The 57,671-nt window shown below is 61.8% G+C and carries 47 protein-coding genes (2 of these 47 running past the window's edge); 29 read left to right on the plus strand and 18 right to left on the minus strand.

What is annotated here, in order from left to right; genetic code table 11:
- Positions 1–484 carry the final stretch of an HDOD domain-containing protein gene (locus CD932_RS18045; protein ID WP_094444159.1) on the plus strand. The gene continues 1,013 nt to the left of window position 1, outside the view, so the window shows 484 of its 1,497 coding nt (coding positions 1,014–1,497); its start codon lies beyond the left edge, outside the window; the stop codon is at positions 482–484.
- A gap of 119 nt (positions 485–603) precedes the next feature.
- On the opposite strand, the gene aroC is transcribed toward CD932_RS18045, so the two are convergent.
- Complete coding sequence (gene aroC, locus CD932_RS18050; RefSeq protein ID WP_094444160.1) at positions 604–1,698, minus strand: chorismate synthase; 1,095 nt, start codon at positions 1,696–1,698, stop codon at positions 604–606.
- Positions 1,699–1,979: 281 nt separating this feature from the next.
- Between aroC and CD932_RS18055 the strand changes: the two genes are divergently transcribed.
- Positions 1,980–4,241, plus strand: coding sequence for a bifunctional diguanylate cyclase/phosphodiesterase (locus CD932_RS18055; protein WP_094444161.1), 2,262 nt, complete (start codon positions 1,980–1,982; stop codon positions 4,239–4,241).
- A 63-nt stretch (positions 4,242–4,304) separates the two neighbouring features.
- On the opposite strand, the gene CD932_RS18060 is transcribed toward CD932_RS18055, so the two are convergent.
- Together CD932_RS18060 and CD932_RS18065 are read right to left on the minus strand one after the other, a co-directional pair.
- Positions 4,305–4,751 (minus strand): CBS domain-containing protein, encoded by a 447-nt coding sequence (locus CD932_RS18060; protein ID WP_065309015.1) that lies wholly within the window; start codon positions 4,749–4,751, stop codon positions 4,305–4,307.
- 133 nt (positions 4,752–4,884) lie between these two features.
- The gene (locus tag CD932_RS18065) at positions 4,885–5,490 is read right to left on the minus strand and encodes a 2OG-Fe(II) oxygenase (RefSeq protein WP_094444162.1); all 606 of its coding nucleotides are present in this window, start codon (positions 5,488–5,490) and stop codon (positions 4,885–4,887) included.
- Between the two features lie 166 nt (positions 5,491–5,656).
- Between CD932_RS18065 and CD932_RS18070 the strand changes: the two genes are divergently transcribed.
- From CD932_RS18070 to CD932_RS18080, 3 genes are read left to right on the plus strand one after another with little or no spacing between them, the layout of a single operon-like run.
- Entirely contained in the window at positions 5,657–6,967 is a 1,311-nt protein-coding gene (locus CD932_RS18070) for an O-acetylhomoserine aminocarboxypropyltransferase (RefSeq protein WP_094444163.1), read from the plus strand.
- 1 nt (position 6,968) lies between these two features.
- A complete protein-coding gene (locus tag CD932_RS18075) occupies positions 6,969–7,799 on the plus strand; it encodes an alpha/beta fold hydrolase (RefSeq protein WP_094444164.1) in 831 nt (276 codons plus the stop codon).
- Entirely contained in the window at positions 7,796–9,781 is a 1,986-nt protein-coding gene (locus CD932_RS18080; RefSeq protein WP_094444165.1) for a WG repeat-containing protein, read from the plus strand. The genes CD932_RS18075 and CD932_RS18080 overlap by 4 nt, the downstream gene beginning before the upstream one ends.
- Positions 9,782–9,796: 15 nt before the next feature.
- Here the strand turns inward: CD932_RS18080 and CD932_RS18085 are convergent, their stop codons facing one another.
- Positions 9,797–11,185, minus strand: a complete 1,389-nt coding sequence (locus CD932_RS18085) for a YihY family inner membrane protein (protein WP_094444166.1) — start codon at positions 11,183–11,185, stop codon at positions 9,797–9,799.
- A 68-nt stretch (positions 11,186–11,253) separates the two neighbouring features.
- On the opposite strand from CD932_RS18085, the gene wrbA reads away from it, so the two are divergent.
- The 11 genes from wrbA (at position 11,254) to CD932_RS18135 (ending at position 25,602) form a co-directional block, all read left to right on the plus strand.
- The gene (wrbA, locus tag CD932_RS18090; protein WP_094444469.1) at positions 11,254–11,862 is read left to right on the plus strand and encodes an NAD(P)H:quinone oxidoreductase; all 609 of its coding nucleotides are present in this window, start codon (positions 11,254–11,256) and stop codon (positions 11,860–11,862) included.
- Positions 11,862–12,272: a DUF2069 domain-containing protein gene (locus tag CD932_RS18095; RefSeq protein ID WP_176461065.1), complete on the plus strand. Its 411-nt coding sequence runs from the start codon at positions 11,862–11,864 to the stop codon at positions 12,270–12,272. The genes wrbA and CD932_RS18095 overlap by 1 nt, the downstream gene beginning before the upstream one ends.
- Complete coding sequence (locus CD932_RS18100) at positions 12,269–13,684, plus strand: FAD-binding oxidoreductase (protein WP_094444168.1); 1,416 nt, start codon at positions 12,269–12,271, stop codon at positions 13,682–13,684. The genes CD932_RS18095 and CD932_RS18100 overlap by 4 nt, the downstream gene beginning before the upstream one ends.
- The gene (locus tag CD932_RS18105; RefSeq protein ID WP_094444169.1) at positions 13,681–14,103 is read left to right on the plus strand and encodes a DUF4124 domain-containing protein; all 423 of its coding nucleotides are present in this window, start codon (positions 13,681–13,683) and stop codon (positions 14,101–14,103) included. Before CD932_RS18100 ends, CD932_RS18105 begins: the two co-directional genes overlap by 4 nt.
- A complete protein-coding gene (locus tag CD932_RS18110) occupies positions 14,091–16,700 on the plus strand; it encodes an FtsX-like permease family protein (protein ID WP_094444170.1) in 2,610 nt (869 codons plus the stop codon). The genes CD932_RS18105 and CD932_RS18110 overlap by 13 nt, the downstream gene beginning before the upstream one ends.
- Complete coding sequence (locus tag CD932_RS18115) at positions 16,700–17,776, plus strand: lipocalin-like domain-containing protein (RefSeq protein WP_094444171.1); 1,077 nt, start codon at positions 16,700–16,702, stop codon at positions 17,774–17,776. The genes CD932_RS18110 and CD932_RS18115 overlap by 1 nt, the downstream gene beginning before the upstream one ends.
- Before the next feature lie 38 nt (positions 17,777–17,814).
- Positions 17,815–19,665: an ABC transporter transmembrane domain-containing protein gene (locus tag CD932_RS18120; RefSeq protein ID WP_094444172.1), complete on the plus strand. Its 1,851-nt coding sequence runs from the start codon at positions 17,815–17,817 to the stop codon at positions 19,663–19,665.
- Between the two features lie 186 nt (positions 19,666–19,851).
- The gene (locus CD932_RS28325) at positions 19,852–21,078 is read left to right on the plus strand and encodes a hypothetical protein (RefSeq protein WP_141213291.1); all 1,227 of its coding nucleotides are present in this window, start codon (positions 19,852–19,854) and stop codon (positions 21,076–21,078) included.
- Complete coding sequence (locus CD932_RS28330) at positions 21,068–23,782, plus strand: hypothetical protein (RefSeq protein WP_141213292.1); 2,715 nt, start codon at positions 21,068–21,070, stop codon at positions 23,780–23,782. Before CD932_RS28325 ends, CD932_RS28330 begins: the two co-directional genes overlap by 11 nt.
- A 53-nt stretch (positions 23,783–23,835) precedes the next feature.
- Positions 23,836–24,507 (plus strand): leucine efflux protein LeuE, encoded by a 672-nt coding sequence (gene leuE / locus CD932_RS18130; protein WP_094444470.1) that lies wholly within the window; start codon positions 23,836–23,838, stop codon positions 24,505–24,507.
- 15 nt (positions 24,508–24,522) lie between these two features.
- Positions 24,523–25,602, plus strand: a complete 1,080-nt coding sequence (locus tag CD932_RS18135) for a low specificity L-threonine aldolase (protein ID WP_094444174.1) — start codon at positions 24,523–24,525, stop codon at positions 25,600–25,602.
- A gap of 67 nt (positions 25,603–25,669) precedes the next feature.
- On the opposite strand, the gene CD932_RS18140 is transcribed toward CD932_RS18135, so the two are convergent.
- A complete protein-coding gene (locus CD932_RS18140) occupies positions 25,670–27,103 on the minus strand; it encodes an OmpP1/FadL family transporter (RefSeq protein ID WP_094444471.1) in 1,434 nt (477 codons plus the stop codon).
- A 125-nt stretch (positions 27,104–27,228) separates the two neighbouring features.
- Complete coding sequence (locus CD932_RS18145) at positions 27,229–30,003, minus strand: EAL domain-containing protein (RefSeq protein WP_254926656.1); 2,775 nt, start codon at positions 30,001–30,003, stop codon at positions 27,229–27,231.
- Between the two features lie 133 nt (positions 30,004–30,136).
- Here CD932_RS18145 and CD932_RS18150 point away from each other — a divergent pair, with 133 nt between their 5' ends.
- Together CD932_RS18150 and CD932_RS28930 are read left to right on the plus strand one after the other, a co-directional pair.
- A complete protein-coding gene (locus CD932_RS18150) occupies positions 30,137–31,108 on the plus strand; it encodes a thymidylate synthase (protein WP_094444175.1) in 972 nt (323 codons plus the stop codon).
- The gene (locus CD932_RS28930; protein ID WP_176461040.1) at positions 31,108–31,254 is read left to right on the plus strand and encodes a hypothetical protein; all 147 of its coding nucleotides are present in this window, start codon (positions 31,108–31,110) and stop codon (positions 31,252–31,254) included. Before CD932_RS18150 ends, CD932_RS28930 begins: the two co-directional genes overlap by 1 nt.
- On the opposite strand, the gene CD932_RS18155 is transcribed toward CD932_RS28930, so the two are convergent.
- A complete protein-coding gene (locus CD932_RS18155) occupies positions 31,251–33,566 on the minus strand; it encodes an outer membrane beta-barrel family protein (RefSeq protein ID WP_094444176.1) in 2,316 nt (771 codons plus the stop codon). The genes CD932_RS28930 and CD932_RS18155 overlap by 4 nt on opposite strands.
- A gap of 306 nt (positions 33,567–33,872) precedes the next feature.
- Here CD932_RS18155 and CD932_RS18160 point away from each other — a divergent pair, with 306 nt between their 5' ends.
- Together CD932_RS18160 and CD932_RS18165 are read left to right on the plus strand one after the other, a co-directional pair.
- Complete coding sequence (locus CD932_RS18160) at positions 33,873–34,553, plus strand: hypothetical protein (RefSeq protein WP_094444177.1); 681 nt, start codon at positions 33,873–33,875, stop codon at positions 34,551–34,553.
- Positions 34,546–35,184, plus strand: a complete 639-nt coding sequence (locus tag CD932_RS18165) for an RES family NAD+ phosphorylase (RefSeq protein WP_094444178.1) — start codon at positions 34,546–34,548, stop codon at positions 35,182–35,184. The genes CD932_RS18160 and CD932_RS18165 overlap by 8 nt, the downstream gene beginning before the upstream one ends.
- Positions 35,185–35,192: 8 nt before the next feature.
- Here CD932_RS18165 and CD932_RS18170 read toward each other — a convergent pair whose 3' ends face one another.
- Together CD932_RS18170 and CD932_RS18175 are read right to left on the minus strand one after the other, a co-directional pair.
- A complete protein-coding gene (locus tag CD932_RS18170) occupies positions 35,193–36,545 on the minus strand; it encodes a VWA domain-containing protein (RefSeq protein WP_094444179.1) in 1,353 nt (450 codons plus the stop codon).
- A gap of 69 nt (positions 36,546–36,614) precedes the next feature.
- Complete coding sequence (locus CD932_RS18175; protein ID WP_094444180.1) at positions 36,615–37,190, minus strand: TerD family protein; 576 nt, start codon at positions 37,188–37,190, stop codon at positions 36,615–36,617.
- A 194-nt stretch (positions 37,191–37,384) separates the two neighbouring features.
- Here CD932_RS18175 and CD932_RS18180 point away from each other — a divergent pair, with 194 nt between their 5' ends.
- From CD932_RS18180 to CD932_RS18195, 4 genes are all read left to right on the plus strand, one after another.
- A complete protein-coding gene (locus CD932_RS18180) occupies positions 37,385–38,119 on the plus strand; it encodes an alpha/beta fold hydrolase (RefSeq protein WP_094444181.1) in 735 nt (244 codons plus the stop codon).
- A gap of 56 nt (positions 38,120–38,175) precedes the next feature.
- A complete protein-coding gene (locus tag CD932_RS18185) occupies positions 38,176–38,661 on the plus strand; it encodes a dihydrofolate reductase (protein ID WP_094444182.1) in 486 nt (161 codons plus the stop codon).
- A gap of 226 nt (positions 38,662–38,887) precedes the next feature.
- On the plus strand, positions 38,888–41,146 hold the full coding sequence (locus CD932_RS18190; protein WP_094444183.1) for an arginine/lysine/ornithine decarboxylase: 2,259 nt from the start codon (positions 38,888–38,890) through the stop codon (positions 41,144–41,146).
- Between the two features lie 153 nt (positions 41,147–41,299).
- Positions 41,300–42,661, plus strand: coding sequence for a sigma 54-interacting transcriptional regulator (locus CD932_RS18195; RefSeq protein WP_094444184.1), 1,362 nt, complete (start codon positions 41,300–41,302; stop codon positions 42,659–42,661).
- Between the two features lie 96 nt (positions 42,662–42,757).
- Here CD932_RS18195 and CD932_RS18200 read toward each other — a convergent pair whose 3' ends face one another.
- The 7 genes from CD932_RS18200 to CD932_RS29170 all read right to left on the minus strand — a co-directional run bounded on the left by CD932_RS18200 (position 42,758) and on the right by CD932_RS29170 (position 50,841).
- A complete protein-coding gene (locus CD932_RS18200; protein ID WP_141213293.1) occupies positions 42,758–43,168 on the minus strand; it encodes a hypothetical protein in 411 nt (136 codons plus the stop codon).
- A gap of 22 nt (positions 43,169–43,190) precedes the next feature.
- Positions 43,191–44,204, minus strand: a complete 1,014-nt coding sequence (locus CD932_RS18205) for a C1 family peptidase (RefSeq protein ID WP_141213294.1) — start codon at positions 44,202–44,204, stop codon at positions 43,191–43,193.
- An 85-nt stretch (positions 44,205–44,289) separates the two neighbouring features.
- The gene (locus tag CD932_RS18210; RefSeq protein ID WP_141213295.1) at positions 44,290–45,009 is read right to left on the minus strand and encodes a GIY-YIG nuclease family protein; all 720 of its coding nucleotides are present in this window, start codon (positions 45,007–45,009) and stop codon (positions 44,290–44,292) included.
- Positions 44,993–46,009 (minus strand): aminotransferase class I/II-fold pyridoxal phosphate-dependent enzyme, encoded by a 1,017-nt coding sequence (locus CD932_RS18215; protein WP_094444187.1) that lies wholly within the window; start codon positions 46,007–46,009, stop codon positions 44,993–44,995. The genes CD932_RS18210 and CD932_RS18215 overlap by 17 nt, the downstream gene beginning before the upstream one ends.
- 15 nt (positions 46,010–46,024) lie before the next feature.
- The gene (locus CD932_RS18220) at positions 46,025–48,169 is read right to left on the minus strand and encodes a hypothetical protein (protein WP_141213296.1); all 2,145 of its coding nucleotides are present in this window, start codon (positions 48,167–48,169) and stop codon (positions 46,025–46,027) included.
- A gap of 10 nt (positions 48,170–48,179) precedes the next feature.
- A complete protein-coding gene (locus CD932_RS18225) occupies positions 48,180–49,553 on the minus strand; it encodes a hypothetical protein (RefSeq protein ID WP_217907310.1) in 1,374 nt (457 codons plus the stop codon).
- Positions 49,554–49,557: 4 nt separating this feature from the next.
- The gene (locus tag CD932_RS29170) at positions 49,558–50,841 is read right to left on the minus strand and encodes a hypothetical protein (RefSeq protein WP_217907311.1); all 1,284 of its coding nucleotides are present in this window, start codon (positions 50,839–50,841) and stop codon (positions 49,558–49,560) included.
- Positions 50,842–51,259: 418 nt separating this feature from the next.
- Between CD932_RS29170 and CD932_RS18235 the strand changes: the two genes are divergently transcribed.
- Positions 51,260–53,059, plus strand: coding sequence for a DUF1800 family protein (locus tag CD932_RS18235; RefSeq protein WP_094444189.1), 1,800 nt, complete (start codon positions 51,260–51,262; stop codon positions 53,057–53,059).
- A 12-nt stretch (positions 53,060–53,071) separates the two neighbouring features.
- On the plus strand, positions 53,072–54,514 hold the full coding sequence (locus tag CD932_RS18240) for a DUF1501 domain-containing protein (protein ID WP_094444190.1): 1,443 nt from the start codon (positions 53,072–53,074) through the stop codon (positions 54,512–54,514).
- A gap of 34 nt (positions 54,515–54,548) precedes the next feature.
- On the opposite strand, the gene CD932_RS28935 is transcribed toward CD932_RS18240, so the two are convergent.
- Entirely contained in the window at positions 54,549–54,713 is a 165-nt protein-coding gene (locus CD932_RS28935) for a hypothetical protein (protein WP_176461041.1), read from the minus strand.
- Positions 54,714–54,942: 229 nt separating this feature from the next.
- Between CD932_RS28935 and CD932_RS18245 the strand changes: the two genes are divergently transcribed.
- A complete protein-coding gene (locus tag CD932_RS18245; RefSeq protein ID WP_094444191.1) occupies positions 54,943–55,632 on the plus strand; it encodes a response regulator transcription factor in 690 nt (229 codons plus the stop codon).
- A gap of 2 nt (positions 55,633–55,634) precedes the next feature.
- Positions 55,635–57,101 (plus strand): ATP-binding protein, encoded by a 1,467-nt coding sequence (locus CD932_RS18250; protein ID WP_094444192.1) that lies wholly within the window; start codon positions 55,635–55,637, stop codon positions 57,099–57,101.
- Positions 57,102–57,111: 10 nt separating this feature from the next.
- Here CD932_RS18250 and CD932_RS18255 read toward each other — a convergent pair whose 3' ends face one another.
- A complete protein-coding gene (locus CD932_RS18255) occupies positions 57,112–57,492 on the minus strand; it encodes a FlxA-like family protein (RefSeq protein WP_094444193.1) in 381 nt (126 codons plus the stop codon).
- A gap of 162 nt (positions 57,493–57,654) precedes the next feature.
- Here CD932_RS18255 and CD932_RS18260 point away from each other — a divergent pair, with 162 nt between their 5' ends.
- Positions 57,655–57,671, plus strand: the 5' end (the start) of a protein-coding gene (locus CD932_RS18260) for a PrpF domain-containing protein (protein ID WP_254926657.1). 1,210 nt of this gene lie beyond the right edge of the window; 17 of the gene's 1,227 nt are visible here — the first part of the coding sequence; it begins with the start codon at positions 57,655–57,657; its stop codon lies off the right edge, out of view.

Consider the following 57,671-nt stretch of genomic DNA (forward strand, 5'->3'; position numbering starts at 1 on the left):
GCCGGGCCAGATGGTGTCGATGGCGCTGGAAACCCTGCACCGGGGCTTCGACTTTTCGCGCTCGGTGGCCTTTGTGCGCAACCACAAGGACCATCTGTATGCGGCGCGCATCTGCATGGGCGAAGGCGCGGCCGCGCTGCAAAACCTGATGGTGTTTGGCGATGCCTACGAACCGAATGTGTTCCACGCGGCGCTCAATAGCGACCGCGTGATCTTCATCGACAACGCGCGCGACCCGAAATTCGCCGCCAAGCTGCCGCAATGGTGGAAGACCACCCTGTCGGACGCACGCAGCTTCGTGGTGCTGCCGCTGTCGGCCAACGGCCAGCCGACAGGATTTTTATATGGCGACTGGGACGACAGTTTCCCGCCAATCCAGCTGAACCAGACAGAATTTAATCTGATTAACGATATCAGGGCCTTGCTGGTGCAGTCGGTGGAGACGCGGCATCAGCTGGAACTGGTGGCCAATAAAGTGGCTTGATACGTTTGCTTTCACCCAACGGCAAAATCTGGGGTCTGCCCCCCCCTCGCCCGTCAGCAATGAACTCTGCGTTTGCGGCATTGAGGGTCTGACCCCGGCAGTTACGCCGTTGGGTAAAATTACGTCAACTTCGGCGTCGAAACAAGCACATCCCCACACTGTGCCCGATGCATCAGCGCATGGTCGATCAGCACCAGCGCCAGCATGGCTTCGGCGATCGGCGTGGCGCGGATGCCGACGCAGGGATCGTGGCGGCCGAAGGTTTCCACCATCACGGGATTACCCGCCTTATCGATCGAACGGCGCGGCGTGCGGATCGAGGAGGTCGGCTTGATGGCGATCGAGACGCTGATATCCTGCCCCGTGGAAATCCCCCCCAGCACGCCGCCGGCGTTATTGCCGACAAAGCCTTGCGGCGTCAGCTCGTCGCCATGTTCGGAACCCTTTTGCGCCACCGAATCGAAACCGGCGCCGATTTCCACGCCTTTGACGGCATTGATGCCCATCATCGCATAGGCGATGTCGGCGTCGAGCTTGTCGTAGATCGGCTGGCCCAGGCCTACCGGCACATTCTGTGCAATCACGTCGATACGGGCACCGATGGAATCGCCGTCGCGGCGCAGCTGGTCCATCGCCTCTTCCATGCTGGCGATCAGCGCGGCGTCAGCGCTGGCGGCAAAGAAGGGGTTGGTGTGCACATGGTCCCAGGACTGAAACGGCACGGCGATGTCGCCCAGTTGGCTCATGCAGCCCTTGAAGGTGGTGCCGTATTGCTGCAGCAGCCATTTTTTGGCGATCGCTGCCGCGCCCACCACCGGCGCCGTCAACCGCGCCGACGAGCGGCCGCCGCCGCGCGGATCGCGCACGCCATATTTGTGCCAGTAGGTATAGTCGGCGTGGCCGGGGCGGAAACTGTCGGCGATATTGCCGTAGTCCTTGCTGCGCTGGTCTTCATTGCGTATCAGCAAAGCGATCGGCGTACCGGTAGTCACGCCCTGGTAGACGCCCGATAAAATTTCCACGGTGTCCGATTCCTGGCGCTGCGTCACATGGCGCGAGGTGCCCGGCTTGCGGCGGTCCAGTTCGGGCTGGATATCGGCCTGCGACAACACCAGCCCAGGCGGGCAGCCATCGATCACGCAGCCGATGGCCGCACCATGCGATTCGCCGAAAGTGGTAACAGTAAACAGCTTGCCAAAAGAGTTGCCGGACATAGTAGGGAATATGAAAGACTGGAAAACGCCATTCTACCAGCCCACGCCACGCCCCACAGCGCCAGCAGGCCAATGCCACAGACTTTCTGCAGAAAATGTGGAGCAACAGTTACAATCAAGCAAAACTGAAAATATTGCTGCAATGATTAATCCTAAAAAGTACTTTCGGCTTGTTAAATCGCTATATACTTGGATCAAGACACGTGGAGAGATATCCTGTTTGATGTCGTGCCCTACATCCCGATACGCCTGCCTCATTGCGCCCTGGAGAAGTAAACTACATGCCTGAACCGATCACTCCCCTTGATGCAGACAAGGACGATCACGACGACCTGGTATTCCTTGATGAGCAACCTGCCGCGCCGGCCAGCACCAGCGCGCGCAGTGTGTGGCGAGTGATGATCATCGACGATGACGAAGATGTCCATTCCACCACCACCTTTGCCCTCGGCAACCTGGAGATGCAGCACCGTCCGCTCGAGTTCGTGCACGCCTATTCGGCTGGCCAGGCGCGCGAGCTGCTCAAGCATGAACGCGATATCGCCGTCATCCTGCTCGACGTGGTGATGGAGCAGGACGACGCCGGCCTGCACCTGGTGCGCCATATCCGCGAAACGCTGAAAATGAGCGACGTGCGCATCATCCTGCGCACCGGCCAGCCCGGCTATGCGCCGGAAATCGACGCCATCCGCGATTTTGACATCAACGACTATAAAACCAAGTCCGAGCTGACCCGCATCAAGCTGTTTACCACCGTGACGGCGGCGATCCGCTCCTACGAACAGATTCGCTCGATCAGCAACAGCCGGCTCGGCCTGGACCGCATCGTGCACGCCAGCACCCAGCTGATGGCCTTGCACGGCGTGCAGAACTTTTCGGCCGGCGTGCTGGCGCAAGTAGCCGACCTGCTGCATCTGCGCGCCGACGGTGTGCTATGCACCCAGGAAATCAATGACCAGGGCAAGCGCAGCCTGCTCGTCTGCGCCCATGCGGGCTGCTTTTCCGGCGTGGCGCACGGCACCCTGTGCGGCATCGAGAACCCGCAGATCGTCGGCGCCATCGAACACGCGCTGGCGCAGCGGCGCAATGTCTACGCGCACGATCACGCCACCCTGTATTTCGCCGGCAAGTCCAGCCGCGACTCGGCCGCCTACCTGCTGCTGCCGCGCCCCTTGACAGCCATCGAGGAAAGCCTGCTCGAAGTGTTTTGCAGCAATGTCGCCGTTGGCCTCGACAATGTGGAACTGGTCAGCCACCTGCATAACGCGGCGTTTTATGACCAACTGTCAAAGTTGCCGAACCGCACGCGCCTGGTGGAAATCCTCGATGCAGCCCTGGCCGGTCCGGCCCGCGACGACGCCACGCTGTGCCTGGTCGACCTCGACCATTTTGCCGAAACCAATGATGCGCTGGGCCACAAGTTCGGCGACCTGCTGCTGGTCGCCGTGGCCGAGCGGCTGCAAACCCGGCTGGGCCCGCAACTGACGGTAGCGCGCCTGGGCGGCGATATCTTCTGCGTGCTCGGCGACGCCAGCGAGGTCAATCCGGCGCAGGTCCTGGCGCTGTTCCAGACCCCGTTCAGCATCGACGGCCAGGACGTGCAATTGTCGGCCACCCTGGGTCTGGTGCGCCTGGGCGAACATGCGGGCACCGGCGCCGATGCGCTGAAGGATGCCGATATCGCCCTGAAACGCGCCAAGACCCAGCAGCGCACCGGCCACTTCTATTTTTCGCGCAGCATGGGCATCGAGATCCGCGAGCGCGTGCGCATGATGCACGCGCTGCGCACCGGTTTTGCGCAGGGCCAGCTGTTTGTCGTCTACCAGCCGCAGATCGACCTGTCGACGCGCCGCCCGGTGGGCGCCGAAGCGCTGCTGCGCTGGCAGACGCCGGACGGCAAGTTCATCTCGCCCGACCGCTTCATTCCGATCGCCGAGTATTCAGGCATTATCATCGACCTCGGCGAATGGGTGCTGCGCACGGCCTGCCGCGAACTGGTGCGGCTGCGCGAACAGGGCAACCGCCATTTCGTCATGTCGGTCAATGTGTCACAGGTGCAGTTCCGCCATCCGCTGTTCCTCGACATGCTGCGCACGGCGCTGGAAGACACGCAGGCGCCGCCAGAATTCGTCGAACTGGAAATCACCGAATCGATGGCGATGGAAGAGCCTGACCTGCTGATCAAGATGCTGTGGCAGATCAAGCAGACGGGCGTGAGCATCGCCATCGACGACTTCGGCACCGGCTTTTCCTCGCTGTCCTATTTGCAGCGGCTGCAGGTGGACAGGCTGAAGATCGACCGCGCGTTCGTCACCGAAATCACCAACTCGGCGCGCGGCAGCAGCATCGCCGAAATGGTCATCCAGCTCGGCCGCAACCTGGGCCTGGCCGTGATCGCCGAAGGCGTGGAAGACGAGCGCCAGGCGCAGATTTTGCAGTCGCTGGGCTGCCCGATCGCCCAGGGATTTTTGTTCGCCCGGCCGATGACGGCCGATGCGCTGGTCAGTTGGCTCAGCAACGCGGCGCTGGAGGGTGTGGCCTGAAACCAGGACTTCCAAAGACAACGCCGGCGATGCCGGCGTTTTTCATACCGCGTTCAAGCGTGTTCAGTCCGGCGTTTCAGCCGGCCAGTCGCGGATATAGGCTTTGAGCATCTGGTTTTCAAAGCTTTGCGCTTCGAGCACGGCGCGCGCCACGTCATAGAAGGAAATGACGCCAAGCAAGGTCTTGGCGTTCATCACGGGCAGGTAGCGCGCGTGCTTTTCCAGCATGATGCGGCGCACTTCGTTCACTTCCGTATCGGGAGTCACGGTGATCGGGTGGTCGTCCATATGCTTGCGCACGGTGCCGCCGCCGATCTGGCCCGCGTTTTCGTGCAGGGCATTGAGCACCTCACGGAAAGTCAGCATGCCGACCAGGTCGCCAAATTCCATGACCACCAGCGAACCGATGTCTTTTTCCGCCATGGTGTTGGCCGCATCAAGCAAAGGCTGATCAGGCGTTACCGTATAGAGGATGTTGCCCTTGACTTGAAGAATTTCAGATACTTTCATAATGGCCGTCCTGTCCGCGTGAGTGGTATTGTAGTTGTTCTGAGCCCTGATTGGGACTGTAGCCTATGCCTGCCAAAAAATCCAGTCTTGCGGTCAATCAAATCCCACAGGAAAGCCTGGAACACCCACTTGCTTAGCCACGCCGGCGGAACCAGCCGGCCAGCGACAGGCGCTCGCGGGCGGTGGGCAGCACCTCGTGCAACATTTCGGCCGACAGGAACATCACCATGCGGCCCGCTTCGGGCAAGATATCGATGGGGCTTTCCCCCTCGGGATGCAGGCGCAGCGCGCCGCCCTGGCCAGGCAGCCAGCCGTCATTAAGGTACATCACCACCGACACCGTGCGCTGGTCGTCGTCGCGAAAACGGTCGAGGTGGGTGCAGTAAAAGGCGCCCGGCGCATACAGCGCGAAGTGGCTTTCGTACTCGTCCAGCCCCAGGAACAGTTCACGGTTCAGCCGTTGGCGCAACCCTTCCATCAAGCCAAGATACTGGTCGCAAGCCTCGGACTGCCCTTCTTCCAGCCAGGCGATGCTGTCGCTGCGGATGCTGCTGTGCACGCCGGGAGTGCGGCCGCTGCCGGTGCCGGCCGCCTTCATGCGCCCGTCGTGGCGCGCCTGCACGCATTGCGCCGCCAGCTGGCCGGCGAGTGCCGACGAAAGAAAGCCATCGTGCCGCGACCAGCCATGGCGGTGCAAATCATCGAACGACAGGTCGCATGCAGTGGGCGAAGTTAGCATGGGGGGGGCAACTCTTTTCTGGTGGAATGGTTGCAAGGGGCGGTGAAACCGCAGTCACAGATCGCGCACGTGGACATCCTACCATCCATGCACCCTGCACGGCCACTCTTCTATTGCCTGGCTAATCGGGTTACGATCTGGGCACGAAAATAATGACGGAGATATCATGAGCGGTCCGAAGTACCTCGGTTTCGATACGCTTTCCCTGCATGCGGGCGCCGCGCCCGATCCGGCCACCGGCGCGCGCGCCACGCCGATTCATTTCACGTCCTCGTTCGCCTTCAAGAGCTCGGACCACGCCGCCTCGCTGTTCAATATGGAGCGCGCCGGCCATGTCTATACACGCATATCGAATCCCACCAACGCCGTGCTCGAAGAGCGCATTGCCGCCCTCGAAGGCGGCGTGGCCGGCATCGCCACGGCCAGCGGCCAGGCTGCCATGCACCTGGGCCTGTGCACGATTGCCGGCGCCGGCTCGCACGTGGTCGCTTCGCGCGCCCTGTACGGCGGCTCGCACAACCTGCTCGCCTACACCCTGAAACGCTTCGGCATCGCCACCACCTTTGTCGATCCGCGCGATATCGACGCCTGGCGCGCCGCGATCCGGCCTGAAACGAAAGTGCTGTTCGCCGAAACGCTGGGCAACCCCGGCCTCGATGTGCTCAACATTCCACAAGTGGCAAGCCTGGCGCACGAACACCATCTGCCGCTGATGCTGGACTCGACCTTTACCACGCCCTACCTGCTCAAGCCTTTTGACCATGGCGCCGACCTGGTGTTCCACTCGGCCACCAAGTTTTTATGCGGTCACGGCACGGCCATCGGTGGCCTGCTGGTCGACGGCGGCACGTTTGACTGGCAAGCCGCCTACGACAAGACCGGCCGCTTTGCCGAGCTGTGCGAGCCGTATGACGGTTTTCACGGCATGGTGTTTGCCGAAGAATCGACCGTCGCGCCGTTCTCCCTGCGTGCGCGGCGCGAGGGCTTGCGCGATTTTGGCGCCGTGATGAGTCCGCATAATGCGTTTGCCGTGCTGCAAGGTATCGAAACCCTGGGCCTGCGCATGGACCGCCATGTGGCCAACACGCGCAAGGTCATCGATTTTCTATTGTCCAACCCGGCGGTGGAATCGGTGTCCTACCCCGAGCTGACCAGCCACCCCGACTACGAACTGGCCAAGACCCTGCTGCCCAAGGGCGCGGGCGCCGTGTTCACCTTCAACCTGCGCGGCGACCGCGCGGCCGGCCAGCGCTTCGTCGACAGCCTGAGCATTTTTTCTCACCTGGCCAATGTGGGCGACGCCAAGTCGCTGGTGATCCACCCCGCGTCCACCACCCACTTCCGCGTGCCCAACGAGCAGCTCGAGCAGGCCGGCATCAAGCAAGGCACCATGCGATTGTCGGTGGGGCTGGAAGACGCGGACGATCTGGTCGCGGACCTGGCGCGCGGCCTGAAACTGTCGCAGAAAGGCGCCTGAGATGATGTATAACGTCGACAACCACGCCGCCTGGTGCTACACGGGCGGCAAGGCCTTCAATCCCGGCCAGCCCACGGCCGTGTTTATCCACGGCGCGCAGAACGACCATTCGGTGTGGGCGCTGCAGACGCGCTACTTTGCCCACCACGGCTGGAACGTGCTGGCGGTCGACCTGCCCGGCCATGGCCGCAGCGGCGGCGATGCCAAAACCGGCGTGGAACAACTGGCGCGCTGGGTCCTGGCCGTGCTCGACGCGGCAGGCGTGGCGCAAGCGATGCTGGTCGGCCACAGCATGGGTTCATTGATCGCGCTGGAGGCGGCGTATCTGGCGCCCGAGCGCGTCAGCCAGCTGGCCATGCTGGGCGCCACTTACCCGATGACCGTCTCGCCGGCGCTGCTGGCAACGTCGAAAAACGACGAGCAGGCGGCAATCGACATGGTCAATATCTGGTCGCACTCGTCGATCGCGCAAAAGCCGTCGTTTCCCGGCCCCGGCTTTTACGCCATGGGCGGCGCGCGCCGGCTCAAGCAACGCATCGCGGCCATCAACCCGGACCACGTGTTCCATACCGATTTTTACGCCTGCAATGCCTACGCCAACGGCGAAGTCGCAGCCGCCGCCATTGCCTGCCCGACCCTGTTCCTGTTCGGCGCGCGCGACATGATGACGCCGCCGAAATCCACAAAATTGCTGACCTCCACCATCGCCCACGGCAAGGTGGTGCTGGTCGACTCCGGCCACGAACTGATGGCCGAGCAGCCCGACGCCGTGCTCGACACCCTGTACGCCTTTGCCGCCACCAAACCCGCTTTTTTAACGAAGACTTCATGATTTCCACCGCCGTCCTGTTCAGCACGCCCCATCTTCCCGATCACCCGGCTTTCGACATCGACGCCATCACCGGCCTGGCCGAATGGCGGCAAACCACGCCGATGCTGTTCAAGCTGCTGCTGGGCGACGCCGCACAGGCGTTCACCTGGCCGCTCTACGGCGATGGCGAAGAACGCGCGTGCGTGCTGGCCGCACCGATGGCGCAGGCGCGCGCCAGCTGGCAAGCCTTGTCGGCGCTGATGGCGCCGCCGCGCGACGCGCAAGCGATGGTCGCGCGCAGCGCCATCGCCAGCTTGCTGGCCGATGGCGAACAGTGGCTGGTGTTTGATTGCGTGCAGCTGATAGCCCACGATATTGGCACAGCCGAATTTGCAAACGAGCTGCAGGCGCTGGCCGACGAAGCGGCCAGCTTGCGGGCGGCCTTGCTGCGTGGCGACCAGGCCGCCCTGGGGACGCTGCTTGCCGCCAGCGCTGACGCTATCGGCTACTGGTGCTCTTCCGCTAGCGCCCACCTGGGCAATATAGAGGAGCGCGACATCGCCGAACTGCCCTTCCTGCATCGACTGCAGGTGCATGCCTGGGTCGAGCAAGCGCAGTGCTACGACGTGAGCGCGATCGACGACCCGGCGGTGCATGGGCTGGTCACGCCCTACGGCCGCTGGATCGTGCCGCTGGCCATGCAGGCGACCGAGCTGGGCACGCACGATGCTGAAAACGGCTGGCTGACCTACGAGGCGGCGTCGCCAGCGCTCTGGCAAGGCCTGCTGGACCTGAACGGCATGGTGGTGATGCCGCCGGCCCCCGGCAAGCTGTACCTCATCAGCCCGCATCTGGTGCTGCGGCTGCGGGAGCACGGCGCCAGCAGCATGCTGCACCTGCCCGATGGCGCGCTGGTGATGGAAGGCGTCGACAATACCTGCGAGCGCAACGATGGCTTGCTGGACTTTGAACGGCCCGGCAATGATGGCGGCGATCACAATGTGCACGGCGTGATGGATGAACATGGCGCCGTGGTGGTGCCACCGGTCTACAGCTCGGTACAGGACTTCGGCACCAGGAAGAAAATCGCCATCGTCAGCCAGCGCATCGCCGGCCGCTTCCTGTTCGGCCTGGTCAATATCCAGGGCGCGCCGCTGGCGCCCTGCCAGTACAGCTATATCGACAGCGCCACGACGTCCTCGCCGCCGAAGCTGCGCCAGCACCTGGTCTACGCCATCGACGCGCAGGGCCTGGCATGCATGCTGACCCTGGACGGCAAGCAGGCGTTTGCGCCAAAGTATGCCCCGGCCCACCATCTGCACGGCATCAGCGCGCAAAACGACTGCCTGTTCGTCGTCAAGGACGCGATGGTGTGGCGCATGGATTTTGCGGGTGAACTGCTGGTGCAGGTCGATACTGTGGACGGCTTCAAGGCCGACATCTCGGCGCAGCTGAACGCCGCCCTGGGTCTGGCGGCAGCACCGCAGGTAGAGCGCAACAGCTATACGCCCGGCCAGATCATCAAGCAGGCCGACCACGACCAGTTGCGCGCCATCGCCACCCTGCTGCTGCGGGGTGACGATCGATTGGCGCGGCGCTGCGTGGACCTCACGTTGGAAGAGCTGGAGCAAGACGACCCGGAAGAAGAATACGAAGGCGACACGCCGGAAGCGGCCTGTCTGTTCCTGCTATGGTCCACCGCTGCCGACGCGCTGGGCCATGGCACCACGCTGGACTGGAAATCGGTCGATGAAATCGCCGTCATCGGCCGGCATATCGCCGTGCCGGCCCTGCGGGACTTTACGTGGAACGGTGACGAAGATGGCGCCAGCATCAACGATGGTTTTGAGGCCATCGCGCACCATCTGGCGCCGCACGGATTAAAACTGGTCAATATGCACGACGGCGCTGACACGTATTGGCTGGCCGTGCTGCGCCAGCAGGACATGGCAGCGTTCCATGCCATCGCACGGCAGTCGGCAGTCAATCCGCTGGTCTACTGAACCATTTCCATTGATTCACTTGCAGCGCACTTCGCCAAAGTGCTTCGCCAGGCTCATGCCCAGGCCCTCTTCCACCGCGCCTTCGACCTGGGCCGCCAGGCGCGCCGCCTCTTCGGCCGCCTGCATGTCGCGCTCATCGGTGGAGCCGGCCGGGTAGCCGGAATTGACGCGCATGCCGCCAAACACGAACAGGCGGTAGACGTCGGCCAGGGTAATGCGGTTGACATTGCCCAGCAAGACCCAGTGGTCGGAACTGTCGGCGACGCGCTTGCCCCACTGCACCCGCACGGCCGCGTCCACGTTGACCCGCCCCACCCAGCCCTGCTCGACCATCTTGTCGAGCAATTTTTCCATTTCATCGAAGCCCAGGCGCGTGCGGCTGCGGATCTCGGCCGCGCCCACCAGCGCCGTATCGGCGCAGTGGCAGGCCTGGTGCAGCACTTTCAGGATCGCCACGGCGTCGACGAATTCGCTGCCGGGCGCCGCCTCGTACCACCAGCGCTCGTATTTCACGACCGGCAAGGCGGCCACCAGCAAGGCGCCCACCAGGGTGATCATCCAGCTCAGGTAAATCCAGACGAGGAACAGCGGCAGCGCGGCCAGCGCGCCGTAGATGCGCGAATAGGTGGGGAAATCCTGGATGAATTCGCCGAAGCCGCGCTTGGCCACCTCGAACGCCAGCGCGGCCAGCAAGCCGCCCCAGGCCGCGTCGCGCCAGTCGACGTCGCGGTTCGGCACTGTCATGTAAAGCAAGGTGAAGGCCAGCATGGTCAGGCCGATCGACACCAGCGTATAGAACACGGCGCCGAGGAAAAACACGTCGCCGACCAGGCCGCTGGTGGCCACGCTGGTGGCCATGAAGACGCGCGAGGTGACCGTCAGCGACACGCCGACCAGCAGCGGGCCCAGGGTGACGATGGCCCAGTACACCAGCAAGCGCCTGGTCCAGCGCCGTTCCTGGCGCACCCGCCAGATGCGGTTGAACACGCGCTCGATCAGATTCATCATCGCCACCGACGTAAAAATCAGCGCGCCGGCGCCAATCGCCGACAGGCGCGTCGCCTTCGAGGCAAACGTGGTCAGGTAGCCGAGGATGGTGTTCGAGATCGCCTTGGGCATCACGCTCTGGATAAAATAATCTTCCAGCGCATGGCGAAAAGTATTGAAGAGCGGAAAAGTCGTAAAAATGGCCAGCGCCAGCGTCAACAGTGGCACCAGCGCGAAGACGGTGGCGAAGGTCAGGCTGCCCGCCACTTGCGGCAGGCTTTCCTCGCGCACGCGGCGCCCGGCAAACTGCAGCAGGTCGCGCACTTCGGGCCACTTCACGCCGCGCATGACGGCGACGCCAAAGCGCAGCGTGCGCGACAGGTAGAGGAAGAAGGACTGTATATAGTTTGAAAACATGTAATCGAAATCAGAACGGCGCCATGATGGCTTCGTATCGGGCTGCAAAGCGCCCTATAATACCAATGATGAAGCCACCCAATCTGATTATTCTCGTCCTGTTCTACTCCCGCCATGGCGCCACGCGCCAATTGGCCGAACTGATCGCGCAAGGCGTGGAAAGCGTACCGGGCTGCGATGCCCGCTTGCGCACCGTGCCGGCCGTCTCCACCGTGGCCGAAGCGACCGCGCCCGAGGTGCCCGCGCATGGCGCGCCTTACGTCGAACTGGAAGACCTGCAGCAATGCGCGGGCCTGGCGCTCGGTTCGCCCACGCGCTTTGGCAATATGGCCGCCGCCATGAAGTATTTCTGGGACGGCACGGCCAGCGACTGGCTGGCCGGCAGCCTGGCCGGCAAGCCCGCCTGCGTGTTTACCTCCACCGGCAGCCTGCACGGCGGCCAGGAAGCGACCCTGCTGTCGATGATGATCCCGCTGTTTCACCATGGCATGCTGGTGATGGGCCTGCCCTACACCCACCCCGAACTGATGACCACCACCACCGGCGGCTCGCCCTACGGCGCCACGCACTGGTCCGGCATCGACGGCGACAAGGCCATCAGCGAGGATGAAAAGCGCCTGGCGCTGGCGCTGGGCCGCCGCCTGGCCGGCAACGCCGTCAAGCTTGCGGAGTCATGATGACGGGCGCGCTGCACAAGTGTTTCCACTGGGGCGCGATCGCCAGCCTGGCCACGCTCATCGTCTGGTGCGTGCTGTGGGAAACCGTGGTCGCGCCCCTGAAGCCGGGCGGCTCGTGGCTGGTCCTGAAAGCGCTGCCGCTGCTGATCCCGCTATATGGCGTGATCAAGCGCGACGTGTACACGCTGCAATGGTCGTCGATGGTGATCCTGCTGTATTTCACCGAAGGCGTGGTGCGCGGCTACAGCGACACCAATACCACGTCCGCCTTCATGGCCTGGGGCGAGGCCATCATCGTCGGCGTGTATTTTTTGTGCGCCGTGCTGTATTTGCGCCCGTACAAAAAAGCCGCCAAGCGCATGGCCAGGGAATTGCTGGAAAAAGTCAATAAGGTCAGTACCCGAAAATGAGCGATCAAACCAAGTTCCTCGACGCCTGCCGCACATTGCTGGGCGACACCTATGTGCTGACCGAGGCGCCTGACATGGCGCCATTCCTGACCGACTGGCGCGACCGCTTTACCGGCAAGGCGCTGGCCGTGCTGCGCCCCGCTACCGTGGAACAGGTCGCCGGGGTGCTGCGCGCCTGCAGCCAGTGGGCAATTCCCGTGGTGCCGCAAGGCGGCAATACGGGCCTGGTGCTGGGCAGCATACCCGACGCTTCAGGCACGGCCGTGGTGCTGTCGCTGGCGCGCCTGAACACGATCCGCCAGGTCGACGCCGTCAACCGCACCATCACGGTCGATGCCGGCTGCATCCTGCAAACCATCCAGGACGCGGCGACCAGGGCCGGTTGTCTGTTCCCGCTGTCGCTGGCGGCCGAAGGCAGTTGCACCATCGGCGGCAACCTGGCCACCAATGCGGGCGGCACCGCCGTGCTGCGCTATGGCAATACGCGTGAGCTGTGCCTGGGCCTGGAAGTGGTCACGCCGCAAGGCGAAATCTGGAGCGGCCTGCGCGGCCTGCGCAAGGACAATACCGGCTATGACTTGCGCGACCTGTATATCGGTGCCGAAGGCACACTGGGCGTGATCACGGGCGCCGTGATGAAACTCTATCCCCAGCCCAAGGCCTGCATCACGGCGCTGGCGGCGATGCCGTCCCCCGCGCACGCGCTGCGGCTATTGAGCCTGATGCAGGACCATTGCGGCGCCAGCCTGACGGCGTTCGAGCTGATGTCGACCTATTGTTTGCAACTGGTAGCCGAACAGTTCCCGCAACTGCCGCGCCCGTTTGCCGAATCGCATGGCCAGTATGTATTGCTGGAATTGTCCAGCAGCCAGTCCGAAGCGCACGCCATCGAATTGCTGGAAGCGAGCATCGCCGCGGCGCTGGAACAAGCATTGATAGACGACGCCGTACTCGCCAGTTCGGTGGCGCAATCGGCAGCCTTGTGGCAGCTGCGCGAACATATTCCGCTGGCCCAGGCGCAGGCCGGCAAGAATATCAAGCACGATATCTCGCTGCCGATTTCCGTCATTGCCGACTTTATCGCCACGACCGACGTGGCTTTGGCAACGGCGTTTCCCGGCTGCCAGCTGGTGTGCTTCGGCCACCTTGGCGACGGCAACCTGCATTACAACGTGGCGCCGCCAGCGGGCATGACGGACACGATTTTTCTCTCCAACCAGGATGCCATCAACCGCATCGTGCATGACCAGGTCCACGCGTTTGGCGGCTCCATTTCGGCCGAGCACGGCATCGGTGCGCTGAAAAAAGCCGATCTGGCCCACTACAAATCGCCGATGGAACTGCAGCTGATGCGCGCCATCAAACAGGCGCTGGATCCGCAGAACATCATGAATCCGGGGAAGATATTGTGAAAGCGATCATTGCCCTCATGCTGTGCGCAGCAGCTGGCGCCGCCAGCGCGCAGACCGTCTACAAATGCGTGCAGAACGGCCAGACCAGCTACAGCGAAACGCCGTGCACGGCTGGCCAGTTGCAGATCATCGACGTGCCACCAGCGCCGCCCGTACTCGACAAGGGCGCCGCCACGCGCCAGCAACGTGTCGCCAGCCAGCTCGAGTCCATGCGCAAGCAGCGCGAAGCGCGCGAGGACCAGGCCCGGGCCCGTGGCGCCCAACAGGGCGCAGCGCATGAAAAACGCTGTGCCCAGCTGCGCCTGGAGCAGCAATGGGCGGCGCAGGACGCCGTCGGCGCCGGTGACAAAAATCGCGATGCGGCGCAGACCAGAGTGCGCCGCGCCGGTGAGAAACTCGCCATCGAATGCCTCCATTGAGCATCCCGGCCAGCGGGCCGGCCAGCGCTTTCGCCGCCCGCCGCCTGCTGTCGCGCTGGCTGCTGCTCGGCGAATGGCGCGCCCACCCGGTGCGCGCGCTGGTCGCCATCCTGGCCATTACCATCGGCGTGTCGCTCGGCTTTGCCATCCACCTGATCAACGCCGCCGCTTTTAACGAATTTTCCAGCGCCGTCAAAAGTCTGTCCGGCCAGGCCGACGTGCAGGTGGCCGGGCGCGAAGCGCTGTTCGATGAAAGCATCTACCCGCAACTGGCGCAGCGCGATGGCGTGGCCGTCGCCTCGCCGGTGCTGGACCTGCAGGTCGGCGTCGTCAATGGCCCCGACAAGAGCGGCGAGCCGCTGCATGTGCTGGCCTTCGACGTGTTTCGCGTCGGCTTTATCTCGCCCGACCTGATCGGCGCGCCAGCCGACAGCCAGCCTTTCGACACCCTGGCCGATGATGCGATCTTCCTGTCGCCGGCGGCGCTGCGCTGGCTCCAGCTCGCCGAAGGCGGCAAGCTGGACCTGCGCGCCGGCACCGGCAGCGTCTCGCTGCGCGTGGCGGGCTCACTGCAAGGGTCGCGCGCCGGCCAGCGCCTGGCCGTGATGGATATCGGCGCCGCCCAGTGGCGCTTCGGCAAGCTGGGGCAGTTATCGCGCATCGACCTGAAACTGCGCAGTGGCGTCAACCGCGACGCCTTCCAGGCGGCGTTGGCGCGCGAGCTGGAAGCGCGGTATCCGGGCCGTTTCCGGGTCAGCCAGCCGAACGACGAAAACCAGAACAGCCGTAACAATAACCTGAGCCGCGCTTACCGGGTCAACCTGACGGTGCTGGCGCTGGTGGCCCTGTTTACCGGCGCCTTTCTGGTGTTTTCCACCCAGGCCTTGTCGGTGATACGCCGCCGCAGCCAGTTTGCGCTGCTGCGCGTGCTGGGCATGGAACGCGCAAGCCTGCTGCGCCAGGTGCTGCTCGAAGGCGCCAGTGTCGGCGTGGTCGGCTCGGCCCTGGGCATCGCCTGCGGTTACGCGCTGGCGGCGGTGGCGCTGCGCTTTTTCGGCGGCGACCTGGGCGCCGGCTATTTCGCGGGCGTGCAACCGGAAGTGCAGTTCGCGCCCGTCGCCGCGTTTGTGTATTTTGCGCTGGGGCTGGGCGTGGCCCTGCTCGGCTGCGCCGCACCCGCGCTCGAAGCGGCGCGCGCGGCGCCCGCCATCGCCCTGAAATCGGGTAGCGAAGAAGCGGTCACCACGCGCCTGGCCAAAACCTGGCCTGCGCTCGCTTGCCTGCTGCTGGCCGGTGTGTTGAGCCAGCTGCCGCCCGTATTCGAGCTGCCTTTGTTCGGTTATCTGTCGATCGCGCTGCTGCTGATCGGCGCCATTGCGCTGATGCCGCAACTGGCGGCGCTGGTGTTTCGTTTTCTCAACCGCACCTGGCTGCGCACGGCCGCAAGCAGCCGTTCACCGGTTATCAGCCTGACCCTGGCGCGGCTGGCCAACGCATCGGGCCAGGCCGGCATCGCTTTGGGGGGCGTGCTGTCGAGCTTTAGCCTGATGGTGGCGATGGCCATCATGGTGTCGAGCTTTCGCGTCTCGGTCGACGACTGGCTGCTGCAGGTGCTGCCGGCCGACCTCTATGCGCGCACGGCCGCCGCTGGCAGCACCGCCGGGATGACTCGGCGCGAGCAGACCCTGATCGCCGCCCTGCCCGGCGTGGCCAGGGTGGATTTCCAGCGCCTGCGCAGCATGTCGCTGGCGCCCGACCGGCCCAATGTGGTGCTGATCGCGCGCCCCATCAACTTGCAGGACCCGGGCAAGAGCCTGGTGCTGGTCGGCGACAGCCTGCCGGTTCCCGCTGGCGCCAAACCCGTGTGGCTGTCCGAGGCGGCCGCCGACCTGTACAACCGCAAGCCGGGCCAGGATATCTCCCTGCCGCTGGCCGGCGGCCTGCACCCCTTCTTTGTCGCCGGCATCTGGCGCGACTATGCGCGTTCCAGTGGTGCTATCCAGATGTCGCTCTACGCCTACCGCGCCATCACGCGCGACATGGATGTCAGCGACGCGGCCATCTGGCTGGCCAAGGATGTTTCGGCCGGCACCTTGAAAGAGACATTGAAAACCCTGCCCTTTGGCGACAGCCTGGAAGTGTGGGAGCCGTCGGCGATCCGGGCGCTCAGCCTGCAGATTTTTGACCGCAGCTTTGCCGTCACCTATCTGCTCGAAGCCATTGCCATCGTGATTGGCCTGTTTGGCGTGGCGGCCACCTTTTCCGCGCAAACGCTGGCGCGCGCGCGCGAGTTCGGCATGCTGCGCCATGTGGGCGTCACGCGCGGGCAGATTCTCGGCATCCTGGCGTGCGAAGGCGGCGCGCTGACCGCACTGGGCATCGCCACCGGTTTTGTGCTTGGGCTGTTGATCAGCTTTGTGCTGGTGTTTGTCGTCAATCCGCAATCGTTCCACTGGACCATGCAGCTGCACCTGCCCTGGCCCTTGATCGCCACCGTCGCCGGCGCGCTGCTGACGGCTGCCGCCGCCACGGCGCTGGTCTCCGGCCGCCAGGCGCTGTCCGGTGGCCCCATCCGCGCCGTCAGGGAGGACTGGTAATGCGCCGTTCAGTTTTATTATTCGTGGCGCTGGCACTGCCTGCCTTGGCCGCGCCGCCGGTCTTCGCCCCCGTCACGCCGCTGCCAAGCGGCCAGTCCTTGCAGTTGCCGCACGACTTCGGCGCCCATCCGGCCTACAAGACCGAATGGTGGTACGCCACCGGCTGGGTCAGGACGGCCGGCGGCGAGCAGCTGGGCTACCAGGTGACCTTCTTTCGCAGCGCCACCAGCGCCGATGCCGACAACCCCAGCGCGTTCGCGCCCAGGCAGCTGATCATCGGCCACGCTGCCTTGTCGGACCCGAAAGTGGGCAAGCTGCTGCACGATGAAAAAAGCGCGCGCGAGGGCTTCGGCCTGGCCTGGGCCAAGGTCGGCGATACCGACGTCAAACTCGACGACTGGCGCATGCGGCGCGAGCCGGACGGCAGCTACCGGGTCAGCCTGGCGGCGCGCGAGTTCAATCTGCAGCTGCGCCTGACGCCCACCCAAAGCGTGCTGCTGCAGGGTGAAAACGGCTTTTCGCGCAAGGGACCGGGCCCAAGCCAGGCCAGCTATTACTACAGCGTGCCGCAGCTCGCCACCAGTGGCACCATTGCCCGCGCGGGCGGCAAGAGCGAGGCGGTGACCGGCGCCACCTGGCTGGACCATGAATGGTCGAGCCAGGTGCTGGACGCGAACGCCAGCGGCTGGAACTGGCTCGGCGCCAACCTCGATGACGGCGGCGCCCTGATGGCCTTCCAGATCCGCAGCAAGACAGGTGCTAAACTGTGGGCCCATGCCAGCTGGCGCGACAAGCAGGGCAAGGTAACGCAGTTCGCGCCAGGCGAGGTCGATTTCACGCCCACGCAACTGTGGCGCTCGCCGCGCACCAGGGCCGAATACCCGGTCGCCATCGAAATCCGCACCGGCAGCACGCGCTGGCAGGTCACGCCGCTGCAGGCGGACCAGGAACTCGATTCGCGCCGCTCCACCGGCGCCGTCTACTGGGAAGGCGCGGTAACGGTGAAGCGCGACGGCCAGCCGGCCGGTCGCGCCTACCTGGAAATGACCGGCTATGTGGCGCCGATGAAGCTGTAAAACTGTAGTACCGGACATGTAAATCAAAGCGAAAACCCATGACAACCAGCACCGAAGCAACGAAAACCATCAGCAATACCGCACCCGCCGATACCGGCAGCAGCCGCGAATTGAAAAAAGGCAGCCTGGCCGCCTTCAAGGGCCTGATGCCCTTCCTCACGCCCTACCGCAAGCAGTTCATGCTGGCCGGCATCGCGCTGGTGGTGGCGGCGGCCTCCACCCTGGCCATACCCGCCGCCTTCAAGCAGATGATCGACCTGGGTTTCGGCGGCGCGGCCGGTTCGACCAGCATCAAGCATGTCGACCTGGTGTTCCTGGCGCTGTTCGGCGTGGCCTCGGTGCTGGCGCTGGCCACGGCCGCGCGCTTTTATACCGTGTCGTGGCTGGGCGAACGGGTCACGGCCGATATCCGCAGCGCCGTGTACCGCCATGTGGTCACGCAAAGCCCGGAATTTTTTGAAACCACGCAGACCGGCGAGGTCCTGTCGCGCATCACCACCGACACCACCCTGATCCAGGCCGTGGTCGGCACCAGCATCTCGATGGCGCTGCGCAATGTGCTGCTGTTCCTCGGCGGCCTGGTGATGCTGTTCGTCACCAGCGCCAAGCTGGCCGGCATCATCATCGGCCTGTTGATCCTGGTGGTGGTGCCGATCATCGTGTTCGGCCGCAAGGTACGCAAGCTCTCGCGCGATTCGCAGGACCGCATCGCCGACGCCTCGGCCATGGCCGGCGAAATCCTCAACGCCATGCCGACCGTGCAGGCCTTTACGCACGAACACATCGAATCGAAGCGCTTTGGCGACTCGGTCGAAGGCGCTTTCATGACGGCCATGCGCCGCATCCGCGCCCGCGCCCTGTTGACCATGATCGCCATTTTGCTGGTGTTCGGCGCCATCGTCTTCGTGCTGTGGCTCGGTGCGCGCGCCGTGCTCGACGGCTCGATGACAGGCGGCGACCTGGGCCAGTTCATCCTGTACGCGTCCATCGTGGCCGGCGCCATCGGTGCCTTGTCAGAAGTGATGGGCGAAGCCCAGCGCGCGGCCGGCGCCACCGAGCGCCTGCTGGAGTTGATGGCCGTCAAATCGGAAATCGAATCGCCCGTCACGCCACTGGCCCTGCCCACGCGCGCCGCCAATGGCGCGGCGCTGAGCCTCGATAACCTGATGTTTTCCTATCCCTCGCGCCCGGACACGGCCGCACTCGACCATGTGAGCCTCGATATCCGCGCCGGCGAAACCGTCGCCGTCGTCGGTCCTTCCGGCGCCGGCAAGACCACCCTGTTCCAGCTGTTCCTGCGTTTTTATGATCCGCAAAGCGGCAGCATTCGCCTCGACGGCGTCGAAATCAAGCAGCTGGACCTGCACACCCTGCGCGACGCGATCGGCATCGTGCCGCAAGATACGGTGATTTTTTCAAACGACGCGATGGAAAACATCCGCTATGGCCGCGCCAACGCCAGCGACGAGGAAGTCATCGCGGCGGCCAAAATGGCGGCCGCCCACGAATTCATCGAGCGCCTGCCGAACGGCTACAAATCGTTCCTGGGCGAGCGCGGCGTGCGCCTGTCCGGCGGCCAGCGCCAGCGCATCGCCATTGCGCGCGCCCTGCTGAAAAACCCGCCGCTGCTGCTGCTCGACGAAGCGACCAGCGCGCTCGACGCCGAATCGGAACGCCTGGTGCAAAAGGCCCTGGAAGCGGCGATGGTCGGGCGCACCACCGTCATTATCGCCCACCGCCTGGCGACCGTGCAGCGTGCCGACCGCATTATCGTCATGGAAGACGGCAAGATCGTCGAGACCGGCACGCATGCTACGCTGGTGGCCCTCGGTGGCATCTACGCCAACCTGGCCGCGCTGCAGTTCCATGCCGGGGTTACCGTTACCTAATATTTCGTCGCCTATGTTTATCTTTATATTCAAAAAACAGATTTTAAAAAATTGACATAAATATGCCAACCACAAATAAAATATTTAATAAATAAAAAATATAAATTTAATTAATTAAATAAATAAAACCATACGAGTTTATAAAACGTGTCAATCCCTTTTGAAATGAATAGCTTGCAATGGCACATGCAACGTGATAGCCGTTCATTACGACTATTTACTGTTGAACCTCACGCTTATGAACCCGAGAAACATAGCGCCATATTATTTAGCATAGTAACCAGGCTAAAAAGCAACACAGAAGAATCTTATGGTACTAAAGTCAATATATTACCAGCCAGTTCATTTGATTTACTCGTTTTTCCTGAGGTTTTTCTTTGCAGTGCAGATTTGATTACTTTAGTAAATTCCTTAAGGTCTGCAGGCCCCACAGGATGCATACATACCGGAATTCGGCCTGATTCTAGCGAACGTTTTCTCTTTGCTCGCGACGAGGTATTGAAACTATCCGAAGATCTCATTAAAGCTGGTGCTCGTCCTGACGACTTATGCAGATTTAGCAACTGGCTTATTAACCAAAAGAAGAATACTCATTTCAACCTAGGTGCGGTAATAGCTGTGGATGTTGATAGCAAAGTAAGAATCACTCTTCATCCGAAAGTCCTTCGCTCAAAATTTGAGCTAAGTGCTTTTCCCGATTCCAATATGACTGAAGCGAAATTTCTGACACTCATTACACTTATACCTTCCGAGCCATCACTATTACCTATTACTCTCCAGCCATTACTTTGTTCCGATGCATTAATTCATGATACGGATTACCCAGGAACTCGCCCTATTGATGCAATAAGCCGTTATGGAAATAGTTTTAACAATACCATTCCGGATCACATTGATATTATCTCCTTAGCTACATGCTCGCCTCATACTCCTTCCAAAGATTTTCCACTATGGCATATTGATTTCCGTGAAGGATTTTTGCGAATGGCGAAACACGATAACAATTTAAGACATCGACATGCCATAATCGTAATGGCTAACTTTTTGCAAATTCCTGATAATCCAAGATTTGGTGGATTATCAGGAGCTTTTTTACCAATACCCCTTCACATTAATCGGCAACCAAAATCAGTAGTAGCATGTCAATATGCAACAGCAGAAAACTCTCACGATCCTGCCTGGCATATCAACGATGTTGTAGTTTCTAAAAAACTTGCTCATATGATTTGCTTAAAATACCCTAAAATTCTGAATAGTTCGACTGTGACCTTGCTTGGATTTGACTTACATCGAGTGCTAAAAGAGGCAAACCACTATAATCCTTCGCACGGTTTATTGAATTACGAGATTCTCGTAGGCACTACACAACCTGACGGCACCATTTATTTTCATGAGATTACCAATGATATCTAATATATCAAGCCCCTTACGCGCCGCCCATTTTTCAAAAAATTGGGAAGGATGGGCTTGCCTACAACATTTTCTTCCTGTGGTTCTGCTGCGAGAGTTTATGGCAGAAATGGTTATTAGTATCTCAAAGGGAGATTTTCAATTTTCAGACTTATTTGAGGACCAAGAGCTTAGCAGTCATATCACGCTAGGAAGTTGGATTATTCAGCCGAAATTAGTAAATGATAACCTTGCCTGCCAACTTCAAAATCAAATTCGTGGAATTACATGGATGAATGATGGCTTAATAAACTTGCACCCTAATGAAAATTATAACAAAGGCGTAATATCACTCCAAACCGCACTCCAGTTCGGGCAAATGGATCTATCTTCAGATTCAGAAACCATCAAAAACAGATTAATCAATTGCACTCAGCCAACATTTTATCTTATTGCAAATGCAATTTTATCATTAATAGAAGCCTCACCAAAATTTCGTGAGGAAGACCCATATAAAATAATAAAAAAATATATTATAGCTTTACCTGAACCACTAAATATTGTTTTAATAAAGCACTTAGCAGACCTTCTTGCTGACTCAGACCATTGGAACGGAGCTCAAATTCTTTATAAAAATTGCATTACATTAATTGAGCATTTAAGTATTGAATGGAGTTTCATTAAAGACTCGCTTAAAGAATTGACACTTCAGTCCATTGCATCAACAGTTTATGTGATAGATGGACCAAATAAATCGGCAAAAATTTTAGAAAAAAACCTAAAAGATAAAAGCTTTAGTGAAAATACACTTAGCATATGCAATTCTGCGACAGACCTTCTAGTAGCTGACTATAAAAAAATACCTCAAAACCTTAGCCACGATTTACGTCCAACTAACATTTCTCCTCCTTTACTAATAGACTCTCACGATGCAGCCTATGCGGTACGTGCCGACATTGAAGGTAAAACTGATCTAGCTCACAGAACTTTTTGGGCAACATTAAGGCGTCAATATGCCCTTGGAGCTTCATCTGAACGAAAAGTAACTCAAAATTTGTATGCTCGGAGTTTATTTAAAGCTACAGAAAAAAATCAAACCTTTAATTCATTTAATTTAGCCGCATTTCTTTTACTATACTCAGGCGACTTCTCTGCAGTTTCACATATAGACTGGAAAGAGGAAATTATCAATCGCTTCATCAATATCGAATTGATAGAAAGTTTAATTACTAAGCAAGTTGCATATCCTGGCTCATCAGTTGAAAGAGGACGTGTATTAGTAGCCCTGTTTGAACAATGGCTATTAAAAATAAATATTGAACAAACTGATCTTGCGATGAGAATGATTTCGTATATTTCAACACTAGCAAAATTAAATAAATCATCTCAATATTCATGGACTGATCTTTTAAATCCATGTATCGCAACATTAAAAAAAATAGCAAAATATCGCCCAGAATTTAGCAAATTATCAAAAGACGTTATTTGCGAAATGGCTTTATATATTTTAAAAAATTCTAAAGATCAATACTGGACTGCCATATCCGGAATATTAGAACTTTCGTATATTCACATGAATCATTTTAATCAAGAACAACAATGGCTAATATTAAAATCAACGATTAAAATTTTAAATAACGGTGTAACCACTGCATGGCCAATTGTTGATCCGGCACTGGCAATATTATACTCAGAAGCTTCATATCAAGCTTGCGTCGAAAATAAAGCACTAGGCAGCAACATTATCAACACCATAATTCAATATGGTATGAATAGGGAACGTGAACAAGCACAATTTTTGGCAAATTTTCAACATTTCCCCCCAGATTTATTAGATGTGGATATGGTTAAGTTGAAATTAGAAAATATTATTGAATCTGTAGTTTCTGGCGCCAAGTCTAACTCATCAAATTCGGTAAGCAAAATACAAGCACTTATACTAGTGCCAGAATTAATCGGAGAACGACGTCTCGCAATAGCCACAGAAGAAATCAACAACTTACTATTACAGACGATTACTCCACCTCACAGATATTTTATGGCAGATTTATTTAAGCCAATACGAACGCTTGCGTATCAAATAAAGCAAAAAAAAATATTTAACCTTCGCGAAATTAAAACATCCACAGATTTAATATTTTTAAATATGGAATATATTTGGTCTATTGCCACAAAGCTTCCTCATATAATGACCTCGTTTAGTATCCCCCCACAGCCTAATGCTGACAGTGCGATTGTTCATAACTGGGCATTAGCCACTCTGGAGTTAGGCAGTGCAATTCATAAAGAAGAAAAAAGTGTAAATATTCTTCAAAAAGCGAAAGATAAATCAGCACACTTATCTATTGGCATCGGAATGGCATTTGGAACTTTAACGGCGGGCCGATCAATTGATGAACCAGAAAAAATAAATATTCCTTCGGTACTTTCCGATACGAAAGATATGTTTTATGCAAATTTAGGACGTTATCTTATAGTTATGGAAAATTTAAAAAATCAGATAACTCAGCAAACTCAAATATTGGACTCTTTACTGATTCAAACTTTTAAATTTGGACCGCGCCAAGCTGATATAGCGATACTTTTAGCAAGTATTCACTATAAAATAAATTTACAAGACAAAGAAAACCTTTTTATAGAATATAAACAGCGCTCGCTTTCTGATGCATCGATACGAGGCTTGCTTCAACCTGTATTAGAGCAAATTCATTTACAAGTTCGGCCGTAAAAATAAGCAATATTTAAAAATATTACTTTATTTAAAATCCTATGAGCATCAATATACATTCATTTTTTCTTATCAATCTTGGCATTACCGATTTATGGACTTTTTTGCTGGGCACGATCTTTATCGTCATCCTGCCCGGCCCCAACTCCATGTATGTGCTGTCGGTGGCCGCGCAGCGCGGCGTGCGGCCGGCCTACCAGGGCGCATTCGGCATTTTCACGGGCGACCTGATTTTGATGGTGCTGTCGGCCTGTGGCGTGGCTTCGCTGCTCAAAGCCAGCCCGGCCCTGTTTTATGTCGTCAAATATATCGGCGCGGCCTACCTGGCGTGGATCGGCCTGCAGATGCTGCTCGGCTGCTGGCGCAAGCTGCGTGCGAAAGAATCGGCGCACACCAGCGCCGAAGCGCCGGCAAATGCCAGGGAAAGCAAGCCGTTTCGCAAGGCGCTGCTGATCAGCCTGATGAACCCGAAGGCGATTCTGTTCTTTATTTCCTTCTTTATCCAGTTCGTCGATCCGAAGTTTGCCGCGCCGGCGCTGTCGTTTGCCGGCCTGGGCCTGATCTGCCAGCTGATCAGCCTTACTTATCTGACCGCCATCATCTTTCTCGGCGCGCGCCTGGCAGAGACCTTCCGCCGCCGTCGCCGCCTGTCGGCCGGCATGGGCGGCGGCGTGGGCGCCGTGTTTATCGGCTTTGGCGCGAAACTGGCGACGGCCACTTTGTAAATCACGGAGACCGCCTTGACCGACCTTGAACTGCGCCTGCGCTGCCACACCATCGTGCCTGGCCAGCGCCAGCCCACGCCCGCCGCCACCTTCGCCGCCATGGCCGCCTGGTGCCAAGCGAACGCGGTGGCCCACGATACCTATGGCGAAGGCGCGCTCATAGAGACCTTCGAGCAAAAGATCGCCGCTCTGCTGGGTTTTGAAGCGGCCGTGTTCTGCATTACCGGCACCATGACCCAGGTCACCGCGCTGCGCCTGGCCTGCCAGGACCGCGGCTCGCGCCTGGTAGCCCTGCACCCGACTTCGCATATCCTGCGCCATGAACGGGGCAACCATGAGCTGCTCGACCATTTCAAGGCGCTGTTCATCGGCGATGCGCACCGGCCCTGGACGGTGGACGACCTGCGCGCCGTGCCCGACGCCCTGGGCGCAGCGCAAATTGAACTGCCGATGCGCGAAATCGGCGGACAATGCCCGTCGTGGCAGGAACTGGACGCTATCAAGCGCCACTGCCGAGACAACAATATCCATCTGCATATGGACGGCGCGCGCCTGTGGGAGGCCCAGGCCGGTTTCGGCCAGCCATTGCACGCGATTTGCGACGGCTTCGATTCGGTCTATGTGTCGCTGTACAAGGGCATTGCCGGCCTGGGCGGCGCCGTGCTGGCCGGCCACCCGTCGTTCGTGGCCCGTGCGCGCGCCTGGTTCCACCGCCAGGGCGGCAATATCGTGCACCGCACGCCCTACGTGGTGGCCGCCGCAATGCAGTTCGACGCCCGCCTCGCGGCCATGCCGCAGTACTTTGCGCGCACCGAGTGGCTATACGCGCTGCTGAAGGACTACCCGGCGATCGCCGTCAATCCGGCCCGGCCGCAAGCCAATATGCTGCACCTGCACCTGCCCGTCTCGCGCGAACGGGCCATCGCGATCCGCAACCAGGTGGCCGAAGAACACGGCATCTGGCTGTTCGGGCGCGCCAGCCATGCGGCGCTGCCGGACCACAGCGTGGTGGAATGGTATGTGGGGGATCAGCTGCTGGAGATGCCAGACGACACCGTGCGCAAGGCGCTTGATTTGCTGGCAATCGGATTGTAAATCCAAAAAAAGCGCCCTCGGGCGCCTTTTTCACATCACGGCGGCCATTTGGACCGCCGCCAGCCACTTAAAACTTGTAGTTATAAGCGACACCCACCAATTGCATGCGGGTCTTGAACCGGCCTTTGGTGGTTTCACCATTGCCCGTGCAACCTGTGGTCACTGGCGAGCACTGATTCGTGTAGTTGACGGCGGCGTCCTTGAAGTCGATGAAGCTGTAGGCCAGGTCCAGCGAGGAATTGGCGTTCAGCTTCCAGTTCGCGCCGATCGAATACTGCATGCGGTCGCTGTCCGGCAAGGCCGGGTGGCGCAGTTCGGCGCTGCGCACGGGCGCCTGGTCGTGGGCGATACCGGCGCGCAGCAGCAGGCTGTCGCTATATTTGTAGTTGGTGCCCAGCGAGACACGGTAGGTGTCTTTCCACTGCTGGCGGATGCGCTCGTCGCCTTCGGCCGTCGGCGGGAACTGGATGTCCAGGTTCTGCAGGCGCGAGCTGCGGGTCCAGGTCACGTCGCCCATCAGCGCCCATTTGTCGTCCATCTGGTGAAAGCCGTTGATGGACAAGGTTTCCGGCGTGCGCAATTCCACCAGCGCACCCGAGTTGACCTTGCGCGAAGCGGCGGCAATAAAGCTGTTGACGGCCGCATTGTTCGACACTTTCGAGAAGTCCCACACGGTGTCGCCCTTGAGCTTGTGCGAGATCGACGAGCGGTAGGCGATACCGACACGCGTGCCTTCGCTCGGCTGGTAAAGGTAACCGAGGTTGAAGCCGTAGCCCCAGTCATCGCCATCCATTTCGGCGTGACCGTCACTGGCGCCGCGCAGGGCGACACCGGCGGCTTGCGCCGCAGCCAGGCCCTGGGTACGCGCGATATTGGTAATGAAGGCGGTCGAGGCGGCTGGCGCGTTTTGCGCCAGGAAGGCCACGGAACCGGGCACATCGACGGCCTGGCCCAGTTCGGCCTTCATGTGTTCGGCGGTCACGCCAAAGCCGAAGGAATGGTGTTCATTGGCCTTGAAAGACACCGACGGGTTCAGCGCGATGGCTTCCAGTTTGATATTGGTGATCGCGTAGCGGCCGCTCCAGTCGTTGCCATAATCAAGCTTGGCGCCATACGGCACGAACAGGCCGGCGCCGATGGTCCACTGCTCGTTGATTTTCTTGCTGGCGTACAGGGCCGGCGCGAACACGGCGTTGGGCGCGTAATCGCTGGTGGTGCCGCCAGGTACGCGGTTGGTAAAGGTACGCGAGCCAGTGTCCTGAAAGGTCGAATGCGGCAGCACCAGGGTGCCGCCGCCGAGCAGTTGCGTGCCTTCCAGGCGCGACATGCCGGCCGGGTTGTAGAAAATGGTCGAGGCGTCGGACGCTTCGGCGCCATTGGCGTCGGCGCTACCCTGGCCGGACACGCTTTGCGAGCCGAAGCGGTAGCCCGATGCCTGGGCGGTGGAGGACAGGCCGGCCAGGGCGGCGGCGATAAGCAGGGGCAGGTACGATGGTTTCAAGTGGGTCTCTCTGTATTTTTTGGCACGCTTGTTTGTCTCGGGCATGACCACCGTGCAGCACGTCACGGTGGACATGCGTAAAGCATAGCCGAGTTTTTAAAAAAAAGCGAACGATCGCTCTTTTTTTACGAAGCGAGCGTACAGAGGGTGGGCGCAGGCAGTCCTGGCTGCGCCGGATGGTCGATCAGGAAGCGCTTGAGCATCAGTTCGAGCATCTGCTCGGCGGGCACGGGGCGCGAGATGAAATAACCCTGCACTTCATTGCATTGCAGCGCGTGCAGCATGTCGAGCTGTTCGCGCGTTTCCACCCCTTCGGCCACCACGCTCATGCCCAGCGCATGGGCCATCGAGACGATCGCCCGCACGAACACTTCGCCCTGCTCCGAGCGGCCCAGTTCCATGGTGAAGGCGCGGTCGATCTTCAGGCCGTCCATGGCGAACTTCTGCAGCTGCGACAACGAAGAGTAGCCGGTGCCGAAATCATCGACCAGCAATCGCACGCCGAGCGCGCGGATCGCCGCCAGTTGCTCCACGGCGCGGTTCTGTTCATCCATCATGGCCGACTCGGTGATCTCGACTTCGATCAGCCGCGCGTCGATGCCATGGCGGGCCAGCGCCGACGCCAGCACCCGGTGCACGTCGCCGCGGCCGAACTGGCGCGCCGAGACGTTGATCGATACCGGTACCAGCTCCAGGCCATAGGTCTTCCAGCGCGCCAGTTGCTGGCAGACTTTTTCGATCACCACTTCGCCCAGCTGGGAAATCAGGCCGCTGCTCTCGGCCACGGGGATGAATTCCAGCGGCGGTACCATGCCGTGCTGCGGATGCTGCCAGCGCACCAGCGCCTCCATGCTGCACAGCAGGCCGCTCATGGTGTCAACGCGCGGCTGGTAGACCACCAGGAACTGATCCTGCTCCAGCGCGGTGACCAGGCTCTGCTCCAGTTCGCGCCGGTGGCGGATGGTCTCGAACAGGGCCGGCTGGAAGAAGCGGTGATGCCCCTTGCCAGCCGTCTTGACGGCGTACATGGCGATATCGGCGTTTTTCATCAGCACATCGGTTTCGGCGCCATCGCGCGGATACATGCTGATACCGATCGAGGCGCCCATCTTGTGGCGTTCCGGCCCCAGGTAAAACGGTTCGTCGAAGGCGCTGGCGATGCGCTGCGCCACCTGTTCGGCGCGGCTGTCGTCCTCGACCGGATCGAGCAGCACCACGAATTCGTCGCCACCGACGCGCACCACATGGTCACCCGGTCGCAGCACGGCGTGCAGGCGCAGCGAGGCGGCGCGCAGCACCTTGTCGCCTTCGGCGTGGCCCTGGGTGTCGTTGATGTCCTTGAAGCCGTCAAAGTCGATGAACAGCAGCGCCAGCATATGGCCATCGCGCGCGGCGCGGGCCAGCGCGTCGGGCAGGAACTGCTGCAGCCAGTAGCGGTTGGGCAGGCCCGTCAGGCCGTCCTCGTTGGCCAGGCGCCGCAGATCCTGTTCGTGCAGCTTGGCCGCGCTGATGTCCTGCAAGGTAACGGCCAGGCGGTCACCGCTGCGCACCAGGCGCCGGCGTATCCAGCGCAGCTTGAACGGGTTGCCGTCGGCCAGTTCGATCTCTTCTTCCGAAAAGCCCGATACCATGGCGGCATGGTAATTTTGGATCAGGTCGCGGAAATACGGCTCGTGCGCGCGCGACTGCAAGCGCATGCCGAGCAACTGTTCGCGGTGCACGCCGAAAAAGTCGGCACCCGGCTCGTTGCAGTCGACCAGCTCGAAATCGACAATGACGCCGTCGGCGTCGCGCAGCGCGGCGATGATGTAAAAACCGTCGCTGGTGCCTTCGGTTGCCATGCGGTAGGCGTTGCGCACGCCCTCGGACTGATGGTGGCGCCAGGCCAGGCGCAGCGACAATCCGGTGGCGATACAGGTAAACGCCAGCAGCAGCAGGCTGACGGCCGAGGCGATACCGAGGTAAATCGTGCGCGTTTCCTGGTAGGGCTGCAGCACTTGCGTATCGGCCAGCGCCACCACGGCGGTAAACGGATAGGCTTTCAAGGCTTGCCAGCCCACATAGCGGCTTTGCGCGTCGGCAAACGCGGTGCGCCCGGCCGACTGCATGGCGCCGCTGTCGCCGTCGAGAAAACTGGTGTCGAGAAACGGCGTGCCATGCGGCGCCAGCACGGTGGCGCCCAGCCGCACGCTGAGCAGTTCTCCTTCCTCGCCCACCATGGCAGACATGCCCAGCTTGCCGAAGTTGACACTGTCGTAGAATTCGGAAAAATACGCGGAATGGATGGAGATCAGCAGCACGCCGTCGAAATTGCCGTCGGCGTCTTCCAGGCGCCGCGTAAAATGCACCAGGGAGCCACTCGCCTCCTCGCCCTCGCCCGCCTTGCCAAGCGCGATGCGCAAGGCGCTGGAATTGCTGCGCCAGTGCCGCAGCAAAAAGTCGCTGCGTTCGCTGGCGCGCAGGCGCTGCACCGGCGCCGTGGTGGTCACGGCGTGGCCCTTGCGATCAAAGATGGCGACGATGGCAAACTGTGGCAAGGCGTACATGCCGCGCGTTTTCAGCTGTTCCAGGCGCAGCTTGCCGCCGGCATTTTCCCATTCGTACTTGAGCTGCAAGGTCAGCTGGTCCATCTGCTCGACGGTGCGCAGCAGATACTGGCTGTAGGCTTTCGACAGGGACGCCACATTGTCGAGCGCCTGTTGCTGCGCCACCTGTTTTTCCGCTTCCAGTTGCAGCATGGTGGCGGCCCACAGCACGGCGCACAGGGCCAGGCCCAGCAGCGGCCAGGCCAGGATCTGGCGCAGGTTGGCCTTCAGGAAATCAGCCTTGCCGATCTGCACCATGGTGGTGTGATGGCGATTGAAAAATTGTCGCAGGAACATGGTGCGGGGATCGGCCATTTCGTTATTATTTCTTTGTCGACATATAAGTTACCACAGAGTCATACTTGCCGCTAATTTAAGATGGTACGGCAAGCACGATGGCGGACGGCCCGCTGCGTTACAATCACCATCCTTACCGTTGGAGCGTACCATGCAGCAATATCAAGATTTGATCAAGACCGTCCTCGACACTGGCAGTTGGCAAGACAACCGCACCGGCATCCGTACCCTGAGCGTGCCCGGCGCCATGATGCGTTTCGACCTGGCCGCCGGTTTTCCTGCCGTCACCACCAAGAAGCTGGCCTTCAAATCCGTGATCGGCGAATTGTGCGCTTTCCTGCGTGCTTCGCGCAATGCTGGCGAGTTCCGCGCGCTCGGCTGCAAGGTATGGGACCAGAACGCCAACGAGAATGCGCAATGGCTGGCCAACCCCAACCGCGAGGGCGAGGATGACCTGGGTCCTGTGTACGGCGTGCAATGGCGCCAGTGGCCGGCCTACAAACTGCTGGACGCCAGCGAAGCGGCGCGGATCGCCGATGCCCAGGCCAACGGTTTTACGGTGGTCGCGCCAGTGAACGAGGAAGGCGTGCAGAAAGTGCTGCTGTACAAGGCGGTCGACCAGTTGCGCGAGTGCCTCGACACCATCATCAACAACCCGGGCAGCCGCCGCATCCTGTTCCACGGCTGGAACCCGGCCGTGCTCGACGCCGTCGCCCTGCCCGCCTGCCATTTGCTGTACCAGTTTATCCCGAACGCGAACACGCGCGAGATCTCGCTGTGCCTGTATGTGCGCAGCAACGACATCGGTCTGGGCACGCCCTTCAATATCGCCGAAGGCGCGGCCCTGCTGCACCTGGTGGCGCGCCTGACGGGCTACACGCCACGCTGGTTCACCTACTTTATTGGCGACGCGCACGTCTATGAAAACCACCTGGACATGGTGCAGGAACAGCTCAGGCGCACGCCGTTCGCTGCCCCGCGCTTTGTCATTTCCGACCGCATTCCAGATTACGCACAAACCGGCAAGTACGAACCGGAATGGCTGGAGAAAATCGAGCCGTCCGATTTTTCGCTGGAAGGCTATGCACACCATGCGCCGATCAAGGCGGCGATGGCGGTCTGATGGCGGTCACACCACTGGCGGCGCTGCACCGCAAACTGCTCGCGGAAACGAGCGGCATCAAGTTTGCCACGCTCAAGGACAGGCTGACTGGAAAAAGCGGCAGAGAACCTTCCTCGAAGAACTCGCTGCCGCCTGAGGCCGCTTAGCCCGCTTCGCCGCCGGGTCCACCGGGGCCGGGGCCGGGGCCGGGACCGGGACCGGGACCGGGGCCACCTGGCCCGCGCCCGCCCGGCGGGCCGAAGCGTGGCGCATGATCGCCCTCTTTCGCCGCCGAACTGGCGCCACCCAGACGGTACGACAGTCCCACATAAATCATGCGGCCATCGAAACGGCGCGTGCCAGTCTCGCGCAGCGAGGCGCTGTTGATCACGGTTTCCATCTTGTTGGTGCTGAACACGTCGGTCACATTCATCACCAGGTTCAGCTGCGGCGTCAACATATGACGCCAGCTCATGTTGAGCGTGTTGTTGGGCGAACGATAACCCTGGCCCGACAGGGTCTTGCCCTGCATTTGCAGGGCCAGTTGCACCTGGTTGGCGGGATTGAGCTGGTAGTTCAGGCGCGCCCGCCCACTGAGGGCATTGGCGGTGCGCGTGCTGCTGTTGCCCAGGTCGTCCTGCGAGGTTTGCTGGTTGCGCGCCAGGTTGCCGCTGGTGTTCAGGGTCAACGACGGCGTCAGCTTGCCCGACAGGGTGAACTCCAGGCCGCTGGCATGGCTGCCGGCGCCGTTTTCGCGCGTGGTCAGCAGCACATTGTCGCTGATGAAGTATCGATAATCGACGATGGCGTCCTTGTCGCGGCGGTGGTAGGCGCGCAAGCTGCTTTCAAGGCCGAACAGCTTCGTTTCATAGCCGACTTCGAAGGAGTCGGTCTGGGTCGGGCGCAACTTCGGATTGCCGGACGACACATTGAATTCGTCGCGGTACACCACGTAAGGGTTCAGGTCGCCCGCATTGGGGCGGCGCAGGCGGTGCGCATAGCTGAAGCGCAGATTGCTCTCGTCGTTGACCTTGTAGGTGGCAAACATGCTGGGAATGTAATTGACATAGCGGTTGCCGGCCTCGACGCCGCCCGTGATCTGGCGCACGTCCAGGTCCGTGTATTCGGTGCGCAAGCCGGCCAGGGCGCCCCAGCGCTCGGACAAACGCATCTGGTAGGAAGCGTACAGCGCGATGGTGCGCTCGTCGAGTTCGAAACGGTTGCTGCGCATGGCATTGACCGTTTCACCGAGGCTCAAGGGGTTGATGTCGGTATACAGCGTATCGAAACTGCTCTTGTTGTCGGCCACCTTGTAGCCGAGCTTGGCGGTGCCGCCGGCCAGCGGCCGCTCGTAGTCGCCAGTGAAGTCGATGATGCGGTTGCCCGTGTCGCTGTGCTGGCGTGCGCGGCTGTCAAAGGCGTTGCCGGTGGCGATGGCGTAGACGTTGGCGTAGTCGCTGGTGTTGTCATTGTCGGCCGAGGACACGCGCAGGTCGATCTTCAGGGTTTCGCCCGGCAACTCGCCCTTGTGGTCATAGCGGGCGCCCCAGCTGTAGTTGCGGCTGTCGCCATTGCGCAAGGTGCTGCGCACATAGTCGCCGATGGTGTTGCCGACACTATTGCCATTGATATAATGGTCAGTCGAGCGCGCGTCGTTGCTGCGCCCGTTATACGACACGCTGGCAGCCAGGGTGTCGCTGGCGCCCAGGTTGTAGTTGACGGTGCCGTTCACGCCCAAAGAATCGTTGAGGCCATTGCTGACCGACTGCTGGCTGCTCGGTGCGAAGCCGCCGCTCTGGCGATCAAGCCGCTCGCGGCTGGTCTCGCCGGTCGAATTGCGCCCGTCGTGGCGAAAATGGATGCCGCCCTGGAAGCCCCACGGGCCTTCGTTATAAGTCCCCGACGTGGAGGTGTTGTAACGCCCGGCAATGCCGGCGTTGGCGTTGACGGTGGCAAAGCCGCCCGGTTTACGGTTGCGCCGCATCACCAGGTTCAGGATAGGGCCGCCGCCCGCCTCGTTGCCGAACTGCGCACCGGGGTTGTTGATCACTTCCACCGATTCGATATCGTCGGCCGCCATGGCGTTCAGCGTCGCGCCGCGCGAGTCGCCCTGCAGCATGGCCGAGGGCTTGCCGTCGATCAAGATCTGCACATTGCTGCTGCCGCGCAGCGACACCGTGCCATCGGGATCGACCGCCACCGACGGCACATTATTGAGCGCATCGGCCGCCGTGCCGTTGGTACTGCTGACGTCGGACCTGACGTCATACACCTGGCGGTCGATGCGGCCGGTGGGGCGTTCGGCCGTGACGCTGACGGACGGCGTGGTGTCAGCTGCCGATTCCCTGGCAAGCGGCACGGCCTTTGCAGGCGATGCGGTCGTGACAACAGCCTTGGCCGCAGGCGTTTGGGCCTGGGCAACAGCGTTGGCCGACAGCAAACTGCCGCCGGCGATACAGCAGAAAACGATTTTTTGCATGGGGTTTATGGGGGTGATGGCAAGGATGGCGGATGCAGCTGTCATGCCGGATAAATCAATGACATGATTTTAGGGGGCCAGACAATTGACAACAATTGTTCTTTACCTGGTTTAACGTTTGCAGCGCTCTTGTGGTAATCCTGCCTCATTTGCCGGACAAGGATGAACACAAGCTGGGGCATGTATCTGCCGAAAGATCGAATTGAAAGAACATTGCTGGCAACTGAAATTATTTGGACTATACTTGAATCTTACTAACCAAATTAATCAAAGCAACCGAATCAGCGAACATGCGAGAGTCCCATCATGATGGATATTGAATTTGAAGTAACGATAGACAATGTGATTTCCTTTGCCGGGCGGCCATCCGAAGTCAGCGATCAGTTGCATGGCTTGAAAAACGGTAGGGTAGTGGTCATTGCCGTAGAGGATATTTCGCAGAGCGAAAACGATGCCCTGGAAAACATGCTGCTGGGCGCAGCCAGGCTGTTCAAGCAAACCACGGATGAGCAGTTGGCCGAACAGATGTCCCTGCTTGTCCGTGCTTTTGCTCCGAAAGAACCGCCAACGCCGGTGATGCTGAAAGAAGCAGAGATGATGGCGCGCGCGCAAAAAGCCGTATTTGCCTCATCCGACTGGTTAACGGCAGCGCAGGTAGCCACCCTGGCCGGTTTCAGCGATTCAAACCTCAGTGCCCAGCCCAGCAAATGGCGGCGCGAAGGCAATATCTTTACGGTCAGGCACGATGGTACCGAATACTTCCCGGGCTACGGACTCGACCGCGATCATGGCTACCGGCCACTGAAATCACTGAAAAAGATCACAGACCTGTTCAAAGGACACAAGGAAGGCTGGGGACTGGCTTACTGGTTTTCATCCAACAACAGCTTCCTGGGCGGCAAACGTCCGCTGGAGCTATTAAAAGCCGCGCCGGAACAAGTATTGGCAGCCGCGCAGGATGAGCTGGAAGGCACCATTCATGCCTGATCCCGTAAAAACGTTGCTGCACCTGACAATGTATAAGTTGCCAGCAGGGACGTTTTTGCACCGCATGCATCAGCATGTTTACGGTGGAACGCAGTTCAATCCTGGCACAAAAGGCAACGCCCGCTTCTCGCCGATCGCCACATCTGACGGCACGCCGATCCCAACCATGTATGCTGGAGCAACCTTTGACTGCGCAGCCATGGAGTCCATCTTCCACGACGTACCCTTCGCACCAGGATATAAAAGCCTGGCAAAGAGCAAGCTCAAAGATCAGGTGCACTCCAAGATAAGAACCACGGCAGAATTGATGCTGGCCGATCTGCGCAACACCGCGCTGCGCAAGCTGGGCATCGAACGCAGGCAGCTGATCGATACGGAAAAAGACCGCTACCCCTCGACGCGCGAGGTTGCCGTTGCGATCCATACCCAGCGACCAGATGCACAGGGCCTGCTGTGGACCTCGCGCCAGGACGATAGCGCCAAGGCGGTTGTACTGTTCGGCAACCGAATCATGCCTGGCACCTTGCAGCTGGCGGCCCTCTCACGCGACTTGCTCACAGATGCGGCCACGTATGACGCAGTATTGAGCCTGGCCGAGCGGATTGGCGTCGACATCGTGCCCGGCACCTGAAACGCTGATTACGCCAGCAGACCATTGCGCTGCGCCAGCTTCAGCCAGCCCGGATACTCCGCCATCAAAAGGTCGTACAGCTGCGCGTCGCTATGCTCGTCGGGCGAGCTGACGGAAAAGTAGTTGGCGTTGTCGACCAGGCGACCTTGCAGCTCGTCGAGTTTTTCCAGGAAGGGAAAGTCGGAGTCCGCAAAGGCGGCGAGCAATTTGCTTTTTGACTTGCGGCCCTTGCCGATGCCCATGAATTGCCAGAAGATCGGCTCGTTGCTGGCCCAGCGCAATTGTTTTTCCGTCGTCGCCTGGTCGCTGGTGCCGCCGTCGGTAACGAACATGACGTAGACGGGCAGCTCGGCGCGCAAGGGGCGCGTGCGCTCGCCGCCGCGCTCGCCGCCGCGCTCGCCGCCGCGCTCGTCAGGAAAGTAGAACGCGCGGATCGCTTCCATGGCCCTGCCGTAGCGCGTGTCGCCTTCGAGTGGATGATGGTCGATGGCGCGGCTGACGTAGGTGGTGCAGTTGCTCAAATCCATCGGAGCGGGATGGTGAACGTTCTTGCCGAACAGGAAAACGTCGATCTCGCCATCGTCATCGAACTTGCAGCCCAGCGCCAGGATGCGCTCGGCAAACCGCTGCACCAGGCCTTCGCGGTACAAGCGGCCCATGGAGCCGGAAATATCGAGGCACAGGCAAACCTTGGCGCGGTGCTCCGAAAGCCCCACTTTTTGCAGCGACACCCCCGCCTGCTTGACCAGGCTGACCAGTTGCGGTGCTTCGCGTTCGACCCGCTTTTCCAGGTTGATCTTCGCTTGCGCCACGGCCGAGACTGCGGCAGGGGCCGGCGCAGCCGGGGCCACCTCGCCGCCAAAATGACGCACCAGCGCGTCGAGGCCGCCATTGAACCCTTGCCCAACGGCCATGAAGCGCCACTGCCCATCCTTGCGGTAGAGTTCGCCCAGCATGATGGCCTTTTCATTGGCAAAATCCTTGCCGCCGTAGGCAAAGCGCGCCAGCTCGCGGCCACCGTCGAGCAGGCGCAGATAGCCGCTGCCCAGCTGCGACAAGGTGGCGGCGCCATCGATGGCGGCCGTGATCACCAGGCGCTCGATGGCGGCGGGCAAGCGACCGAGCTGGAAATGGAAGCCGGCGGCGTCGCCCGCCGGCGCCTGCACCTCCACCGCGCCGCATGGCGTGCGCGGCTGGTTGAAGAAGGTCATGTAGCGCTCGTCGGATAATTTGCCCGAGCTATCGAGGCCGAAGCAGGCGTAATCGAGCGCCACGCCCTCGCCGGCGATACCGAGTTGCAAAACATTGCCCGTGACGAGGCCGGCCAGCGCCAGGCGCTGCCCTTTGATCAGATTTTCCATATGGCAGATTCGAGAGTGAAGAACAGGCGGGAACCGGGACGGCGCAGGCCATCCCGGCATATTCACTGATTATGCATTGATACCGAACGATACGGCCAGAGGCCCCAGGCCGCCTTTGAAACCCTGGCCGATGGCCTTGAATTTCCATTCGCTGCCAGCGCGGTAGATTTCGCCGAAAATCATCGCCGCTTCCGTCGAGCCGTCTTCCGACAGGTCATAGCGGGCGATTTCCTGGCCGTTGTCGCCGTTCAGGCAACGGATATAGGCCTTGCTGACCATGCCGAAGTTCTGCTTGCGGTTGTCGGCGTCATGGATGGTGACGGCCACGGCGATCTTGTCGATCTCGGCCGGCACGCTGGCCAGGTCGATGGCGACCTTTTCGTCGTCGCCATCGCCGCCGCCGGTGGTGTTGTCGCCGGCGTGCACAACGGAACCGTCGCTCGACTTCAGGTTGTTATAGAAAATGAAGTCGGCATCGGAACGGGCTTTGCCGTCCGTTTTCAGCAGGAAGGCGCTGCCGTCCAGGTCGAACGCGGCGCCATCGGTGGCGCGCGGGTCCCAGCCCAGGCCAACCACGATTTTTTTCAGGCCCGGAGCTTCCTTGCTCAGGTTGACATTACCGCCTTTTTGCAAACTGATCGCCATGATGTGTCCTCTATGATTAAGTCAGTGGATAAAGAATGTGTGATGCCAATTCGGTAAGCGTCGCCAGCCTACCACAAAGTCCATTTGTTCCAGACGCGCACTATTGAAAATAAGGCCAGCAGATCTCGGCAGCCGCTTCGGCAAGCCATGTCCAAATGGCCGATAATACGGTTCCCCGCACTGCCGTTTCAGCCATGACCGTATCAAACACCTTACCTCTGCCCCGTCTCGACCTGATTCCCGGCACCTTGTGCGACGCACGACTGTGGGCCAGCCTGGAGCAGGAACTGGCCGGCCACGCCAGTTTCCACCATATACCGTTGCAGCAGGCCGGCACGCGCCAGCAGATGCAGGGCATGATCGCCGCGCACAGCGCAGCGCAATCGCACCTGGTCGGCTTTTCGCTGGGCGCCTACCTGGCGCTGGAGCATGCGGTCCACCATCCTGACCGGATCGCCTCGCTGACCCTGATCGCGAACTCGGCGCGCGGTTTGGCGCCGGAGGAAATCGCCACCCGCAAGCGCGTCATCGCCTTATTGGAACGCAATAGCTACGCCGGCATCACGCGCCAGCGCCTGCGCGAACTGCTGCACCCGGACCACCTGGAGCACAGCGCCATCACCGACCTGATACGCGCCATGGCGCTGGACCTGGGCAAGGACGTGCTGCTGGCCCAGTTCGCCCAGACTTTTGAGCGCCCCGACCTGATGCAGCACCTGCCCGGCCTGCCGTTTCCGGTACTGATCGTCGGTGCGCAAGGCGACCAGCTGGTGGCCAGTAGCGACCTGGTGGCCATGGCGCGGCGGCTGCCGCGCGCCACCTTGCATCTGCTGCAGGCGCCCAGCGGCCATATGATCCCGCTGGAGGCGCCCGGGGAACTGGCGCGCGCCATGGTCGATTTCCTCAATGGGCTGCGATCTGGAGCGTGACGCCAATATCAACGATAATGGCAGCTATCGCGAACACCCACGAATGAACTGATTCAATGAGCACACTGACCATTATCGTCGCCACCGACCAGCAAGGCGGCATCGGCGTCAACAATACCTTGCCGTGGAAGCTGCCGGAAGACCTGGCCCATTTCAAGCGCGCCACCACCGGCCACCCCATCATCATGGGCCGCAAGACGTTTGATTCGATCGGCCGGCCGCTGCCGAACCGGCGCAATATCGTTATCACACGCAATACTGACTGGTGCCATGAGGGCGTGGAAGCGGTCGGCTCGGTGGCGGCGGCGATCGCGCTGCTGGACGGCGCCCAGGGGTTTGTCATTGGCGGCGCGGAAATCTACCGGCAAGCGCTGGCGCTGACCGACAGACTGATCATCACGGAAATTGGCGGCACCTACGATTGCGACGCCTTTTTCCCGGCAATCGACCGCACAGATTGGGCCGAGACGGCGCGTGAAGACCATGTGTCGGCGGCGTCCGGCCTGCACTATGCTTTTGTGACCTTGCAGCGCAAGGCTTGAAACGCCGATGTTTCAACGTCATACGCTCGTCATACCATTCAGGCATGCTTGCGCGCGGCTTGCATAATTTCGTTATGATATTTTTTTCCCGCAGACGCCGCATTTCTGCGAGAATCCCGTTCTTATTTTTTTTCTGCGATTGCCTGGCCCTGTTACCGTCGGCTGTCGCGCCCTAGTCCGCCCCTCCACATAAGTTCATGGGCGGCTTGCTTTTTTGGAGACATGCATGAAATTTCGTTTCCCCATCGTCATTATTGACGAGGATTTCCGTTCTGAAAATACGTCCGGCCTGGGCATTCGCGCCCTTGCCGCCGCAATGGAAAAAGAAGGCATGGAAGTGCTGGGCGTGACCAGCTACGGCGATCTGTCGCAATTTGCCCAGCAACAATCGCGTGCGTCGGCCTTCGTGCTGTCGATCGACGATGAAGAATTCGGCGCCGGCTCCATCGAGGAAACCGATCATGCCTTGAAGTCGCTGCGCGCCTTTGTCGAAGAAATCCGCTACAAGAACGCCGACATTCCGATCTACCTGTACGGCGAAACGCGCACCTCGCGCCATATCCCGAACGATATCCTGCGCGAACTGCACGGCTTTATTCACATGTTCGAAGATACGCCGGAATTCGTTGCGCGCCATATCATCCGCGAAGCGAAATCGTACCTGGACGGCCTGTCGCCGCCGTTCTTCCGCGCGCTGGTGCACTACGCCAACGACGGCTCCTACTCCTGGCACTGCCCCGGCCACTCGGGCGGCGTGGCCTTCCTCAAGTCCCCGATCGGCCAGATGTTCCACCAGTTTTTTGGCGAAAACATGCTGCGCGCCGACGTCTGCAACGCCGTCGAAGAACTGGGCCAGCTGCTCGACCATACCGGCCCGGTCGCCGCGTCCGAGCGCAATGCGGCGCGTATCTTCAATGCCGACCATTGCTATTTCGTTACCAACGGCACCTCGACCTCGAACAAGATGGTGTGGCACTCGACGGTGGCGCCAGGCGACATCGTGGTGGTGGACCGCAACTGCCATAAATCGATCCTGCACTCGATCATCATGTGCGGCGCGATTCCCGTGTTCCTGATGCCGACGCGCAATCACCTGGGCATTATCGGCCCGATTCCGCTGGCTGAATTCACGCCGGAAAGCATTGCCCGCAAAATCGAGGCCAACCCGTTCGCGCGCGAAGCGAAGAACAAGAAGCCGCGCATTTTGACCATCACGCAATCGACCTACGACGGCGTGATCTACAACGTGGAAACCCTGCGCGAAATGCTTGACGGCAAGATCGACACCCTGCACTTCGACGAAGCGTGGCTGCCGCACGCCACCTTCCACGATTTCTACAAGAACATGCACGCCATCGGCAAGGACCGTCCGCGCGCCAAGGAATCGATGATCTTCTCGACCCAGTCCACGCACAAATTGCTGGCCGGCCTGTCGCAGGCTTCGCAAATCCTGGTGCGCGAATCGGAACAGGTCAAGCTGGACCAGGACGCCTTCAACGAGGCCTACCTGATGCACACCTCGACCTCGCCGCAGTATTCCATCATCGCCTCGTGCGACGTGGCCGCGGCCATGATGGAAGCACCTGGTGGCACGGCGCTGGTGGAAGAATCGATCATGGAAGCGCTCGACTTCCGCCGCGCCATGAAAAAAATCGACCAGGAGTGGGGCCAGGACTGGTGGTTCCAGGTCTGGGGACCGGACAGCTTCAACGACGAAGGCATGGGCCAGCAGGAAGACTGGATGATACGCGCCGAGGACGACTGGCACGGTTTCGGCGACCTCGCGCCCGGCTTCAATATGCTCGACCCGATCAAGGCGACCATCGTCAACCCGGGCCTGTCGCTGGACGGCCAGTTCGGCGAGACCGGCATCCCGGCCTCGATCGTGACCAAATACCTGGCCGAGCATGGCGTGATCATTGAAAAATGCGGCCTGTATTCGTTCTTTATCATGTTTACCATCGGCATTACCAAAGGCCGCTGGAACACCCTGCTGACCGCCCTGCAGCAGTTCAAGGACGACTACGACAAGAACCAGCCGATGTGGCGCATCCTGCCGGAATTTGCGGCGGCCAATCCGCGCTATGAAAAAATGGGCCTGCGCGACCTGTGCCAACAGATCCATGATTTCTACAAGGCCTACGACGTGGCCCGTCTGACGACGGAAATGTATCTGTCGGACATGATCCCGGCCATGAAGCCGTCGGACGCGTTCGCCAAGATGGCGCACCGCGAAATCGAGCGCGTCGCCATCGACGAACTCGAAGGGCGCATCACCTCCATCCTGCTCACGCCCTATCCACCAGGCATTCCGCTGTTGATCCCGGGCGAGCGCTTCAACAAGACCATCGTCGACTACCTGCGCTTCGCACGCGACTTCAACGAGCGCTTCCCCGGCTTCGAGACCGACGTGCATGGCCTGGTGAAACGCGAAGTCGATGGCAAGCGTGGTTACTTTGTGGACTGCGTTCGTCTGGACGATTAAGCTTTACCGAGCACCCATTGAACGCCGCCTGGCTTGATGTCAGGCGGCGTTTTTCGTTGTGCGCCGGCCTTCACGCTTGCGGCAGATCAAACGCCCCACAGTCCCCGCTCCTAAGATGATCACCTCACAGGCGACTTCGATTGCGGAAGCGGCATGGCGCTCAAGGTCTGGCTGGAAGTACTGCAGCAAGCGGCCGCCGCTTCGGCGGCCCTGTTGACTGCGGCCTTGCAGCAGGCCCAGCTGTCAATCGGCCGGCCCGCCGATGGCGTGCCCGGCATCGTGCTGTTCTGCGAACCCGACGCAGCGCTGCTGCAGGCCCTGGCTGCGCTGTGCCGCCAGGCCCAGGTACTGGTGATCGCCACCTCCAGCCCGCCGCTCGACTGCCTGCGCCAGCGCGCCGTGATGGCCGCTGGCGCGCGCGATGTACTGGCCTGGCCGCCGCACTTCATCGATGCGGGCCAGGTGCTGGCGCGCTTGCAGCGCTGGCAGGCGGTGGCGCAGCTGCTGGCGTCGGACGCCGTTCGCGGCACCCTGGTCGGTGACAGCCAGGCATGGAGCACCCTGCTGCACGAGGTGGTGGACATGGCCGCCTTCAGCCAGGCCTCCGTATTGATCACGGGCGAGACCGGTACCGGCAAGGACTTGCTGGCGCAGCTGATCCACCGGCTGTCGGCCTGCCGTGGCGAGCTGACCGTGCTCGATTGCACCACCTTGTCGCCGGAACTGGCCGGCAGCGAGCTGTTCGGCCACGAACGGGGCGCTTACACGGGCGCGGCCAGCGCGCGCGATGGCGCCTTTGCGCTGGCCGATGGCGGCGTGCTGTTTCTCGACGAGATAGGCGAATTGCCGCTGGCCATGCAGGCGCAACTGCTGCGCGCGATACAGGAACGCAAGTACAAGCGCATCGGCGGCAACAGCTGGCAGCCGACCCAGTTTCGCCTCGTCTGCGCCACCAACCGTGCGCTGGAAGAAGAAGTGGCGCGTGGCACTTTTCGCGCCGACCTGTATTACCGCATCGCCGGCTGGCACTGCCGCACGCCGCCGCTGCGCGAACGGCGCGACGATATCCTGCCGCTGACCATGCATTTCCTGCAGGAGCTGGCGCATGCGGCGCCACCTGCACTCGACACCGCCGTGCGCGACTACCTGCTGCTGCGCGACTACCCGGGCAATGTGCGCGAACTGCGCCAGACCGTCACGCGCATCTGGCAGCGCCACTGCGGCCCCGGCCCGATTACCATCGGCGCGCTGCCGCCCGAAGCGTGCCTGGAGACGCCGCACTGGCCCGACCGGCAATTCGAAGCGGCCATCAGTCAGGCCCTGCGCCTCGGGGTCGAGCTTCCCTGCATTACGCGCTGCGCCGCCGAAGTGGCGATCCGCCAGGTACTGGCCGACGAAGGCGGCAACAACCAGCGCGCCGCCGCTCGCCTGGGCGTGACCGACCGCGCCTTGCAGCTGCGCCGCAAGGCCGCCGGTTGCGCTACCATCACGCCGGACGCTGGCGGTCCGCCATAGTTGGCGGATGTCGATCCGCTCAGCCGTGTCGGCGCATTTTGAACTGTCGCTGTGCCGCGTCCTGGCGTGCATCAGCCAGAGGACATGCTGGCCGATTCAACGTTCCAGCATATGATTCAATTGGGATTCCAACGCTTCAATTTCATTCATGACAGCGCTATTGGCGGAAGTGCCAGGACGGCTTTTCAAGGCCTGTATCCGGCTGAACAAGTGGTCGCGTTCGGCGAGATCATAAGGCGGCGGGACAGGCCTGGGCGACGGCATGGTGCGAGCACCCAAATAAAACGATGAAACAGGCCCGCCCAGCAAGTCACGCTCATCATTGCTCAAACGCTCCCCGAGGGCATTTCGGACCTTGTCAAGGATGGCTGGCCCCAGAAAATTGCGCGACGCTTCCTTTGCAGCATCGAGCAATGCCAGCATTTCGCCTGGACTGCGCACACCCAGACTGCGCAGCTTCAGCTTATCCCCCTCGGTGAGTGGCATTTCATCAATAAAGTCAGTCATGGCAGCCATCCCAAGCTTGGTACTAGACTAAACTATAGGCTTCCGCCCCTAACTTTGCAAGATAGGCATAAGGGATGGTGCCGTAGCCGCTGCCGTAGGGCGAATTGATCCCCCACGTTGCTCCCCAGCTATTTCGCAAAATAAACCTGCCGCCACCGAGTTCCGGTTGGTTCGGCATGTCAATGTAGCCGACCAAACACATCGCGTGGCCACCCACCCGGATCTCGGTCGGGATTGGCATCGGAATGTCGCCCTTGTTCGCCACCCATGGATTGCGCAACCAGGAATTAAAGACGGGAATCGAAAATGCGACGCAACGGTTGGCCGCAAGTTCCCCTTTGAGATCAGGTACATACGTCGGCGAAAGCTGCTTGAACCCGGGGATGCGAAATGCCAGCGCCGCCAACTGGCTCCCCGGCAGCGCCGGCCCCTGCCCCTCATTGCCAAGGACAGGAGTGGGGACATAAGGCCAAGATGATTCACTACATACGCCATCACGTTTCAGCAAGGGCATGGCGATAGCGAGCCAGGTTCCCTCGGTATTCGGAATACCGTCGCTACGTTTGCAGTTCCAGTAAAGAAATTGCTCGGACATATCCTGGGCCGCCCCCGTCAGAAACAGCTTGTGTTCATAAGCCGCCAGTGCCGCATGCGCTACACATGTCCCTCGCATGCCTTGGTGGCGTACCGGTGGCATCCCAGGAATCAGGTTGACCGTCGATGGCGGTGCTGTAAAAGTGGATGATAGAGCTGGCGCCGCCACAGGCAGCGTCGCGTCGTCGATCGCGTAACCCAGGCAATAAACGGCCGTGGCGATTGTCTCGGCTGTCGACATCGACAGGCTGGCCGCATGGATTGATGCGCTATTGATGGCAGCGCTCAATTGATCGATTGTCACCCCTAGATAAGTGGCCAGTTCTGGCCCCGCCACCTGCGCGGTGCCGATGACCTCCTCAAGTCCGTCTTCGCCGCCATAGCCCAAAGCCTTCAATGCTTCATCGTAGGCCGCTAATTGCTGTACATGCTGGATCTGCATGATGATTTCTCCTTGTGGCGTATTCGCCTATGGTGATTTCCCGGTTGTATAAGGATGTCTTGTACGATGTTTTTCACTGCGATCATCAGCCCCACAACTCCCCCATCACCGCCATTTCCAGTTCACGCCGCTGGTTGGTCAGCACCCCGCGCCGGTGGGCGAACATGTCGGTGTGGATGCCTTTTTCCACCAGGCGCCGCTGCGTGGCGGACTTCAACGGCGCTACCCATACAGCGTGGCCGGACATGTCGAGCCCCATCATCTTGCCGCACAAATGGTGCTGCCTGAGGCGGCGCCGCAGGTCGTCGGTCTGGCCGCTGTAAGCGCGCCGGCCGTCCCTGGTGTCGAATTCGATCAGGTACAGGCCCGCGCCGGTGGCCTTGGCATCGCCCACGGCTTGCGCGAGCTTGCCCACCAACTGGTAGCGCACGCCGGCCGCCTCGCGCACCCGGCCCAGGGTAGCGGCCAGCACAGTCGGCACTTCGCCCTGGCCGTCGCCATCGCCTTCGTCAGCGCCTTGCCAGCCGTCCTGATCCTGGACCGGTTCGGGCTGCGGCGCCGGGTACAGCACCGGATAGGCCATGGGGTAGCTGCCCCAGCCCCGGTAACGCGGCGGCGCCGGACGGCGCGGCCCACGCAGCGGCGGACGCGGCCGCAAACGCGCGCCCCTGCCACGCCCACTGCCGTAGCCACGGCCACGCTCGTCCTCCCATTCCTCTTGCTGCTCCTCTTCGCCCTCCCACTCCTGTTCCCATTCGCCTTGCATGGCGGCGCCAAACGGCAGCACTTCAAATGACTCGTTCATCATGGCTCCTTGCAAAATAATCGAGCAGGCCGATCGCCCGCGCCAGCTGTGCCGGCGCATGGTCGGCCCGCAGTAAAAACGTCAGGCCGCCCTGTTGCGCCAGCGCACGCACGCCGGCCGCCTGCAACGCCGCGTGCCAGTGCGCGCGGCCGGGCAGATGCTGCACCGGAAACGCGCCGCCCCGGCAGGCGATGCCGGCGCCTGCCATGCCCGCGCGCCACTGCGCCAGATTGGCGGCCAGCCTGGCGCGCAATAGCGCTCCGTCGCGCGCGTTGATGTCCAGCGCACGGCCAGATGCCGCCAGCACGGCCGCCGACGGCGGGCTGGCATGCACGCGCGTCTGGCTGCGGGCCATAAAGCGCCCGATCAACGCAGTACCACCGGCCAGCACCGCCAGCGGCACGCCAAAGCCCTTGGCCAGCGAGGCGGCAATCACCACACGCTCACCCTGCAAGCCATGCCGGCGCGCCGCGCCACCGCCGTCCGGCCCGAGCACGCCCAGCGCCTGCGTATCGTCGAGCAGCAGATAACCACCGTGCCGCTGCGCCAGCGCCGCATAGGCGGCCAGCGGCGGCTGTCGCTCCCGGCCCGGCACGACGCCATCGGCCAGGATCAGCGGCCGACGGCCCCTTCCACGCCAGCCGCATACCAGCGCACGCAGCGCCGGCACGTCACCGCAGGCAAAGCGCCGCAACGGCAGCCCCAGGGCCTGCGCGCGCTCGGCGCCCCAGCGCGCGATCGGGTAGCTGGCCCCGTCCACCAGTACCGCCAGCGGCTCGCTGGCGAACATGCCGAACAGGTCCCAGTACAGATGCAGGGTCGACGGCAGCAGGCAAGCGGCCTGGCGGCCCTGCAGGCGCGCCAGGCGCGCGGCGACGATGGATGCGGCGGCCAGCTCGCGCAGCGCGGCCGGCTGGCCAAGGGTCAGCGCGCGCCACGGCGCCAGTTGGCAGGACGGGTGGCGCATGCCCAGATACAGGGCGCTGCAGAAATCCAGCATGTCCGGCAGGCGGCGCTACACGCTGCGCAGCTGCTGGTTCATGCGCTGGCGCAGCAGCACCGACGGCATGGTCGCCTCGATCGCCGGGTCGCCGCTCTTGGTCGACAGGTCGACCCCGGTGACGGCGCGGTAGGCGTGGATATAGCCCTGTACCTGCGGGCGCCAGAAACGCGCCCAGTTGAATGCCTGGGTCGGCTCGTAGATATCGCTCCAGTTGCCATAGCGCACCGACAGCAGCAGTTGTTCGCCGAAAATCGCCAGGCTGCGGAAATGCACCACGCTGGTGTCGGTCCAGCCCTGCAGTTTTTTCATGGCGTCGACCCGGTCCATCCAGCCTTCCGGATACGCCACCATCACCCGCGTGGGCAGGAATTCGCGGAACTCGGGCCGCGCCAGCAGCCACTGCTGCATCAGCATTTCGATACGGGCGGTGGACGGCAGGTCGCCGAACTGGTTGCTGGCGCCCTGCGACAGGATCAGGTGGATTTCCTTCAGGGCGTTCAGCACCGGAAAGGCGTCGGCCTTGACGGTGGTGTCGTCATCCTGCTTGTAAAAGGACGTGAGCAGGCGCAGCAGATGGTGGAAGGCTTCCAGGAATTTCGAGCGGCTGTCGGCTGGCCGGAAGTGCTGCACCGCCTTGCCATCGAGCCGCACACCGTAATGATGGTCATATTCATAGTTACGGCGCATCACGGTCAGCCGATGCTGCTCATCCTGGGTGTAGCCCCACAGCAGATTGTTCAGCGGGCGCAAGGTATCGATCTCCGTGTTCGCCAGGGGGTCGGGCACACTGCCCGGCGCGCGCAGGTTCTGGAAGCGCTGGGTGATGGTGTTCATGGTCTGCACCAGCATGCCTTCCTCGTGCCAGTACGACCAGATCAGTTCGAGCAGGCAGGGATTGGCCAGCTTTTCCTGGATGAGGCCAAAACACACATCGACTTCGCCTTCCTGGCCGCGCGCAATGCTGATCGGGATATCGGGCAGCTTGCGGCGGATCACGGCCAGGTAGGGCAAGGTCTGGAAGCCGTCGAGGTTTTCCAGGTAATCGTTGCGCAGCACCGTTTCCAGGTCGCGCCCCTGCGCAATATCGCGCCGGTCCAGGTAGGCGTTGTCTTCGGCGGGGTTGAAGGCCAGCGGCTGGTTCAGCACGCCGCAATTGACCATCACGAAGGCCTCGGTGGCGACTTTCAGCACGCGATAGGAGTCGGCGTCCGAGAACGGCAGCGCGCGCCGCTGTTTCAGCAGCCGGAACATCTCGGATTTTTTGGCAAAACGCTCCTCTTCAAAGCCGCGCACGCCGCCCAGGTCGCCGCAAAACAGGCTATCCATGAAATGCAGGTAATTGGTAAACGACATGGCCTCGGTGCTGTTGCGTATTAACGCCCATAGCGGCAGGTCTTCGGTCGGCTCGGTTTCGGTGCGCGTCAGCGACACGCCCACATTGCCCGAAATCGGCGTCGGCTGGCGCTCTTCGGCGTCGTATTCGGCGTCGACGGCCAGCATGGCGTTCGGCGTGAGGCCTTCGGGCGTCGGCAGCAGGCTGCGCATTTCAGGGCGCTGCGACAGCATCATCTGCGCAGCGAAACGGTGCATGCCGGCGCGCCGCACGGCGCTGGAAAACATATTGGCCCTGCCGCGCAGCGGCATCCAGGGCGACGCCGCCAGCACCTGCACCAGGGTGCGCCCGTCGGCGCTCTGGTCGCCATCGAACGTGACGGTGGCAATTGCGCGGTCGCCGACCCTGCCGAAACTGCAGTCGCTGGGCTGGCAGTCGCTGTTTTCAAACACCAGTTCCACATGGGGATTGAGTTGCGGCCGGAAGCACAAGGTGGCGCCGCAGCCGCCCTGCACCTGCACGCACTGCGGCGCGGTACTGGGAAAATTACCGTAGACGCCGACATAGCAGCCCGGCGGCAACTGCGAAAACACGGTGGCGCCGGTGCCATCGGTCCAGCGCACGCCGACCAGCATGGCCGGGTCGGCGATCCAGCCGGCAGGCTCGAAACCGCTGCAATCGGCGCTGCCGCGGCGGTACAGGCTGATGGCGGCGTTGACCACCATCGTCCCGCTGTCCTGCTCGTGTACTGTGACGGCGATGCTGCCGCCCTCTTCTCTCGGGCCTGCGCCTGCGTGGCCTGCGGCCCTGCGTTTGCTGCTCATGTCATTCTCCTCAATGGATAATCAATCGTGACGCCAACTGCGGCGCCGTGGCGCGGGCCAGGCCATGGCGCACAAGGTCATGGCTTAATACATCTGCGCACAGCACCGAGGTGTCCAGCGTGGCGCGCAGGGCCCAGTGGGTCAGCAATCGCCCCAGCAACTCGCTTTCGTCTTCCGGATTCAAGACACCGCTGGCGCGCGCCTGGCCCAGCACCGCAAACACCAGGGTCGGCGCGGCCTGGTACATGCGCCGCGGTGCCGCACTCCAGTGGCGAAACAGGCTGGCCAGCAGGGCCGGCTGGCGCTGGTGCACGGCCATCACCTCGACCAGCGAGCGCCCTTGCAAGGCGGGAGGCCGGTGCTGCACCAGCAGGCCGACCAGCGCCGCCATGCTGGCCTGCAACTGATGCAGCAGCCGCTGCTGGGACGGCGGCAAGCCTGCGGGCGGATAGTACGACAGCCACAGCCGCTCGATGCGCGTCCATTGCGGGTGCGGATACAGGGCGCGGCCCATGGCGCAGCTCAGGCGCACGCGCAGCCAGGGCACCGGGTGCGGATCGTCGACGTTCAGGCGAAACACGAACACGCGCGGCAGGCTGACCACGCCGATCAGGCCCAGCGTGGCCGCCACGCCGACCCGCGCCAGCGACCAGAAGTCGGCGACGATCTCGGAAATCCAGCGCTCCCACAACTGCCACACGTGGACCGCGCCGCTGCCGCCGTGCTGCATCGCCTGCAGCACCGGGCGCAGGGACGCCACCAGATCCAGCAGGGCCGCGCCCTGGTGACCCACTTCATGCACCAGCGACGAGGCGATGCCGCTGCCGATCATGCGTTCGCGCGGCAGGCGGATGATGGCTACCGGATTTTCACCGCCGCCGGGCAGGCGCGTGCGCGCGCGGCGAATCGCCGCCCCCGGCCCCCGGTCCAGGTAGCAGATCAGGGGTGGCGGCTGGTAGTGGCGGCCAGCCACCGGCAGCGCCAGCGCGTCGGCGGCGACGATATCGAGGCCGGACAGCCACACGCCCGTCTTGTGTTCGCTCCTTTGCGTGATCACTTCGTTGAACAAGTCGAACTGGGTCAGCGCCGCGTTGAACTTCAGGCGCAGGAAGGTGAAGCGGCGCTGCGCCTCGGCGGCCGTGGCCGTGCTGGCGCGGTCGGCGTGTTCGCGCCGCAGCCACCCCTGGAACTGCGCCACCATGCGCCGCAGTTCGCGCCGGCCCTGCACCAGCTGGCTTTCGATGGCCGACTGGGCGCTGGGCATCAGGGCGGCGGCCAGCACCGTCGGCTCGATCAGCGCGAACGGTTCCAGCCGTCCCAGGCGCGCCAGCAGCGAGCGCGCTTCCTGGCCCAGCATCCAGGCGGCATCAGCGCCGATGGCCATGATCTCAGACGCCGTACAGGACGATTTTCTGGCCCTGGCGCGCCCAGCGGCCACTGGCCGCGCGCATGCCGCCCTGGCCCTGCCCTGGCCCCTGCCGGCTGGCGCCGCCGTTCTGCATGGCCAGCTGGCCGCCCTGGCGCGCCAGCAGACCCGGCGCAAACTGGCGCGCCGCCGCACTGGCCGCCTGCTGGGCGACCAAACGCGGATCGCCGCCGCGTGCCTGGATGGCGCGGTTGACGGTATCGGCCGCCAGGCGCACGAATTGTTTCGCCCCTTCGAATTCGCGGTCTTCGCCAGCACCGCTTTCCGCCTCCAGGCCCAGCGCATTGCCGGCCGCCGAGGCCAGGCCGCTGCCGATCTGGGCCCCCAGCGGGCCGCCGAAATAGCCGCCGATGGCGCCGCCGGCCAGCGGGATGGCCTTTTTCGCCACGCCCTTGAGCACGCCGCCCACGGCCTGGCCGATGGGCGACTTGATGACGCTGCCGGCCACCGAGGCGGCCTTGCGCAGAAAACTGCCGAGAAACTGTTCCAGCTCGGCCTCGTTACTGACCGACAGCAGTTCATTGGCCAGTTCCATCTCCTCGGCCTCCGAAAACAGGCCGTTGCCAGGCCCGCTCTCGCCGCTCCATTCGCCCTGGCCGAATTCGAACTGCTCGGCTTCGAAGCCAGTCGCTTCCTGGTTGTATTCCATGGTCGTACGATCGATGTCATGCATGATGCGCTCCCGTGAGTGTGACAGTGGTAAAGCAGTGATAAGCGATGGATGAGATAGCGCCGATGGCCTGGACGCCTGCGCTGCGTGTTTCAGCAGCCCCGGCGCCAGGGTGCGCGCCACCTGCAGCAGGGTGGACGCCACGTTGCGCTGCGGCGTCCCCCCCGCTGGCGCGCGCTGGCGCGCCAGTGCCGTGTTGACGGCGCAGATCAGCTGCACCATGCGCCGCGCCAGTTCGAACTCCTTGTCTTCCGGGCTCAGCCCTTCGAGCTCCAGGCCGAAGATGCGCGCCATGCGCCGCTTGTGCTCCTGCGCCGCGCCATGCAGCGGCAGCAGCGGCGCGAGCAGCAGTGCCAGCCGCTGGCGCAGCGGCCGCGCCAGCGGCGTGCCGCGCAGTTGCCGCCCGGCTCGCGTGGTCCCCATCAGCTGCGACAGGAACGCGTCGAACTGTTCGGGCCGCCGCACTTCCAGCAACTGCGCCGCCAGCGCCAGTTCGTCCTCGTGCTGCAAGGGTAGCGCCCCGGCCGGCATCGGCATTTCCATCTCGGGGCGGTAGGCAAGCAAACGGCTGCTCATGGGGTGCTCCAGCGACAGGAAGTCAGGGGCAAAGCGCCCTGTCGCCCTGTTCTTGCAAGCACCGTGCCAGAAAAAATGCAGTGAAAAAGTGGAAAACCGGCGAAACAAGCTTCGTTCATGGCGCAAATACCATGGTTTCCGGCGAAGCTGGTTTCGCTTCGTCATGGGCTTTTCCGACAACCTTTATTTGGAGACATATTACGTCTCGAATATGCGACACTTGCCATGAGGAAATTAAAATATTTCTTATTTGCAAAATGGAAAGTGTTCGCAACTCTTGCCCTATCTCCTTTAAAACGACGCCATTCGTCGTCAACTCAAACCGTGATCAAGACGAAAACATCGATTTGATACATCGGACTGGAACACCAGGCCCTACAATGGCAAGGCCCTGAATCACTTGCCCAACGGAACTTAAATGAGCTCTCCCACACTGCGCCGCCTGCTGACGTCGACTTTACTGAGCCTGCTGGCCGCCTGCGGTGGCGGTGGTGGCGGCGACAGCCAGACCCCATCGGCGCAGCAACCGGTCGTGACGGTTCCGCCGCCGGCCACGCCGACGCCGACCACGCCCACCACGCCGGCCGATTCCGGTGCGGTCACGCCAACAGCCCCGGCGCCGGCACCGGTGGCGGCGCGTCAATTTACCCGCAAGGAAGCCTCGCGTTTCCTCGGCCGCGCCACCTTCGGGCCGAACATGGCAGCCATCGACGCGCTGGCCGCCAGCGACAGCGACGCCTGGTTCAAGGAGCAGTTCGCCAAACCGCAGACCTTGCACCGCGCTTATATCGACCAGTTGCTGGCGGCCCAGGCGGCCGGCGGCGCCAAGGTCAACTACACCGGTTTTTACGAGTCGTTCTGGCTGCAGGCGGTACGCGGCGAAGACCAGCTGCGCCAGCGCGTGGCGTTTGCGCTGTCGGAAATTTTCGTCATCTCGCTGCAGAATGAATCGGTCAGGGCGCAAGTGCGCGGCGCGGCCAGCTATGTCGACATGCTGGGCCAGCATGCTTTCGGCAACTTCCGCAACCTGCTCGACGGCGTGGCCATGCACCCGATGATGGGACTGTATCTGTCGCACCTGCGCAACCAGAAGGAATCCGGCACGCGCACACCCGACGAAAACTTCGCGCGCGAAGTGATGCAGCTGTTTTCCATCGGCCTTTACCAGCTCAACGCCGACGGCAGCGTGAAACTGTCCGGCGGCAAGCCGCTCGACACCTATGCGCGCGAGGACGTGAGCGGCCTGGCCAAGGTCTTCACGGGCCTGAGCTGGGCCGGCCCGGATCAGGCCAACAACCGCTTCAACGGCAGCGTCGCCGATCCCGACCGCGACTGGAAACCGATGCAGATGTATCCGGCCTTCCATTCAACCAGCGAAAAACGCTTCCTGGGCCAGACCATTTCCGGCGCCACCAGCGGCGAAGCCGACATCAAGCTGGCGCTCGACACCCTGTTCAACCATCCGAACGCGGCGCCCTTCTTCAGCCGCCAGCTGATACAGCGCCTGGTCACCAGCAACCCCAGCGCCGCCTATGTGGGCCGGGTGGCGGCCGTGTTTGCCAATAACGGCAAGGCCGTGCGCGGCGACATGCAGGCCATCGTGCGCGCCGTGCTGCTCGACAGCGAAGCGGTGGCCCTGGCCGGCAGCAGCCTGCGCACCGGCAAGCTGCGCGAACCCATGCTGCGCCTGGCCGGCTGGATGCGCGCCTTCGATGCCAAGGCCGCCACCGGCCGCTACCGCATCTATTACCTGGACGATCCCTTGAGCGGCCTCGCGCAAAGCCCCTTGAATTCGCCGTCGGTGTTCAATTTCTTCCGGCCGTCGTATGTGCCGCCCAATTCCGCCATCGCCGGTGCCGGCCTGGTGGCGCCTGAACTGCAGATCAGCTCCGAACCTTCGGTGACGGGCTACCTCAATTTCATGCAAGATGCGATCAATTCGGGCGTGGCCGAAGGCCGTGAAGTCAAACCCGACTACACGCAGGAGCTGGCGCTGGCCGGCGACGCGGGCGCGCTGGTTGACCGGGTCGACCTGTTGCTGCTGCATGGCGCCATGGCGCCGCGCCTGCGCGGCCAGATCGTCGCCGCCGTCAACAGCATTGCGCTGCCCACGGCCACCGCCAGCAACGCCACGCAGATCGCCAACGCGCAGGCGAACCGCGTCAAGCTGGCCATTTTCCTGGCCATGGCGTCGACCGACTACCTGGTGCAAAAGTAAAAGGACCATGTCATGACCATCAACGCTCCCCACTTTTCCCGCCGCCGCTTCCTCGGCTCCATGCTGACCCTGGCGGGCGGCAGCACCGCGCCGTTCGCGATGAACCTGGCCGCCATGGGCAATGCCGCCGCGCAATCGAGCGGCGACTACAAGGCCATGGTCTGCCTGTTCCTCAACGGCGGCAACGACGCCTTCAATATGGTGCTGCCGACCGACACCGGCTCATGGAATGAATACCTGCGCGTGCGCAACACCGGCGGCAACGATTCGATCCACCTGCCCGGCATCAACGACACTGGCGGGGTGCTGCCCATCGTGCCCGCCACTGCCCAGGCGGGCCGCAGCTTTGCCCTGCATCCCGGCCTTGGCCCCTTGAAAGAGCTGTTCGATGGCGGCCGCGCGGCCGTGGTGGCCAATGTCGGCACCCTGGTCCAGCCGACCACCCTGGCCCAGTACAAGGCGCGCAGCGTGGCGCTGCCGGCCAAGCTGTTTTCGCACAACGACCAGCAATCGACGTGGCAGTCGGGCCAGCCCGAAGGCGCCAGCGTGGGCTGGGGCGGACGCCTGGGCGACCTGGCGGCGGCCGGCAATACCAACGCCATGTTTACCGCCATTTCGGCGGCCGGCAATACGGTGTTTCTCAGTGGCCGGCAGGTGCGCCAGTTCCAGGTGGGCCAGGCGGGCGCAGTGGCCATCCGCGGCGCCAGCGGCAACCTGTTCGGCACGGCGGCCGGTTCGACCGCCTTGCAAGCCATCCTGGCCGACGCTGGCGGCGACCTGATCGAGCAGGAGCAAAAAGCGGTGGTGCAGCGCGCCATCTCCAGCCAGGCCATCCTCAGCGGCGCCATGCTGGCCGCCGGCGCGGCCGGCGTGCCCAACCCCGGCAACTACATCAATCCGAACACGGGCCTGGCGGCGGCCAACCCGCTGGCGGTGCAATTGCAAACGGTGGCGCGCATCATCGGCGGGCGCGGCGCACTGGGGGCGAAGCGGCAAGTGTTTTTCGTCACCCTGGGCGGCTTCGATACGCATGACCTGCAAAAAATCCAGCAGGCCGACCTGATGGCCCGCCTGGCGCATGCGCTGGCCTATTTCGACGCCACCCTGGCGACCCTGCAAGGGGCCGACCTGCGCCGCCAGGTAACGACCTTCACGGCGTCGGACTTTGGCCGCACCTATACCAGCAATGGCGACGGCACCGACCATGGCTGGGGCGCGCACCACTTCGTGGTCGGCGGCGCCGTGCGCGGCCGCGATATCTACGGCGCCTTTCCCAGCGCCGGCCTCGGCCACGAACTCGATGTCGGTTCCGGCTCGCTGCTGCCGACGATTTCCGTCGACCAGTACGGCGCCACCCTGGCCAAATGGTTCGGCGTGCCCGACAGCCAGCTCGGCGAGGTGTTTCCCAACCTGGGCAATTTTACCCAGCGCGACCTGGGCTTCATGGGCGTCTAGTCCTTGCCACTGCCGGGCGCCACCTCGCGCCACCTCACTTCGAAGTGGCGCGCGAGACCGATATCATATAAGTCCAGGCGTACTCCATCAGTTGCGGCATGCCGGCCAGCGCAGGGCTGAGGCTCGCGCACAGGCAGGCGAACCGCAGCAAGCGATCACCGATGCTGGTATTGACACTGCAGACTGACTTGCGGCTCATGGCGTTCCTCCTCAAAAAAAACCAGACTGATTGTCCGATGTTTCAATCAGCTTCCATTGTGCGGCGACGGCGTGTAAAGCGAGGTCAGCGCCAGGTAAAAACCTGTAAAGCAGTGTGAGCAACTGTGCCTGGGCAGCGATGTAAAAGCGGGTAAAACGACGGCGCAGCCGTGGCCGCTACTGCTATCATGATGGGCCCTATCGGCGCACATCAGGAAGAACGTACACGCATGAGCAAGGTATTGTTAATCGACGACGACATCGAACTGGTCGGCATGTTCCAGGAATACCTGGAGCAGGAAGGTTTTGAAGCGAAAGCCGTGCACGACGGCGAACGGGGCGCCGCCGAAGCGCTGACGGGCCAATACGCCATCGCCATCCTCGACGTGATGATGCCGCGCATGAATGGCCTGGAAACCCTGCGCCGCATCCGCGCCGGCAGCCGTTTGCCGATCCTGATGCTGACCGCGCGCGGCGACGATACCGACCGCATCGTCGGCCTGGAACTGGGCGCCGACGATTACGTCACCAAACCGTGCACGCCGCGCGAGCTGACGGCCCGCATCCGCGCCATCCTGCGCCGCTCGCAGGCCTTGCCGCATGACGCCTCGGCCAGCGCGCCCCTGATCGTGGGCAAGCTGACGATGTGGCCGGAACAGCGGCGCACCGCCTGGGACGGGGTGCAGCTGGAATTGACGAGCACGGAATTCAATTTGCTGGAAGTGCTGGTGCACAATGCCGGCAAACCCGTGAGCAAGAATCAATTGTCCGAACTGGGACTGGGCCGGCCGATGGCCCGCTTCGACCGCAATATCGACGTGCACCTGAGCAGCCTGCGCCGCAAACTCGGCAGCCTGGACGATGGCCGCTCCTGCCTGCAGACCGTCTACCGGCTCGGCTACCAACTGATCAAGGAATAAGCGTGGGCCGTCTGTTCTGGAAGTTTTTCCTTTGCATATTACTGGCGCAGGTCACCGCCACCATCGGTATCGGCGGCACGTTCTGGCTGAAAAGCCGCGCCGCACAGCAGGCGCGGGCGCAGGAAATCGATACCAGCCCTCCTGCGCAAATGGCCATCGAAGCGGCCACCGCCACGCTGGAAGCGGGCGGCAGCAAGGCGCTGCGCCAGTTTATCGGCAAGCTCGAGCGCATGCGCGTGATGGCCGTCGACAAGCAGGGCCGCGAGCTGATGGGCCGCCCGGTGCAGCCGGCCGTCCTGGCCAAGGCGCGCGCGCTGCTGGCCCAGGACCAGCCGCGCCCGGTCGTGCGCGAAGTCACCGGCGGCGATGGCGTGCGCTATCTGCTGTTCCTGCCCTATTCCGAGCATTTCCGCAGTGCCGAGACCACCGCCGCGCGCGCCACCCTGAACGCCATGAGCATGGCGGGCGAGCGCATGCCGCCAGCGCCTCGCATGGATGGGCCTGGCCAGCAAACCGGCATGAACAAACCGCCGCGCCTGGACAGCCCCTACCGCACCTTTATTCCGATTATCGCTGCCACCGTGGCCAGCCTGCTGTTTGCGTTTTTGCTGGCCTGGTATTTTTCGCGCCCCATCCGCGACTTGCGCGCCGCCTTCGAGGCGGCGTCTGGCGGCGACCTGGCGCCGCGTTTCCAGGCGGCCGCCAGGCGCGGCGATGAACTGACCGACCTGGGCCGCGATTTCGACCGCATGACGGGCCGCTTGCGCTGCCTGATGGATAGCCAGACGCGGCTGCTGCACGATGTCTCGCACGAACTGCGCTCGCCGCTGGCGCGCCTGCAGGCCGCCATCGGCCTGGCCCACCAGCAACCCGACAAGCTGGCCGCCTCGATGGAGCGCATCGAACGTGAAAGCGTGCGCATGGACAAGCTGGTCGGCGAACTGCTGACGCTGTCGCGCCTGGAAGCGGGCGCCGTCAACCCGCTCAACGAAGACTTCTGCATCGCCGATTTGCTGCACGATATCGTCGAGGACGCCCGCTTCGAAGCCCAGGCCGATGGCCGCCAGATCGGCATTACCGTCAGCGCCGACGCCGATATCGCCAGCGCCACCGTCAATGGCCAACCCGAACTGCTGGGGCGTGCGGTGGAAAACGTGGTGCGCAACGCCATCAAGCATAGCCCGGATGCAGGTGTGGTCAGCGTGGTGCTGTCGCGCCATGACGCAGGCCGGCAAGTCCATGTGACCGTGCTCGACCATGGCCCCGGCGTGGCCGAAGCCGATCTGCTCACCATTTTCGAGCCGTTCTTCCGCGCCAGCACTACGCAAAAATCGACCGATGGGCACGGCCTGGGCCTGGCGATTGCCCAGCATGTGCTCAAGGGCCACGGCGGCGCCATCGTCGCGCGCAACCGCAGCAGTGGCGGCCTGTGCGTGGAAATCAGCCTACCTAGCAGACAGCCGGCCTGAGAGGCAACCGTTACGCCTGGGTGTCGATAACGCTGCCCAGGGTCGAAGTGGCCGAGCGCGCTGGGCTGCTGCTCGTGTCCGCGCTGCTGCTTGTGGCCGCGCTGCTGGCGGCCTTGCTGTCCTGCTTTTGCTGAGCCTGCAGGGCGGCCGCCGCCTGCAGTTGCGCGATCAGCGCCTGCAGCAACTGTATCTGCTGCGCCAGCTGCTTCTGCATCTTTTTCGACGCTTCCGTCTGCTCGCCCTTCTGCGACTCCTTCAGTTGCTGTTGCGCGTACGTGATCTGCTCTTGCAGCTCGGCGATCTGCTTGACGCTACTGGAGCCGCCGCTACTGGAGCCGCCGCTGCTGGCAGCCACGCTCACCGCACTGCCCGGACCGATTGGCGATACCATGATGATTGTCTTTCGTCTGTGTCGATACCATCATTATCGCAAAGTTTGCTATAGATAAACAGGCACACAGGTATAGACAGGTAAAGGACGCCTGTGCAATTGCCCACGCGCGCTGCTGAAAACTGGCACACTGGCGTATTTACCGCGTAAAGACCGCCAACCATGACGCCCATGCTACC

The sequence above is a fragment of the Janthinobacterium sp. PC23-8 genome (assembly GCF_002250505.1).
In the GTDB taxonomy this organism is placed as follows: domain Bacteria; phylum Pseudomonadota; class Gammaproteobacteria; order Burkholderiales; family Burkholderiaceae_D; genus Janthinobacterium.

What these genes read in the sequence shown, in the direction of transcription:
- aroC (WP_094444160.1), bottom strand. Translation starts at nt 1,698, where the DNA reads ATGTCCGGCAACTCTTTTGGCAAGCTGTTTACTGTTACCACTTTCGGC.
- CD932_RS18055 (WP_094444161.1), top strand. Translation starts at nt 1,980, where the DNA reads ATGCCTGAACCGATCACTCCCCTTGATGCAGACAAGGACGATCACGAC.
- CD932_RS18060 (WP_065309015.1), bottom strand. Translation starts at nt 4,751, where the DNA reads ATGAAAGTATCTGAAATTCTTCAAGTCAAGGGCAACATCCTCTATACG.
- CD932_RS18065 (WP_094444162.1), bottom strand. Translation starts at nt 5,490, where the DNA reads ATGCTAACTTCGCCCACTGCATGCGACCTGTCGTTCGATGATTTGCAC.
- CD932_RS18070 (WP_094444163.1), top strand. Translation starts at nt 5,657, where the DNA reads ATGAGCGGTCCGAAGTACCTCGGTTTCGATACGCTTTCCCTGCATGCG.
- CD932_RS18075 (WP_094444164.1), top strand. Translation starts at nt 6,969, where the DNA reads ATGATGTATAACGTCGACAACCACGCCGCCTGGTGCTACACGGGCGGC.
- CD932_RS18080 (WP_094444165.1), top strand. Translation starts at nt 7,796, where the DNA reads ATGATTTCCACCGCCGTCCTGTTCAGCACGCCCCATCTTCCCGATCAC.
- CD932_RS18085 (WP_094444166.1), bottom strand. Translation starts at nt 11,185, where the DNA reads ATGTTTTCAAACTATATACAGTCCTTCTTCCTCTACCTGTCGCGCACG.
- wrbA (WP_094444469.1), top strand. Translation starts at nt 11,254, where the DNA reads ATGAAGCCACCCAATCTGATTATTCTCGTCCTGTTCTACTCCCGCCAT.
- CD932_RS18095 (WP_176461065.1), top strand. Translation starts at nt 11,862, where the DNA reads ATGACGGGCGCGCTGCACAAGTGTTTCCACTGGGGCGCGATCGCCAGC.
- CD932_RS18100 (WP_094444168.1), top strand. Translation starts at nt 12,269, where the DNA reads ATGAGCGATCAAACCAAGTTCCTCGACGCCTGCCGCACATTGCTGGGC.
- CD932_RS18110 (WP_094444170.1), top strand. Translation starts at nt 14,091, where the DNA reads ATGCCTCCATTGAGCATCCCGGCCAGCGGGCCGGCCAGCGCTTTCGCC.
- CD932_RS18115 (WP_094444171.1), top strand. Translation starts at nt 16,700, where the DNA reads ATGCGCCGTTCAGTTTTATTATTCGTGGCGCTGGCACTGCCTGCCTTG.
- CD932_RS18120 (WP_094444172.1), top strand. Translation starts at nt 17,815, where the DNA reads ATGACAACCAGCACCGAAGCAACGAAAACCATCAGCAATACCGCACCC.
- CD932_RS28325 (WP_141213291.1), top strand. Translation starts at nt 19,852, where the DNA reads ATGCAACGTGATAGCCGTTCATTACGACTATTTACTGTTGAACCTCAC.
- CD932_RS28330 (WP_141213292.1), top strand. Translation starts at nt 21,068, where the DNA reads ATGATATCTAATATATCAAGCCCCTTACGCGCCGCCCATTTTTCAAAA.
- CD932_RS18145 (WP_254926656.1), bottom strand. Translation starts at nt 30,003, where the DNA reads ATGGCCGATCCCCGCACCATGTTCCTGCGACAATTTTTCAATCGCCAT.
- CD932_RS18150 (WP_094444175.1), top strand. Translation starts at nt 30,137, where the DNA reads ATGCAGCAATATCAAGATTTGATCAAGACCGTCCTCGACACTGGCAGT.
- CD932_RS28930 (WP_176461040.1), top strand. Translation starts at nt 31,108, where the DNA reads ATGGCGGTCACACCACTGGCGGCGCTGCACCGCAAACTGCTCGCGGAA.
- CD932_RS18155 (WP_094444176.1), bottom strand. Translation starts at nt 33,566, where the DNA reads ATGCAAAAAATCGTTTTCTGCTGTATCGCCGGCGGCAGTTTGCTGTCG.
- CD932_RS18160 (WP_094444177.1), top strand. Translation starts at nt 33,873, where the DNA reads ATGATGGATATTGAATTTGAAGTAACGATAGACAATGTGATTTCCTTT.
- CD932_RS18165 (WP_094444178.1), top strand. Translation starts at nt 34,546, where the DNA reads ATGCCTGATCCCGTAAAAACGTTGCTGCACCTGACAATGTATAAGTTG.
- CD932_RS18170 (WP_094444179.1), bottom strand. Translation starts at nt 36,545, where the DNA reads ATGGAAAATCTGATCAAAGGGCAGCGCCTGGCGCTGGCCGGCCTCGTC.
- CD932_RS18175 (WP_094444180.1), bottom strand. Translation starts at nt 37,190, where the DNA reads ATGGCGATCAGTTTGCAAAAAGGCGGTAATGTCAACCTGAGCAAGGAA.
- CD932_RS18180 (WP_094444181.1), top strand. Translation starts at nt 37,385, where the DNA reads ATGACCGTATCAAACACCTTACCTCTGCCCCGTCTCGACCTGATTCCC.
- CD932_RS18185 (WP_094444182.1), top strand. Translation starts at nt 38,176, where the DNA reads ATGAGCACACTGACCATTATCGTCGCCACCGACCAGCAAGGCGGCATC.
- CD932_RS18190 (WP_094444183.1), top strand. Translation starts at nt 38,888, where the DNA reads ATGAAATTTCGTTTCCCCATCGTCATTATTGACGAGGATTTCCGTTCT.
- CD932_RS18195 (WP_094444184.1), top strand. Translation starts at nt 41,300, where the DNA reads ATGGCGCTCAAGGTCTGGCTGGAAGTACTGCAGCAAGCGGCCGCCGCT.
- CD932_RS18200 (WP_141213293.1), bottom strand. Translation starts at nt 43,168, where the DNA reads ATGACTGACTTTATTGATGAAATGCCACTCACCGAGGGGGATAAGCTG.
- CD932_RS18205 (WP_141213294.1), bottom strand. Translation starts at nt 44,204, where the DNA reads ATGCAGATCCAGCATGTACAGCAATTAGCGGCCTACGATGAAGCATTG.
- CD932_RS18210 (WP_141213295.1), bottom strand. Translation starts at nt 45,009, where the DNA reads ATGAACGAGTCATTTGAAGTGCTGCCGTTTGGCGCCGCCATGCAAGGC.
- CD932_RS18215 (WP_094444187.1), bottom strand. Translation starts at nt 46,009, where the DNA reads ATGCTGGATTTCTGCAGCGCCCTGTATCTGGGCATGCGCCACCCGTCC.
- CD932_RS18220 (WP_141213296.1), bottom strand. Translation starts at nt 48,169, where the DNA reads ATGAGCAGCAAACGCAGGGCCGCAGGCCACGCAGGCGCAGGCCCGAGA.
- CD932_RS18225 (WP_217907310.1), bottom strand. Translation starts at nt 49,553, where the DNA reads ATGGCCATCGGCGCTGATGCCGCCTGGATGCTGGGCCAGGAAGCGCGC.
- CD932_RS29170 (WP_217907311.1), bottom strand. Translation starts at nt 50,841, where the DNA reads ATGAGCAGCCGTTTGCTTGCCTACCGCCCCGAGATGGAAATGCCGATG.
- CD932_RS18235 (WP_094444189.1), top strand. Translation starts at nt 51,260, where the DNA reads ATGAGCTCTCCCACACTGCGCCGCCTGCTGACGTCGACTTTACTGAGC.
- CD932_RS18240 (WP_094444190.1), top strand. Translation starts at nt 53,072, where the DNA reads ATGACCATCAACGCTCCCCACTTTTCCCGCCGCCGCTTCCTCGGCTCC.
- CD932_RS28935 (WP_176461041.1), bottom strand. Translation starts at nt 54,713, where the DNA reads ATGAGCCGCAAGTCAGTCTGCAGTGTCAATACCAGCATCGGTGATCGC.
- CD932_RS18245 (WP_094444191.1), top strand. Translation starts at nt 54,943, where the DNA reads ATGAGCAAGGTATTGTTAATCGACGACGACATCGAACTGGTCGGCATG.
- CD932_RS18255 (WP_094444193.1), bottom strand. Translation starts at nt 57,492, where the DNA reads ATGGTATCGCCAATCGGTCCGGGCAGTGCGGTGAGCGTGGCTGCCAGC.